This window comes from Adlercreutzia equolifaciens (genome assembly GCF_029076695.1).
Taxonomy (GTDB): Bacteria; Actinomycetota; Coriobacteriia; order Coriobacteriales; family Eggerthellaceae; genus Adlercreutzia; species Adlercreutzia equolifaciens_A.
In genome coordinates this window covers 1,152,186-1,209,856 of record NZ_JARFIK010000001.1, presented here as the reverse complement: position 1 = coordinate 1,209,856, position 57,671 = coordinate 1,152,186, and the positions used below count along the sequence as shown (strand labels likewise).

Sequence of the window (57,671 nt, the reverse complement as noted above, 5' to 3'; positions counted from 1 at the left end):
GCCTGGTCGATGTGAAGCGTCTGGGTGATGATATCGATGAGCACGTCGTCGTCGGCATCGGGATGGGTGCGCAGATAGCCGGCCATGCCTACAATGAGCACGTAGAACGTCTCATAGAGGTGATCCATGTCCTGACCGTAGTTCGTGGCCTCGTCGACGGGGTGCTTCGTCATGAACTCGGCACCATGGGCAGCAAAGCGATTCAGGAAATCCAGGTACAGGGCGGCGTTTTCCTGGGTGCTCAGCGCCATGCGGAAGGTGTTCTTCTCGAAGAGCACCATGCGCATAATTTTCACCATGCTGCGCAGCGAGCTTTCGATGTCCTGCTGATGACGCCCCTCGTCCCAGTGCTGAAGGGCCTCCAGGAAGTCGGCAATGTACTGATCGAGCACGGCCGAGGTAACTTCTTCCTTGTTCTGGAAGTAGTGGTAAAACAGCGAGCGCGTGACGCCCACGTGATTCGTAATGTCCTGAATTGAGGTGTGGGCCAGGCCCTTCTCCTCGTACAGCTCGCGGGCGGCTACGACAATTTCGTTGCTGCGCTTGGCCGTGTCATTACTCCGGAGCACCTCTCGCGTGGTTACACCGCGAACGCTCTTCCCATTGTCTTGCATGGCCCATCCTTTCGTGCAGCAGCCCGTGAAATACAAAAAGCCAAGGCCGAAGGCCGAGGCAATCCCCGAAGGGCTTTTTTATAGGCGATGGTGAAACCATACGGCGAACGGGGCCTCTGCATCCGTCGCGTTGGCCTGCTGTTACCAAATTGAGGGAAACTAGCAACGAAGTATTCGCAAAATAACGCCTCAAGCAGCACTTTCCTTAGAGTTTGGTTTAAGTTTGACAACGCGACAACCTCGTGAATCGATCGACCAGGGGAACCACGGTGCGGACAGCAGCGCCTACTGTCGCAGCGAGCCGAGCCTATCGCCGCGCTATCTCCCACACCGAACCCAGGCGCCCTCGCGTACAATAGCAGCAGCATTCAAGAGGAAGGACAGCCGTGGCAAGCAAGGTTCTCAAAATTATCGTCGGTATTTTGGCAGCGCTTATCGTGGCAGTGCTCGTCTACGTCGGCTACGTTATGTTCACCTACGACCGCCTAGATGACTCTCTGCCACTGGAGGTCGAGGCTCCCGCCAATGGCGCCGCTCTTCACGAGTCAGTGGCCGTCGATAGCGCCACGGAGTTGGTCGTTGCCACAGCAAACCTGGGCTTCGGCGCCTACAATCCCGCCTTCGACTTCTTTATGGACGGCGGTACGGGCTCCGTGGCTGCCAGCGAGCAGGTGGTGCGCGACGACATCAACGGCTCGGCCGAGGCCCTGAACGCCCTCAGTCCCTCGTTCCTGCTGCTGCAGGAAGTGGACGTCGACGGCACGCGCAGCCACCATGTGGACGAATACGCCCTGCTGCGCGACGACTTTCCCGCCTTCGCCTCAGTGTTCGCCCAGAACTATAACTCTGCTTTCTTGGCGTGGCCCCTCTACGCGCCCCATGGAGCCAACCGCGCGGGCCTCGTTACCTTCTCGCGCTACGCCGTCACTGACGGGCTGCGTCGCAGCCTGCCCATTTCCGAGGGTTTTTCCAAGTTCCTGGACCTGGACCGCTGCTACTCCATTTGTCGCATTCCCACCAGCAACGCCGTCGAATTGGTGCTGTTCAACGTGCACCTTTCCGCATACGGGGCCGACGAGTCCATCATGGCGGCCCAGCGCTCCATGCTCTACGAGGATATGAAGCGCGAGCGCGATGCGGGCAACTACGTCATTGCCGGCGGAGACTACAATCATGACATGATCGGCGTTTCGGGCGACGTCTACGGCAACCAAGTGGAAGCAGTGGAAAGCTGGGCGAAGCCCTACGACTTCGCCGGCGTACCCGAGGGCTTCACGGTGGGCTGCAAGGCCAAGCTGGACGAGGAAGGCCTAGCCGAGTTCGACGACGCCGCCACCTGCCGCGACGCCGGGCGCCCCTACGACGGCACCAACGACCGCTGGATCATGGACGCCTTCATCTACTCCGACAACGTTGAATGCACTGACTACGAGACCCTCGACTTGGATTTCGCCTACTCCGACCACAACCCCGTCGTCATGAAGTTCCGCCTTAAGGGGTAAGGAGACGCCGCGTTATAACGCGGGCATGTAACAGCAAAAGCATCCGCCGTGCCTTTTGGCGTACAAGCAAGGAGGACCATCGCTTTCGATGGTCCTCCTTCGATATACAGAGCTGCAGACGCGAGCTACTTCGTCTTCACTGCTCGTGGTTTTGACCAGGTACTGAAATAGTAGCGGCTGCCAATTTTCTTGTAGGTGCGCATAGTTATGTAGTAGGTCTTCTTCGCTTTCAGATTCTTGATGGTCACCGAAGACGACGCGGCCTTCTTGACCACGCGGTACACCTTCACCTTGGAGGCCGCTTTATCGGTGCTCACGCGCACTTCGTAGCCCGTGAGCAGCTTCGACTGGCCCGAGCGCTTCTTCCATTTCACCGTGAGGCTCTTCTTGCCAGATTTCAACGCCACGCTCTTCACGTTCTGGGGATTGATGCGGAACGTGCAAGTCAGCTGGCCCGAGTAATTTCCCTTGCCCGTGGCTACCAGCGTAGCCATGCCGATGGCCTTGTTCTTCCGGTACGACAGCGTGTAATCGGTGCCAGCCTTGAGCGTGTGGCCGGCCACATGGATGGCGTACTGGGGCTTGATGGCTGAGCCAGTATAGGTGTACTCGTATTTCGCTTGCTCGATGTAGCCGTTGTCAATGGAGTAGCCGCGCTGTGCCGTATAGGTGGCCGCCGTGTTGGCCGGAATGGCCGTGGTGGCGAACACATCGCCGAACTGATTGACCCACTTACCCGTGGCACCCTGCAAATACCAGGGGTTAGGAGCCGGCAACACGTTGGCAAAACTACCCTTGGCCGGCACTTTGATGGTGGTCAGCACGGTGCTGCGCGACGGGAACAGATTATCCATCTTGGGCGTTTTCGCCAAGTTGAACGTGGACAGATCAAGCTCGGCCATGCTGGCGCAGCCGCTGAACATACCGCTCATGTCCGTCACCTGCGCCATATCGAGCTTAGCCAAGTCCATGGAGGTGCAGGCCGTCATGTTGGCAAACCAATAACTGGTGATGTGCGGCGCGATGACGTCCTTCACCACCAGTGCGGTCACCTTACTGTCCAGCGAGCTTTTCCAGGCACGGCAAACGCAATGAGCCGTGGGCACCATTTCGTTGCACACAAAGCCAGTCTGAGTCTCCACCGGCGCGCCCAGGGCCGGATCGGCCTGAGAGCCTCGCTGCAGAACCACCGTGTAGGTGTCGGTCGTACCGTTTCGGTAATAGAGGGCGTACACCTCGTTCGCTAGCACGGCGGCAATTTGGTCCTCTACCGACTGGGACGGGCTCGATCCGCTGCCAGGCGTAGTGTCCGTCCCACCACCGGGACGAAGTCCGTTGATGAAGTCGGACAGGCCCGGAATATCGTTGGGATTGAAGTTGCCGACACCCGGCAGGTGCGGGAAGTTCGGCTTCTCCGTGGTGCCTGAGCCGGCCGGCGTTGTCGGCTGATCGGCCGAAGGGCTGTCGGACGACGAACCATCGGAGCCAGACTGATCGCCCGAAGACGCACTGCCCGCATCACCCGCAGCAGGCTGATTGGCAGTGGGCTCATCAGCCCACGCTTCAGAGGCATCGGCAAGAGCGCCTGCGGGAACCAGAGCCGCGCACAAAAGCAGCGACATCATAGCCGCCATCAGCTTCTTCCCCGGGAATCCTCCCGTTCGTTTCGCCTTCGAGGTGTTTTCCATGGCGCGCTCCTCCCCGCTGGTCGGCTGCTGCAAACGTTTCATTGATGCAATAGTATTCTAACGCAGCAAAATTAAGTGTCGTCCTTTAAAGCGCAAGCGGCGAAACTTGTGCCCCCGAAAGAGGCACCGCTATGGCCTCAGCAAGCCACGCCACCAACATCTCCGTCCTCAAGCGCGGCCACCTCCCCCGCTCCCCCATTCCAAGCCCCCAGAGCAAAGAAAAGCCCCCGCCTCAGCAGAGACGGGGGCTTGCTAGCTTAACGCTCGAGTTCGCTTAGGAAGCGAAGATCTCGATGGTCTCGCCCTCGGCCAGGGTAACCATGGCCTTCTTCCAGGTGCGGGTGCGACCCTCCTGGTAGCGGACGCGCTTCGGCTTGGACTTCACGTTCAGGGTGTTCACCTTGACCACCTTGACCTTGAAGATAGCCTCGACGGCCTGGCGAATCTCAACCTTGTTGGCGTCCTTGGCCACCTCGAAGGTGTAGACGTTGTTCTCCATGGCGTCGTAGCTGTGCTCCGTGATGACGGGGCGGATGATGACCTCGCGGGGATCCTTCTGCATTATGCAAGCACCTCCTCGATACGCTTCAGGCACGGCTCGGCGATGACGAGGGCCTTGTTGTCGACCAGCTCGTAGGTGTTGATATCGCCCACCGGCAGGATGTTAACCTCGGGGATGTTGCGGAAGGAGAGGAAGGCCTCGATGTCCTCGTTGCCGATGACGACGCAGATGCGCTTGCCTTCCAGACCCAGGGCCTTGATGAGGGCCACAGCGTCCTTGGTGCGGGGCTTCTCGAAGTCCATGTCCTTCACCACGACGAGCTCGCCGTCAGCCAACTTGGCGGAGAGAGCCGAGCGCATGGCCAGCTTGATCTCCTTCTTGTTGACCTTCTGGTCGTAGCTGCGGGTGTGGGGACCGAACACGGTACCGCCGCCGGCCCACTGGGGAGCGCGGATGGTACCCTGACGGGCACGACCGGTGCCCTTCTGACGCCACGGCTTCTTGCCGCCGCCGCGGACCATGCCGCGGGTGCGCGTGTTGGCAGTGCCCTGACGCCAGGATGCCTGCTGCGCCTTCACGGTGCGATGCATCACAGGCACGTTCGGCTCGATGGCGAACACGGCGTCGTTCAGATCGACCGTGCCAGCGGCAGCGCCCTTCACGTCCTTAATCTCAATGGTTGTCATATCTATGAGCTCCTTGTAACTTCAGCTTCTTAGGTTACGCCATGCGAACGCGCACGATGCCGTTCTTGCCGCCGGGGACAGCGCCCTTGACCAAAATGAGGTTCTGGTCCTCGTCGATGCGCACGACCTCGAGGTTCTTCACGGTCACGGTGTCGCAGCCCATGTGGCCGGGAAGGCGCAGGCCCTTGAACACGCGGGACGGGGTGGCGCACTGGCCGACGGAACCGGGAGCGCGGTGGAAGTGCGCACCATGGCCGCCCGGGCCGCCGCGGAAGCCGTAGCGCTTCATAACGCCAGCGAAGCCCTTACCCTTGGACGTACCGGTGACGTCCACCTTCTTCACCTCGGCGAAAGCGGCGACGGTCTGCTCGTCGCCCACCTTGTACTCAGAGGCGTTCTCCACGCGCACCTCGCGCAGGTAGCGCTTCGGCTCAGCGCCCTGCTTGTCGAAGTGACCCTGCATGGGCTTGTTCACACGACGGGGCTTGATGTAGCCGAAGCCCATCTGCACAGCCTCGTAGCCGTCGGTGTCGACCGTCTTCACCTGGCACACCGTGTTCGGCTCGGCCTGGATGACGGTAACCGGGACGATGCGGTCCTGGTCGTCGAAGATCTGGGTCATGCCGATCTTCTTGCCGTAGATAGCGTTAATCATGTCCCAAACCTCCTTACAGCTTGATCTCGATGTCAACGCCAGCAGGGAGATCGAGGCGCATCAGGGAGTCCACGGTGTTGGGCGTGGGCTCGAGGATGTCGATCAGACGCTTGTGCGTACGCATCTCGAACTGCTCGCGGGAGTCCTTGTCCACGTGGGGCGAGCGGATGACGCAGTACAGGTTGCGCTCCGTCGGCAGCGGAATAGGACCGGAAACCTTGGCACCCGTCTTCTGAGCGGTATCGACGATGAGGCGCGTGGACTGATCCACGATCTCATGATCGTACCCCTTCAGGCGGATGCGAATCTTTTGACTAGCCACTTACTTTACCTCCAAATGAAGTGCGGGGACGCCTTAGGCGTTGCCGCCGGCCTTGCTGATAATCTCGTCTTGCACGGACTTGGGCACCGGCTCGTAGGAATCGAACTGCATGGTGTACACCGCGCGGCCCTGAGTGCCGCTGCGCAGGTCGGTTGCGTAGCCGAACATGTTGCCCAGCGGAACCTTGGCCTCGATGACCACGGCGGAACCGCGCTGCTCCTGGCCCTGAATGAGGCCACGGCGAGACGGGATGTCGCCCATAACAAAGCCCGTGTACTCCTCGGGGGTTTCCACCTCGACGGCCATGACCGGCTCGAGGATGACCGGGTTGGACTTGCGCAGGGCGTCCTTGATGGCCATGGAGCCGGCCACCTTAAAGGCAGCCTCGGAGGAGTCAACGTCGTGGTAGGAGCCGTCGATGAGCTCGACCTTCACGTCCTCCACGGGGTAGCCAGCCAGAACGCCGGAGTTCAGCGCCTCCTGGATGCCCTTGTCGATGGAGGGGATGTACTCCTTCGGCACCACGCCGCCCACGATCTTGTTGACGAACTCGTAGCCCTTGCCGGCCTCCTGCGGGTACATGTTGATGACCGCATGGCCGTACTGGCCGCGACCGCCGGACTGACGCACGAACTTGCCCTCGGCGTTCATGACCTCGTGGCCCGGACGCTCGCGGTAGGCAACCTGGGGCTTACCCACGTTAGCCTCGACCTTGAACTCGCGCAGCAGACGGTCGATGATGATCTCGAGGTGCAGCTCGCCCATGCCGGCGATGATGGTCTGGCCGGTCTCGTGGTTGGTGGACACGCGGAAGGTGGGGTCCTCCTCGGCCAGCTTCTGCAGAGCGATGGCCATCTTGTCCTGCTCGGCCTTGGTCTTGGGCTCCACGGCAATGTCGATAACGGGATCGGCGAACTCCATGGACTCCAGGATGATGGGGGCGTTCTCGGCGCAGAGGGTGTCACCAGTGGAGGTGTCCTTCAGGCCCACGACGGCAACGATGTCGCCGGCGGACACGGCGTCGATGTCAACGCGCTGGTTGGAGTGCATCTGCAGCAAGCGGCCGATACGCTCCTTCTTGTCCTTCGTGGCATTCAGCACGTAGCTGCCGGCATCCAGGTGACCAGAGTACACGCGCAGGTAGGTGAGCTTGCCCACGTAGGGGTCGGTCATGATCTTGAAAGCCAGAGAAGCGAACGGCGCCTTCGGATCGGCGGGACGCTCCTCCTCCTCGCCCGTCTCGGGGTTGGTGCCCTTGATGGGCGGAATGTCAACGGGGGACGGCATGTAGTCGACCACGGCGTCGAGCAGCTCCTGCACACCCTTGTTCTTGTAGGCGGAGCCCACGAACACGGGGTTGATCTGGCAGGCAATAACACCCTTGCGGATGGCGGCCTTCAGCTCGTCGACGGAGATCTCCTCCTCCATGATGACCTTCTCCATGAGCTCGTCATCGCAGTCGGCAGCAGCGTCCAGGAGCTCCTGGCGATACAGCTCGGCGTCCTCGAGGAACTCGGCGGGGATGGCATCCATGGGCTCGGGGTAGGTCATGCCCTTGTCATCGGCCTTGAAGTCCCAAGCGGTCATGGTAACCAGGTCGATGATGCCCCAGAAGTTGTCCTCGGCGCCCATGGGCAGCTGAGCGGCAACGGCGGGGGCGTCCAGACGATCGCGCATGGTCTGGATGGCGTGGATGAAGTCGGCACCCACGCGGTCGTACTTGTTGATGAAGGCGATGCGGGGCACGCCGTAACGCTCGGCCTGGCGCCACACCGTCTCGGACTGGGGCTGCACGCCGGCAACGGCGTCGAACACAGCCACGGTGCCGTCGAGCACGCGCAGGGAGCGCTCCACCTCGGCCGTGAAGTCCACGTGGCCGGGGGTGTCGATGATCTGGAAGCGGTACTCCTTGCCGTCGGCCTTGCCGCCGGGGTACTTCCAGAAGCAGGTGGTGGCAGCGGCGGTAATGGTCACGCCGCGCTCCTGCTCCTGAACCATCCAGTCCATGGTGGCAGCGCCGTCGTGCACCTCGCCGATCTTGTGGGTCTTGCCCGTGTAGTAAAGGATGCGCTCGGTCGTGGTGGTCTTGCCTGCATCAATGTGGGCCATGATGCCGATATTGCGCGTGTCCTTCAGATCGATTTTAGCCATTTATATCACCAGCCCTAGAAGCGGTAGTGCGAGAACGCACGGTTGGCTTCGGCCATCTTGTACATATCCTCGCGCTTCTTCACGGCAGCGCCGGTGTTCTCGGAGGCGTCGATGATCTCGTTGGCGAGACGCTCGCGCATGGTGTGCTCCTTGCGCTTACGAGAGAAGTCGACGATCCAGCGGATAGCGAGGGTGGTGGCGCGACGGGAGTTGACCTCCATCGGCACCTGGTAGGTAGCGCCGCCCACGCGCTTCGGCTTGCACTCGAGGGTGGGGCGCACGTTGTCCATGGCCTTCTTGAATACGGTCAGCGGATCCTCGCCGGTCTTCTCCTGGACCAGGTCGAAAGCGCCGTAAACGATGTTCTCGGCGATGGACTTCTTGCCGTCAAGCAGGACCTTGTTGATGAGCTGCGTGACGAGACGGTTGTTAAACTTTGCGTCCGGCTGCGTTTCGCGGCGGACTGCTGCTGCACGACGCGGCATTAAGTTCTCCTTTTTTCTTCTGCGCGCTTCGGGGCCTCTTGCCCATTAGGTCGGTTGGGGCTTCCTACCCTGACGTTACCGGCCCGCGCGTCTTAACGAACGTTATTTGGGGCGCTTGGCGCCATAGCGGCTGCGAGCCTGCTTGCGGTTGTCCACAGCGGCGCAGTCCAGCGTGCCACGGATGACCTTGTAACGGACACCAGGAAGGTCCTTTACACGACCACCGCGGATGAGCACCATGGAGTGCTCCTGGAGATTGTGGCCCTCGCCGGGGATGTAGGCCGTAACCTCCATACCGTTGACGAGACGCACACGGCAGACCTTACGAAGAGCCGAGTTCGGCTTCTTGGGGGTGGTGGTGTACACGCGAGTGCACACGCCGCGCTTCTGCGGGTTGCCCTTCAGAGCCGGGGTCTTCGACTTGTCGACCGCCTTCTTGCGGCCCTTGCGGACCAGCTGATTAATTGTAGGCAAGACTCTTTTCCTTTCCTTTATCCACGAGCTTACACTGCACAAAACAAGCGCCTCTTAGAGGCGCGAGGGAGCATATTACGGGTGTTTCAGCCGTGTGTCAAACGCCACGCACCCGGGCGTATCCATACCCCTCGGCGAGCGGCACAAAACGTTCACAAATAGCGAAAGCACCCGCTAATTGACCATGACGACGAAAACGCTTACCCCGCGTATTCGGCGATGATGGCCTCCACGTAGCGGGCCATGGCTTCCAGGTCCTCTACTAATATATATTCGTCGACGGAATGGAAGTTCGTCATGCCGATACCCAGGGTGATGGCGTCGGCCCCCTTAGTGCCCAGCACGTTGGCGTCGGCGCCGCCACCGGAGATGGCGTGACGGGGCTCCAGGCCGGCCGCGCGGGCCGCTGCCTCCAGGTGCTGCACGATGGCATCGTCGGCCGTGTGCACCACGGCGAGATAGTCCACCGTCCAAGCAATGTCCACGGAACCGCCGAACTGGGCGGCCGCCTCCTCAAGGGCGCGGGTCATGGCGTCGCGCTGGGCCGTCACGCGATCCTCGTAGAGCGAGCGGCACTCCCCTTCCAGCTGGCAGGCGGCCGGCACGATGTTCACCGCCACGCCGCCTTCGATATGCCCTACGTTGGCCGTCGTGCACTCGTCGATGCGGCCCAGAGGCATGGCGCCCACGGCAGCGCTAGCAATTTGAATGGCCGACACGCCGCACTCGGGCTCAACACCCGCGTGGGCTGCGCGACCGGAAATAGTCGCCCGCAGGGTAAAGTGATAGGGCGCGCCCATGATAATGGTGCCCGGCGCACCGTCGGCATCGAGCACGAACAGCGGCACCGCCTGGGTCCCATCAAGGAGCCCCTGGCACTCCGTACCTCGAGAAGCCGCAGGCAAATCGGCCGGCCACACCAAGGCATCCTCCGCCAAGGCCGAGGAGCCCAGCAGGCTCTGTTCCTCGCAGGTGGTCAGCAGCACGGTCAGGTCGGGCCGCGGCGCACTGGACTCGACCACCGAGCGGACGCCCTCGAAGATAGCGGCAATGCCCGCCTTGTCGTCAGCGGAAAGAATGGTATCCCCCGCCGAGCATACGGCCGCCACCATGCGGCAGGTGACGTCGTCGCACACGTGGCGCTGCTCGATAACGGCCTCGATGCCAGCGCAGGGCTTCACCGTGTCCATATGCGCGGAAAACGCCACGCGCCCCGGCACCGTACCTGGCAAATGCGCAATAAGGTTGCCCGTATCGGACCCCGTCTCGCGAGCTGAATCATCGAAGGTCACCGCGAACCCCAGATTTGCCAACTGCTCGGTGCAGTAAGCCGCCATGGGCGCCTCATGCCACGAGGGGCTCTCGATGGGGATCATTTCCAAAAACGAATCAAGCACACGCTGCGGGTTCATAGGGGTTCCTTTCTTAAACTGAACGTGCGAGAAGCGGGCGGGCTGGCGGTGTCGTCGTCGACCCCCTCTGAACACTGTAATAAAAAAGCGACCAAAGGTCGCCAAGTACATGCATGAAGGAGCGAAGCGGGCGGGGCGACGGCGATGCCGCCACCCCGCCCGCGGACAGAGCAATTTAACTGGCCAGAATAGGCGCGGCCACCTGCTTCTTGCGGGAGAGCACGCCGGGCATCCAGTTGCCGCCCTCGGCGCACTCGATGCCGAAGACGCGGTTCACGCGGGCCGGATCGCCCTCGACGATGAACTGCGAGCCCTCGGCCAGAATGTCGGTGACCAGCAGCAGGGCGAACTCGTAGCCGTTGTCCTCCACCAGCTTCTTCATATGGTCGCGAATCTCGCCCTCACGGTCCATGACCGTGGGCAGGTCCACCGTCTCGCGCTGGGCGATGAGCACGGTGACGTCGTCGTTGACCTTGAACTCCTTGGAGTCGGCCTCCACCAGCTTGTCGATGGGCATGGTAGCCTCGCCGCCGCGGGTGCGGAAGATGTCCATGCCAAACTCGACGGCGTCGACGCCCAGCTTGTCGGCCAGGAAGTTCACCTGGTCGATGTCCACCTGCGTGCAGGTGGGGCTCTTCATGATGACGGTGTCGGTAAGGATGGCCGACAGCAGCACAGCGGCGATGGAGTTGGGCAGCTCGATGCCCGTCTGGCGGTACTGCAGCGTCACGATGGTAGCCGTAGAGCCGATGGGCAGGTTCAGGAAGAGAATGGGGTTGGCCGTGGACACATCGGCAATGCGATGGTGGTCGATAATCTCGCACACCTCGGCGTTCTCGATGCCCGGCGCCGCCTGGCCAATCTCGTTGTGGTCCACGAGGATGACCTTCTGCTTCACTTCCTCGCCGTCCACCTGCACGGGGTTCACGTCCTCGATGAGCACGGGCTCGGGGATGTCGTTCTGCTCGAGAATCCAGGCGCTCTCGACGGGCAGCGGCCCCAAGCGAGCGGGCACGTACTCGACACCCTCGACATCGCCATCGCGCTCGGCCAGGGCGTTCTTCAGGTGAGCGTAGGCCACAGCGGCGGAAATGGAGTCGTTGTCGGGATTGCGATGACCCACGACGAGGATTTTGGCGGACATGGATTCCCCTTTCTTCACCAATTTACGGTTTTAAAGCAGTATACCGCTGTCCAGCGACACTGGCGACGGGCTATGGTACGGTTCTTCGAGAAACATCCGTCGTCGGACGGTTGACGGCGCGTCGACGCCCTGTCGATGGCCATCGTCCACAAAGGAGAAGCATGAAAACTTACGGCCTGCGCGACATTATCGGCCCGGTCATGGTGGGTCCCTCCAGCTCCCACACGGCCGGCGCCCTTCGCATTGCCTCCATCGCCCGCAAGTTGTTCGGCGGAACCCCGCCCCAGGTCACGTTCACGCTGTACGGGTCTTTCTCGGCTACGGGCTCGGGGCACGGCACCGACAAGGCCCTGGTGGCCGGCATCCTGGGCATGGCCGCCGACAACCCCGAGGTAGCCCGCTCCTTCGAGCAGGCCGAACGCGAAGGGGTGCACGTCAGCCTAGTATGGGACACCACCACTCCCGTAGATCACCCTAACACCGTGGACGTCCACTGCGAGGACGGCGCGGGGCACGTGCTGGACATGCGCGGAGTCTCCATTGGCGGCGGTGCGGCGGTTATTCGCCGCATCAACGACGTGGACGTGGACATCACCGGCGAGCACACCAGCGTCGTGGTGCGCCAGCACGATGTGCGCGGCGTGCTGGCCCATATCTCCTCGGTGCTGGCCCAGTGCGGCGTGAACATTGCCACGGCCAACCTGCACCGCGTGGAGAAGCGTGGCATCGCCTACACGGTCCTGGAAACCGACGACGACGTGGACGAGAGCGTCCGCGAGCAGCTTATCGACCACCCGGACGTGCTGAACGCCCGCATCATTCCCGCCATGACCGTGGCCGACACCGCCGCCGTGCCCGTGCCCGAAAACGCCGATGAGGTATTCGCCCGCTGGGACTACACCAACGGCGCCGAGCTGCTGGCCCTGTGCGCTCGGGAGCAATGCACTATTGCCGAGGCCTTCCGTGCCCGCGAAGAAGCCCTGTGCGCTCGCCAGGGTGTGGCTGCCGACATTGACCAGTATCTGGATCGCGTGCTTGCCGTCATGGACGCCGCGGCCACCACCCCCATCCAGCACCCCGAGCGCTCCATCGGAGGCCTCATCGGCGGCGAGGCAGCCAAGGTCACGGCCAGCCTGCAGGGAGACAACCCCCAGCGCCAGCTGATGGACCCCCTTACTGCCAAGGCGTCCATCTACGCCCTGGCCACCCTGGAAACCAATGCGAAGATGGGCATCATCGTGGCTACCCCCACGGCCGGCTCCTCCGGCGTGCTGCCCGGTGTGCTGCTGGCCCTGCGCGACGAGCGCGGGTTCACGCATGACGAGCTGCGCGAGGGTATTTTGGCCGCAGCGGCCGTCGGCTACCTCATCGCTCGCAACGCCAGCGTGTCCGGCGCCGAGGGCGGCTGTCAGGCCGAAGTGGGCTCGGCGGGCGCTATGGCCGCAGCTGCGGCCGTTACCATGGCCGGCGGCACGCCCACCCAGGCGCTCGACGCGGCGTCCAACGTCATCCAGTGTCTGCTGGGCCTGGTGTGCGACCCCGTGGGCGGCCTGGTGGAGCTTCCCTGCCAAAAGCGCGACGGCACCGCGGCGCCCCTGGCCCTTACCTGCGCGCAAATTGCCCTGGCCGGCGTCGAGAACCTGGTGCCCTTCGACGAGAACGTAGCCGTCATGGACAAGGTGGGCCGCGACATGCCCATGGAGCTGCGGGAGACCGCCCGCGGCGGCATTGCCATCGCCCCCAGCGCTTGCAGCTTCTGCGGCGGCTGCTAGATAATCGGCCCCTGGCAGCAACCGCACCATCGCTGCCAGAGGCTTTCGCTCCCATTTTTTGCTCGTTGGGGCATAGGCAGTCCCCTCCCTCAGTGCTACCCTGATTCCAGGGGCAAAGCTATGTGAGAGGAGATGCCTATGTCCATCGCGAAGAAATTCTCGACCGCCGCGTTAGCGGCGACGGTCGCAGCTGTTCTGGCCCTGGGCGGCCTGAGCCTGGCCGCCACACCTGCCACGGCCTTCGCCGACGGCGATGCCACCGCAGCCGCCACATCCGCGAAGACCTACACCATCAAGTACAAGGGTGTCAGCGGCGCGAAGAACACCAACCCCACCAAGGTGGAGAAGGGCAAGCTGACGCTGAAGAAGCCCACCAAGACGGGCTACACCTTCCAGGGCTGGTACCAGGGATCGAAGAAAGTCACCACCATCAACGTGAAGGCCAACACCACGGTCACCGCCAAGTGGAAGGCCAAGACCTACAAGATCACCTACAAGAACGTAAAGGGTACCAACAAGAACCCCGCCAAGTTCACCTACGGCAAGACCGTGACGCTGAAGAAGCTCTCCAAGAGCGGTTACACCTTCATGGGTTGGTACTCCGATAAGTACTTCACCTCTAAGAAGGTTTCCACGGTAGGCGGCAAAACGGCCAAGGCCCAGACCGTGTACGCCTGGTGGATCCAGAAACCTCGCACTGATCGCGAAACGCAGCTGGTGCGCATGGTGAACCTGGCCTACGATTCGCTGGATTCTGAAAGCTACACCAACGAGAAGATGGTCATCAACGCGCTGGTTCAAGCTGGAGCCACGCAGAAAGAGGCAAAGTTCGCTGCGCAGAACAGCCATGCCAACTACTATGTCCAGGCCATCAAGTGCGCGAAATACGCCAAGAATGCCCCTGAATTCGAGGGCGCTGACAGCAAAGCCCTGAAAGAATACGTCCACGGTCGTCTGCTTGACGTCGGTTTTACCAAGTCGCAAGCCGATTACGCTGTTAAGACAGTGAAGTTCTAGCTCCTTCGCACCCCCGTATGCAAAGGGTCCGCGCATCACAAGATGCGCGGACCCTTCTTTTTTGCAAGCTATCTTGACTGCCGCCAGCTTCAGGACGCCAGCTGTCAGCCGCTTGTCCCTACCCTATCTTTACGATGGGCGCGTAGTCCTTGAGCAGCTTCTTCGTCTGGCCGGTCTTAGCAAACTTCACGTGCAGAGTGTCGCCGTCCACCTTCACCACGGTGCCGCGGCCGAAGGTCTTGTGGTCCACCGTGTCGCCCTTGGCAAAGGTGGCCTTGGCGCCCTCTTTCTTGCCCGCGGCTGCCGAGCGTCCCGTGGTGCGGGCGCTGGCACGCAGCTCGCGCATCTCGTCGAAGGAGCGCCCGCGCGAACCGGAAGCGCTGGAGCGCCCGAACACGCGGCCCTCGCCCGCCTCGGTGCCCGAACCCGCAATGCCGCGGCGGCTGCCGCGCTTCTCCCAGCCCGTACCCGAGAAGCCCGAAGACCCCAGGCCCGTGGTCTGCCGCAGCTCGCTGGGAATTTCCCCAATGAAGCGCGAAGCAGGGTTCGCATTGGTCTGGCCGAAAATCTGTCGCTGCTGGGCACAGGTAAGACACAGACGCTTGCGGGCGCGCGTAATGGCCACGTAGGCCAAACGGCGCTCCTCTTCCACCGAGGCCGCGTCGCCCACGGAATTCATGTGGGGGAAGAGCGTCTCTTCCATGCCGGCCACCCAGACGCAGTCGAACTCCAAACCCTTGGACGAATGCACCGTCATGAGCGTGACGGCCTGGCCGTCCTCGGTTACCGTGTCCAAATCGGTACGCAGGCGCACCCACTCGATGAAGTCGGCCAGCGAGTCGCCGCGCAGGACGCGCACCGGCTCCTCGTCCTCGTTCTCCCCCACCGTGGGGGCAGCGTAGTCGGACTCTTCCGCATCGTGGGTTTCCACGAACTCGTCCACGACGCCCAAAAACTCTTGGATGTTCTCGATGCGACCGCGGGCCTCGTCGGTGCCCTCGGCCTCCAGGGCCTCGATGAGCCCTGCCTTGTCGATGATCATCTCGATGACCTTGCGCAAGTCGCCGCTGTAGGCCTGGCCGTCCTTGATGGTCTGCACGAAGGCGCCCACGCTGGCCCGGGTCGTCGCGCGGATCTCGGGGTCGACGATGGCCAGTTCGGCCGCGGTCATGAACGGGGCGTTCAGTTCGCGGGCAAACTGGTCGATGCGCTCGATGGTGGTTTTGCCAATGCCGCGACGGGGCACGTTGATGACGCGCTTGGCGGCAATGTCGTCGGCCGGGTTCACCACCAAGGTGAGGTAGGCCATGACGTCGCGGATTTCCGCGCGGTCGAAGAAGCGCGTGCCGCCCACAATGCGGTAGGGCACGCCGGCGCGCAGCAGCATATCTTCAAGCATGCGCGACTGGGCGTTGGTGCGGTAGAACACCGCCATGTTGTTGTAGGACGTGCCCTCGGCGCGGCGCTTCTCAATTTCGCCGGCAATCCAACGGCCCTCGTCGCGCTCGTCGGTAGCCAGGTACACCAAAATCTTCTCGCCGTCGCCCGCGTCGGTGAACAGACGCTTCGCCTTGCGATGCTGGTTGTTGGCAATCACAGCGTTGGCCGCGTTTAGAATGTTGCCCATACTGCGGTAGTTCTGCTCCAGCTTCACCACGTGGGCCTCGGGGTAATCGCTCTCGAACTCCAGGATGTTGCGCAAATCGGCACCGCGCCACGAGTAAATGGACTGGTCGTCGTCGCCCACCACCATCACGTTGCGGTGCGCCTGGGCCAGCAGCATGGTGATGGCGTACTGGGCGCGGTTCGTATCCTGATACTCGTCCACCATAATGTAGCGGAAACGCTCCTGGTAGGCATGGCGCACGTCTTCGTGCTGCTTCAGCAGCAGGTAGGCGTAGAGCAACAGATCATCGAAATCGAAGGCGTTGGCCGCGCGCAGGCGCGTCTGCAGAAGCTCGTAGACCTTCGCCGCCACTTTGCCCACGGGATCGGTGGCCTGGGCCGCGAAGTCCGCCGGCACCAGCAGGTCGTTCTTCGCCTGAGAGATACGGTTCATAAGGGCGTTGACCGGGTAGCGCTTCGGATCGATGGACAGGGTGGCCATGATGTCCTTGTACAGGCGCTTCAAGTCGTCAGTGTCGTAGATGGTGAAGTTGCGCGTGAAGCCCAGGCGCTCGGCGTCGGCGCGCAGCATGCGCACGCACATGGAGTGGAACGTGGACACCCACATGCCGCGGGAGCGCGGACCCACCAGCTGCGCCAAGCGCTCGCGCATCTCCGTGGCGGCCTTGTTGGTGAAGGTGATGGCCAGAATTTCCCAGGGAGCCACGTTCAGGTCCTCCACCATGTGAGCAATGCGATAGGTAAGCACGCGCGTTTTGCCGGAGCCGGCGCCGGCCAAGACCAGCAGCGGTCCTTCGGTAGTAAGCACGGCCTCGCGCTGCGGGGCGTTCAGGGTGTCGATATCAATGGGCACAGATCTATCCTTGTCGCTTGTGGTTGGTTGGTATCGCGGGGGCCGCGATGGCGGCAGCGCCTTCCCCGGGCGCAAAAAAGCCGCCCAAAAGCGGACGGCTTTCTATTCTATCTTCCCACGGCGTTTGTGGGGGCAAAGGCCACGAAGGATTCACCACCTGTTCGATAAACGACGCTGCGGAGCGACGGCGCGCAGCGTTGCGTGCTTCCCGGCGGCCCCCCGCTGGCCTAGGCTGGCCGCTGCTGCGACGGTGGCCTAGGCTCCCGTGGAGTCGTCAACGGCCTCGGGCGCCTCGCGGGTGGCGCTGCCGTAGGCGGGGGCCTCGCCGAACCACGATTCAAAGAGCTCGTCGTAGCTGCCGTCGGCCTGCAACTGCGTCAGAGCCTCATTAACCTTCGCTGCAAGCTCGCTATTGCCTGCCGCTACCACGAACGCGTAATCCGTGGAAAGCGGTGTCGTCTCGACAATTTGCAGATGGGGCTCCTTCACCTTAACGTAGCGCTTGAGGCGCGGCTCGTCCACAACAGCCGCCTGAGCGCGCTCGGAGTTGACCTCCATCATGGCATCGAGGTCGTGATCGAAGGAAACCACCTCGGCCTGGGGCAGACGCTCTGCCACCCAAGCCGCCGCCGCATCGCTGGACACGGCCACCTTAACGCCCTCGGCTTCCAGAGCGGCTGCGTCATCGTAACCCGTGCTGTCCTTGGTGATGAGCACCAAGTTGGCGCTCAGATACGGATCGGAGAAGGCAACCCCCTCCAGCGGCGCATCCAAGGGAATGGACGATGCGCCCAGGTCAGCTGCGCCTTCCCCCACCTTCGCCGCCACGTCCGCGGGGGTACCTTCGCTGATGGACTGGTCCTCGGCCTTGTGGTTGACGGCCGGCGCAAATTCAATGGACAGGCCGGTGCGCTCGCCAATCAGCTTCAGCAAGTCGCAGGTAAAGCCGTTCTGGCTGGTAGCCGTTTCCTGCTCGTAGGGATCGTTGTTGAGCGATGAGGCGACCAGCAGCACGCCTTCTTCGGCGGTGATTCCGGAGGGCGTGCTTTCGGCCGACGTGTCTACGGAAGCTTTCGCTACGTCCTCGGAGGCCTCGTTCGCACATCCTGCCAAGGTCACCGCAAGGCCAAGGGCCGCTACCAGCGCCACGCCCTGCCGCACGCGCGCACCCGCACCGCCTCCCAACCAAGCTTTCCCCGGCTGCAACCATCGACTCGCCATAACGTCACTCCTTTGCTTCCGCTTCACTGCCTCCTAGGCACGGTTCTTCCATTTCACCTTACCTTTACAGCGATGCGGAGCATCATCCCGACGCGGCGGTGACATCATCCCCCTAGGGCTAAATTCAACAAAAGCGAAGCAAATTGCTTAACAATTCGCATCTCCTTGGCAAACCGACCGTGGCGCGCACCAGAGCTGGATACCATAGGGGCAAGAAACATCACCCTGATGCCGCAAGGCATCGTGGGGCGCCTACAGGAGCAGAAAGACGGAGCGCGCCCGCGCCGCTCCCGCCAGAGAGGACCTATCATGAGCGAGCATAAGAAGCAGGGACACAACAAGCATCACGAGAGCTTTGCCGAGCGCGACCCCCTGGCCGCCGAGCAGCCCGATGTCCTGGAATCCTCGGCAAGCGATCCCGAGTTTCCCGCCATGCAGGAATTTGAAGTGGACAAGGGCGGCCCCAAGGCCAATACGCGCAAGCACCCGGGCCTCATTTGGATTGTGGTAGCCGTGGTGGCCGTTATCGCCCTGTGCATTGCCTTTGCCGTGGCCGGTGACTGGATGAGCCCCACCCAGGCGGAAAAGACCCAGCAAACCGAGTTCGAGGAAATGACCGTCCCGGAGGATCTGGGCTCCAACGAAGATCCCGCCGCCATGGACACGAAGTAAAACTCCTTCATTCCGACAAGAGCCACCACGATCGGAGCGCACGAACACCCCAAAACGCAGCTCCGATCGCTCTGTCGGACAAACACCCCTTATCAGCGTGAGGCCCCCTTGAAGGGGGCCTCACCAGTTCCTGACTTCAATCGGCTACTTCTTCGTCGTCGCCGCCTTCACCTTCGACCAACTCGAGGACGTGGTTTTCTTTGTGGTGGGATGCTTGTAGTACGAGCGCACTTTCACGTAGTACTTTTTCTTGGCCTTGAGCTTCGAAATGGTCAGCTTCGTGGTGCTAGCGCCCTTCACCTTTTTCTTGATGGTGGTTTTGGCGGTGAACTTCTTCGACGTGGACACCCACACCTCGTAGCCGGTGGTGGCCTTCGGCTGCTTCACCCACTTGATTGTCAGCTTCTTCTTGCCCGGCGTGACGCTCTTCAGCGCGAAGGGGGCGGCCTTGGGCGCAGATGCTGCAGTGGTAGCGGCCGGCTTGGGCGCGGCCAACGGCACCGTCACCGTTTTCTGAGCGTCGACGGGCGCCGTAGCCGCCACGCCCGTCTGAGGCGTGCCGAAGCTTTGCACCCAGTAGTACATATTGCCCAGCTTGGCGCAGGCAATACCCACCGCCGTGAAGCGCGGCTCCAGCATGTTGCGACGATGGCCCTGGCCCGCGTAGGTCTTGTCGTCCTCGCGCCACAGATCGAACACGTAGGCGCTCTTGCTCATGCGTCCCGTGCCCGAGGCGATGTTCTCGCCACGACCTCGCAGCGGCAGCTGGGAAAACGCCGTCGTATAGCTTTCGCCGTTGGGGCGCGTATGGCTGTGGGAGATGGTCAGCTCGGCCGCCCGCAGCATGGCCACGCCCTCCAGGCCGTAATCGTAGGCAAGGGGCTGGAGCCCCGTGTAGGACACCTCGATGCTGTCGCTGCTATCCCAGCACTTCGCCCCTGAAGCACGGAAGTCGTTGATCGAGGCCAGCATGCTGCGCGCCTCGCTCTGGCAATAGGTAACCGTCACTTGCTTGGAGGGGGCCGTAGCGGCCTGAGCCGGAGCGGCGGGGAGCATCACCATCGTTGCGACAAGGGCAGCAGCCGTGAAGATGCACACCAGACGGTCGAGAGCCTTCTTCAGATGCGCAGAGGTGTTCTGCTGGACAAAAGAGGAGGTCATAGGGCCTACTTTCCGTTCGAGAGACGTCTCGACGCATCCTAGCAAAAGGCACTTAAGTCGATCAATTGACTAAGAATAAGTGATTGATTTTATGTCAACAACTATAGAAAGCGCGCCTTTCGCCTGGGCAAAAGGCGCGCTTCGAGGCACGACGCAGGCCGACGCTACTTGGTCTTGGCGGACTTCACCTTTGACCAGGAAGAATTAATCACTTTCTTAGTCGCCGGATCCTTGTAGTAGGTGCGCACTTTCACATAGTAGGTTTTCTTGGCCTTCAGCTTGGACACCGTCAGCGACGACTTCGACTTCACAACGGTCTTCTTCACCGTAGTTTTCGCCGTGAACTTCTTGGAAGTGGATACCCACACCTCGTAGCCCGATACGCTCTTGGTCTGCTTCTGCCATTTGACCGTCAGCTTCTTCGCGGCGCCCTTCACGCTGGACAACGCGGGAGTGGGAGGCGCCACTTTCACCGTCACGGTAGTCGTCGCCCCGTCAAGCGTTGCCTTGAGCTGGGCCGTGCCAGCCGTCTTCGCTACCACCTTTCCCTTGGAAATGGCGGCCACTGAAGGCTTGGAGCTGGTCCATTTAGCGCCGCTGGTATCGAGTCCCAAAACGCCAGAAGGCCAGTTGCCTCGCACGGGAACCTGCAGGGAAAGAGCAGGGAGAGCTTTGGAAGCACCAGCCTGGAGGGACAAGCTCGAGGAGGCGGCAGTCAGTTTCCTGTTTCCGAGGATGGCCTGATCAACTTCGACCTCAACAAGGTGCTTACCGTTATCGGCCGTGGTTGCCGGCGCATTGGAGTTCACGTCCCCGAAGTTCTGCACCCAGTAACCAATGCCGTTGCATCGCACGTAGCCGATACCCACCGCAGCAAAGCGGGAATTGAGCATATTGCGACGGTGACCCTGGCCGGCGTACTTCTCATTGTCTTCACGCCACGCCATGAACATGGCATCGCGCGAGCCCATGGTTCCGGTGCCGGCGGCAATGTTCTCTCCCCAGCCACGAAGAGGTAGTCCCTCAAATGCCGTGAAACAGCTTTCGCCGTTGGGTCGCTTATGGTCATAGTAGACGGCAATCTCCGCCGCACGCAGCATGGCCACTTGCTCCAAGGCATAATCATAGGTAAGCGGCTGAAGACCGGAATAAGTCACCAGCGCTGTATTGGTCTCGTTCCAACACTGGGCGTTCGAGGCCCGAAAGTCGTTAATCATCTTAAGCATGCTGCGCGCTTCCGTCTGGCCGTAGGTGACCGGCACCTTGAGCGTCGTGGTAGCAGCAACAGCCTTCCCCGACGGCAGGATGGTCATGGTGGCAGCCAAAGCGACAGCCAGAAGCACACACAGAACGCGCCGCGTCGCGCTCGTTCCGAGAGAAGACAAGCATTGCGAATTTGGAAGAGCACCCATAGGAACCTCTTTCTGCCTCTCGTGAATTACCCCAGGTCGCATCATAATAACGCGCTCCTGCTGATGCAAGGGAGCGCGCACGAGAGACGGAGAAAATGAAACAACGAGCGGAGCGTCATACCGTTGCCGCGCCAAACGGCAGCAGAGAGCAGGAGCCTACGACACCACCGCGCCAAACGGCAGCAGCGAGAGCTTCGCCATCTTGAAGCACTGCAGGCCGATGGGGATGCCGATAACGGTAATGCAATAGCCAACAGCAAGAAGAAGATACGACAGGGCCATGGGAATGCCGGCAAAAATAACCCAGATAATATTGGCAATCAGAGACGGCGCACCGCCGCCATAGGTGATGGTCTTCCCAAAGGGAGCCAAGGTCAGCGAGGCCATCTTGAAGCACTGCCGCCCCAACGGAATGCCGACGATGGTAAGGGAGAAAATAATCCCCACAAAGCACCAAGCAATAGCCGTAATAAGCCCACCCAGAATAATCCAAATTATGTTAGCAATGGTGGACATGCGGCTAATGCTACCAGATTCCCATGTACCCAGTAAGCAACGAGGCGCGATCGTTTAACGGTGGTCACGATAGCCACAACACATTGCGCACGTCGCCTCATAAACGCATGATCTGCTTCTTTTTTGATTCGAATTCCTCCGGAGTAAGGACATCGGCATCAAGCAGTTCTTTCAGCTTTACAACAAGCTCTAGCTCCTTCTCAACAGGTACGATCCCTTCGTCTTTCTCCCCGACGCCGGAGGAGAAACCCTCGTTCTCGCCAGCACTTTTCACCTCTATAAGACGTTCATCGCCAGCATCCTCATCAATCTTCACCGACTCGACAACAACTTCTTCCTCATTCGTCAAAGGCTTTCCGTCAGGATTTTCATCTTCGATGAAAACCTTCATAGCGTTCTTCGCAATCACTATTGTAGTAGCTACATCTACCGAACCACCAATGATCCCACCCGCCACTGGAACCATTTTTCCTAAGTTAATTGCTCCTTTTTCACCAAATTTGGTAAGCAGTCGGAAACCTACCTTCTTGTTGATTGCCGCCAACGCCGAACCGGGAATTTTCTTAATCGCAGCTTCTAGTGTTTTATTTCCTACTTTGATGCCAACCTGCTTCGCAACGTCAGTCACAGCGGACCCCGTCAAACACATGTAGACCAGTGTTTGCACCTGGTCCGATCGAATATCATAGCCCCCCAGCTTTGCTATAGCTGCCACCATTCTCATTTGGACATACAGCACGCTGCCGATGTTCGCAGGGATTGTCACGGGGAGCGTTATCACGCCTCCTAGGCCGCTTAAAAACCCTGAGGTACCACACTTCGCTACCTGCGCTTTCGATAAAGCAAGGGCGGCCTTTTCCGGGGAGTCGCTCTTTTCCCAATAGTCTTTAACCAGATCTTCAACCGAACGACTTACTTTTGGAATTCCATCAAGAGCCTTTTCATACAAAGCCGCAAGTATCCGGCCTGCCTCATCTTCGCCTATTGGGCCTTCGCCTTGCTGCGCCCCATCCACCACCTCAGCCTCTATAAAAACTTCTTCTGTTGGGCAATCTGCCGTTTTCTCAGCTGCAAATCTACTTGATATACCTTCAAAGGCACCGGAAGCTTTTGTGGCAACCTGTACGCCCAATTCTTTTATAGAAGACGTCGCAGGTTTGACAAACCGATCAGCCAGCGATTGCCTATTGCCCTCGACTGCTTTGCTGCTGTTGTCCCAGGAATCTTCATCGGCCATGCTTTACTCCCATTCAACGATATAGGTCTCTCCAATAGCGCGACCCGCGTTTACGATATAGCCCTCAATCGTACGCTTAGCACGCTCTTTTGCCTGAGCAAGCATAGAGGTATTTTGTCGGGCGGTCTCCTCCATGTTTTCTTGAGCAGACGCAACAGCATTCGTTTTCTCTTCCATCGATACTTCGGTAAAAAGTCCTGCATCAACAAGGGGGTCAGACAAAGAGTCTTTATCAAGAGAAATGCTAAGGATCTGAGCATCCGGGATGTGAACTCGCACTACTCCTTCCTCCGTTGGCTGGCTAATCTGAACCTGAGCAACATCAATGCCAACCTCAACGATACCGCTGTATTCCATCCACAGCTTCTTGTAACCGGTTCCTAGAAGTCCGCCAAAAATGCCCGATGCCTCTTCTCGGGATTCAGCGACATTGTGGTAATAGCACTTAAGAGTAGCTAACTCACACACCGAACTGATACCCGAAAAGTCCGCATTTTTCTTCGGCTCGCTTGCGGCGCACCCCACGAGTGGACTTAGGCTCAAGCAGAAGCACAATCCCGCAACAATAAGTTTCGACTTCACGCGCACGCCCCTCATACCTCCTCCGACATGGACCACTCAAGCGTATAGCCTTTACCTTTCAAGATAGGGTTGGTCAGAGCCTCAATAACTGCTCTTAGGTTCTCCTCTGCCGCTACCTCGAAATCTTCTGCATCAGAAGCCTCGTTGGCGATATCTTGCTCGCATATTTTGAGGATTTCCTTTAGGTCGCCGTCAGGATTCTCGGGCATATAGCTCAACTGGTCGGTATCTACCTCAATGTTAGTAATATCAACCTTCGGGAGATGCGGGTATACTTTTTTAGCTACGTTGTCAACCTCAAAAGTAACCTCGCTCATTTTTATGCCAGCTTTCACCTTAGCATCGTAGGAAATACGAAAGTCAACCTCCCCGTTCTCTTTGCATTTCTCCGCAATGCCGTTATAGACAAACTCTGCTGTTGATAACTCATCAATATCTACGGCCTTTTCCAATTGGGCAGATGTGACGAAGTCTTCTTTGTCGAAAAAGGAGGACTGCCCAGGACCTAGTACGGCGAAGAGAACAGCAAGTAAAACAACTGCAGAAGCACCTATCACTATGGCGATCTTCGCAGCTGGATGCAGACCCTTCGCCTTTCTTCTGCGGGTCTTATCTGCAGTTCCTTTTTTCTGCGTAGGAGCTTTTCTTTGGCTTGCTGAAGTCATGCTGCCGTCTTTGTCGTCGCTTAATCTCTGCTCAAGGCTTTTTTGAGCTTTGCCCACGACACCTAGAGCTGCCTTTGTAGCTTCGTCGGAAAGCCCCCTAGCTGCGTCTCTCGCTACATCAGTCGCTTTATTCGCAAACTGATTCGCTGCATCTTTTGCTGCTGTAGCAGCTTTGTCAGCAGCCTGTTCGACAATCTCTCTGGCCTTGCTATCGGCTGATTCCGATCCATCTATCTCTTTCACCAACACTCCTCCGAAAACAAGACGAGGTCATTCTTCTCCAATCGACTTCATATATGAAGCCAACTAGGCAAGTATACCGCATACGCTTAGGGCATGAATGCAGACGAGAAACGTATCGCTCTTGGTTCAGCGATCAGAAAACGGCGGGAAGAGCAGGGGCTTTCCCAGCAGAAGCTTGCGCTCATGATTGGCAGCAGCAAGTCTCATATTTGGCGCATTGAGTCCGGACGCGTTAGCGTCGGGATCGATGATCTTGGCCGCATCGCCGATGCCCTGGATGTCTGCGTTTCGAAGCTGATCTCATTTTAGCGAGCAGCCTCCCCTGGTTCATTAGCCAGCAGCTAAGATTTGCTGCTTTGGTGGCACCAATAATGAAGCCGTCTTTTCGTCACGCCGTGGCGACAGGCTGAAGCCTTCCTCCCCTAGATCCTTGAGCTCTGCTATGCTTCTCTCTATGGAAACGCTTTATGACATGCACTGCCATCTGGGATTCGCGCCTGACCCTTCCCTTGCTGCCGCCGATGCGGAACGGCGAGGCATCAGCGCTTTTTCCTGCACGGTAACGCCTGAGGAGTTCGAAGTTTTGGCTCCGCAGCTTGCCGACTCGCCCAATGTTCGCGTTGGTCTTGGGGCTCATCCCTGGTGGATTGCCGACGGGCGCATAGGCAGCGCACAACTTGATGCGTTCTGCGCCCTCGCGCCTTCCTCCCCTTTCATCGGAGAAATTGGACTCGACTTTGCCGGTCCACGCGATACCCCCGAAAGTCGCCAGCAGCAAAACGCCGCTTTCGCGCGCATCCTGGCCGCCTGCAATGAGGCGGCCCCGCAGGAGAGCGGAATCACGACTACCGCACCTGCGCAAGAGTCTTCCTCCATATCCGCCTGCCTCTCCAAGCTCATTTCCATCCACGCAGTTAACGCTGCCTCCGAGGTCCTGGACGCTCTAGAGGCCGCGAACACGCTCAGCCACCACCAGGTGATCTTCCACTGGTTCTCCGGCTCTTCCGACGACCTGCAGCGCGCTCTGCACGCTGGCTGCTTCTTCTCGGTAGGACCGCGCATGCTGGCCTCGCGCCGCGGGCGCGAGTACGCGCGGCAGATCCCCCTCGGGCGCCTTCTCTTGGAAACCGACATGCCGGCCCACGACGGCGAATCCCTTCCCGCCAACACCTGGGAAGCCGAACTGCGCAACGCCCTCACCGGTATCGCACAGCTCAAGGGCATCGATCCCGCCGACCTTTCGAAGCAGCTAGCCACCACAAGCGAAGCACTGTTGGCAGGGATAATCCCCGATCCGAACCTTCTTCCCGACAAATCTCAGCGATAATAGGCCCATGTCAAAGAAGCCGAAAAAGATACGTCTGGATGAGCTGTTGATTGCCCGGGGCGACTTCGCCACGCCGGGCGAGGTGCTTCGAGCGGTCATGGCGCGCGAGGTACGCGTTGACGACGTGTACGTCACCAGCGCCGCAGTAAAGGTCTCTCCCGATGCCGACATCTTCCTGCGTGGACGCAAGCAGTTCGTCTCGCGCGGCGGCCATAAGCTGCAAGGGGCCTTGGACGCCTTCGGTCAGTCCGTCGAGGGTATGACATGCCTGGACATCGGCTCATCCACGGGCGGCTTCACCGATTGCCTTCTGCAAGCAGGAGCCGCACGGGTGGCGGCGTTGGATGTGAACTACGGGCAACTGGCCTGGAAGCTGCGCCAGGACGAGCGCGTGGCGGTTTTCGAACGCACCAACATCAAAGACGCTGACCCTGCCGCCCTAGGCGCGCCCTTCGATCTTATCGTCATCGATGTGTCGTTTATCGGCTTGGCCGGCCTCGCGCCCCTGTTCCCCCGCTTCAGCAAACCGGGCACCGTGTTCATTGGCCTGGTGAAACCCCAATTCGAATCGGCCCACGAGGAAACCGATCGCGGCATTGTGCGCGACGAAGCCATCCGTCTGCGCACGGTAGAAGAAGTGCGGGAAGCACTGGCCGCTGCGTCCTTCGAAGTAACAGGCACCATTGAGTCCCCCATCACCGGCGCCGAGGGCAACGTCGAGTACCTCGTGCGCGCAATCTACCGCGGATAAAGAACCGCGCGGGCACCCCCCGAAGGAGCGCCCGCGCGCATTCGCGATCTTTCCGTCAGCCTTTACGGCAGCAGCAGCTGGGCAATCTGCACGGCGTTGAGCGCCGCGCCCTTGCGAATCTGGTCGGCCACGTCCCAGAACGCAATGCCGTGCTCCACCGTGGGATCCTTGCGCAAACGACCCACGAAGGTGCCGTCGGTGCCAGCCAGCAGGCCGGGCATGGGGTACACCTTGTTCTCCGTGTCGTCCATAACCTCGACGCCCGGGGCGGCCTCCAAGGCGGCACGGGCCTGCTCCACGGTCACTTCATCAGCGAACTCCACGTTGATGGACTCGCCATGGCAGCGCAGCACGGGCACGCGTACGCAGGTGGCAGCCACCTGGATGTTCGGATCGCCCATGATCTTCTTCGTCTCCACCACCATCTTCCACTCTTCCTTGGTGGAACCATCCTCCAGGAACACGTCGATGTGCGGAATGGTGTTGAAGGCAATGCGATGGGCGAAGGCCTCGATGGTCAGCTCCTCCTCGGGCTTGCCGTCCAAAAACTCGCGGGTCTGATCGTACAGCTCGGCCATGGCCGGGGCACCGGCGCCCGAAGCGGCCTGATAGGTGGACACCACCACGCGCGTGATGGGCGACAGGTCGTACAGCGGCTTCAAGGCCACCACCATCTGAATGGTGGAGCAGTTCGGGTTCGCAATGACGCCATTGTGCCAGGCCACATCCTGCGGATTCACCTCGGGCACCACCAACGGCACATCCTCGTCCATGCGGAAGGCGCTGGAGTTGTCGATCATCACCGCGCCGGCCGCCGTCACGGCCTCACGCATAGCCTTGGACACGCCCGCACCGGCCGAGAACAGCGCAATGTCGACGCCCTCGAAGGACTCGGGAGTCATCTCCTGTACGGTCAGCTCGCCAGCCGGCACCAGGCCGCAGCCCTCAAACGGCACCGTCTTGCCCGCGGAACGAGCGCTCGCCAGCGCGCGTACCTCGGAAGCCGGGAAATCAACATCGTGCAGAACCTTCAAGAACTCCTGCCCCACAGCGCCTGTGGCACCAGCCACCGCCACAACGGGATTCGCGGGAATTTCTTTCGTCCAAGCCATTGCAAGTTCCTTTCTTTCGCAACCCCGCAGCGTCGAGACGGCCGGGAGGGGTACGCCGAGTTCTCTGAAAACTAATTTCTCCTACCAATATCCCCGGTTCGCCCAAGGAAGTCAGCGAGGTTTCGACAGGTGCCTGGCATTGTGCTGAGTGAACAGCCCAGTGGGCTGTTCAGGACTGACTATGCGCCCGAGAGGGCGCGCCCTGAGCAGCTTGCTGATCAGGGCTGAGCGACCTTCGCGCCGCGAAGGAAAGCCCTGAAGTGCAAGGCCAGGTGCCTGTCGGAACCGCAGCGCCGATCGGTCCGACGTTGCGTCAGCAACGGCGGAACATCAACGTCCTTTCTTCATCTTCGCGGCAATCTCTTCCGCGGAAAGCTGCGTTTCCACGAACAGGTCGTCGGAGTCCAGGCCGAAAGCGGTGTGTAGGCACTGCACAGCCTGAGTAGCCTGGGCCGCGTCCACAATCATGGACAGGCGGATGGGCGACGTGGAAATAGCCACGATGTTGATGTTGTTCTCGCCCAGCGTCTGGAACGTGCGCGAGGCCACGCCCGGCGAGGACTTCATGCCGGTGCCCACCAGACTTACCTTGGCAATGTCCTCGTCCACGATGAACTCGCGAGCACCCACCTCGGGCACGATGCGCTCCATGGTCTCGCGGGCGCGGGGCAGATCGGCGCCCGGCGTGGTGAAGGAGATGTCGGTGTAGCCGCCCTCGGACACGTTCTGGATGATCATGTCCAGGTTCACGTTGTTGGCAGCCAGGGCCGAGAACACCTTGGCGGCCACGGCCGGCGTGTCGGGAAGACCGCGCACGGTCACCTTCACCTCGGACGTGTCGCTGGCAATGCCGGTGATGACGGCTTCTTCCATTTCGTACTCCTCCTTGATATAGGTGCCTTCCGCATCCGAGAACGCAGAGCGGGAGTGAATGACAACCTTCCATTTGCGCGCGAATTCCACCGCGCGGCTTTGCAAGACGCCCGAACCGGCGCTGGACAGCTCCAGCATGTCGTCGTAGCAGATGGAATCAAGCTTCTTGGCGCGCGGGGCCACGCGGGGGTCGGTGGTGTACACACCGTCGACATCGGAATAGATCTCGCACACGTCGGCGTTGATGCCCCAGGCAATGGCCACGGCCGTGGTATCGGAGCCGCCGCGACCCAGGGTGGTGATATCGCCATTGGCGTCGATGCCCTGAAAGCCCGCCACCACCGGGATAGCGCCGGCGTCAAGGGCCTCCAACAGCCGCTCGTTGTGCACGGCCACAATCTTCGCCTTGTTGTGGGTGCCGTTGGTCTCGATGCCCGCCTGACGACCGGTGAAGCTCATGGCCTTGTAGCCCAAAGCCTCAATGGCCATGGCCAGCAGCGTCATGGACACTTGCTCGCCGGTGGACAGCAGGCGGTCAAGCTCGCGGGCCGGAGGCGCGGTGGTAACCGCACTGGCCAGACCCATCAGTTCATCGGTGGTTTTGCCCATGGCGGACACCACGGCAACCACTTCATCGCCACGTTGGCGCATGCCCACCAGACGCTTGGCAACATTCTTGATGCGTTCAGGCGAGGCGACGGAGGTACCGCCGAACTTCGCGACAATCAAAGACATGAGCGCCCTTCCTTATTGGAACGTCAACAGACCACTGGAACCCAGTGGGTTCCCACTATATCAAAAATCCAGGGCCCAAACGGGGGGTTCGGCGCAGCGGCAGCAGATCGGCGGGGGGATTCACTCGGCTGGCCCCCTTCGGCTCTGTGTCGGTTTTCCGACGGCACAACGGCTTCGACCGTTCAAAGTTGCGTCATTGTATATGATGACTCTGTTGCGTAATATGTGCGTTTCGCGCCCGCACCCGGGCGTTCGCAACAACCCTCTGAAACCTCGGGAAGGAGACGCCATGCCGGCCATCATCACCCATGATCTGTTCGCGAAGGACCTGTACAACCAAACCTTCGAGTCCGTGGGCGGCTCCCGCGACGAGGCCGACGCGTTTCTGCTGGGCAACCAGGGGCCCGATCCCCTTTTCTTTGCTGCCACCGATCCCCGGTACCTTAGCTACGCGCAGGTGGGAAGCACCTTGCATCGCACACACCCCGCCGAGTTCCTGCTGGCTCTTAAGCGCGCCGTGGCTACCTTGCCCGCTGCCTCCCGTTCGGCGGCCCGCGCCTACGTGCTCGGATTCGTGGGCCACTACGAGTTGGACCGCACCGTTCATCCGCTCATCTTCAGCCAGGAGCAGGCCCTGGTGAATGCCGGCGTGGAAGGGCTCAATCCCGAGGATCACGCCGAAGTGCACGCTCTCATTGAAACCGAGCTCGACGAGCTGGTGCTTACCGCGAAGCGCGGCGAGACCGTGGCCACCTATCAGCCGGCCACGGCCATCCTCAAAGGCTCCGACGCTTTGCTTACCACCTTGTCGCAGCTCTATGCCCAGGCGGTCAAAGATGCTTTCGATCTGGATATCCCCGAGAATCTTTTCAAGGCCTCGGTCAAGGCCAACCGCCGCGCCCAGCGCCTGGTGCACTCGTCGGGCGGCTGGAAGCGCAGCGCCCTGGGCTCTCTGGAGCGCCTGGTGCGCCCCCACTCCATCATGAGCGCGCTGTCCCATCAAGCGAAAGAGCGTACTTACAGCGCCTTCGCCAACGAGGAGCATGCCCTGTGGCAGCATCCGGCCCTTGAGGCCCAGAGCACGGCCAGCTTCTGGGACCTTTGCCAAGAGGCGCAAACCCGCGCCCTGGCCGCCATGGAGGCCCTGGACAGCGACCAGTTCGACCTGGAAGCCGCCCATCGGCTTACCAAGGACGTGAATTTCTACGGCGAGCCCGTGGTGGCCGTCGTCGTGGCCGTGGAAACCGTCGCGCCTGCCGAGGACTAGGCCCATGGTAGAAACGCTTGATACCGCCTTCTCGCTCCCCTTCTGGTTCGAGTTCGCTGCCACTATCACCGGTGGCCTGTCCGGCGGCATGTCCGCCGTGCGCGCCCGCTACGATATCTTCGGCACCGTGGCCATCGCCTGCATCACGGGCATGGGCGGTGGCATTATCCGCGATGTGCTGCTGCAGGGCTACGGCCAGTACGGCCTGTACGCTTTCCAAAGCCCCTGGTTCCTGCTCTCTTGCGCCATAGCCGGCATGGTGGTGTTCTATTTTGGCAAACTGGCCACCTACCTGGATCCTATCGTTGACTTGCTCGACAACATCTCCGTTGCCCTATGGGCTATCATCGGCGCCTCGAAGAGCCTTTCGGCCGGCCTGGGCGTCATTCCCTCGGTGGTGCTGGGCACCATCACCGCTGTGGGCGGCGGCATCTCCCGCGACGTGCTCATGAACCGCGCGCCCGTGGCCTTCCAGACAGGACCCATCTACGGTAGCGCGGCTCTTATCGGCTGCATCATCTACTGCCCCCTGAAGGCCAACGGTATTCTGCCCGACACCGCCGGCATGATATGCGCCGGCATCATCCTGGGGTTGCGCTATCTGTCCCTCATCATGGGCTGGCGCACCAAGCCGCCGCGCGACTACTCCGACACCGTGGTGCAAAGCGTGGCCCGCCCGGCACGCTTTATCGCTCGCAAAGTGCACGTCCCCGTCGGCAAAACAGCCCGCGAGCGTCAAGCGGACACCAATTGGGAGAAGTTCAAGCGCCGTGGCAAGAAGCTGTACGACCGCATGAGCGGCCGCTGGATGGACGACATGGGCGAGCATATCCAGCCCACGGTACTCATGGACAAGCTGGAAATCCCCTTGGCCGACCACGATCCCCACGTAAAAGACGGCACCGTCCACGCCTCTTCATCAGCTACCGAAGAGGCCGGCAGCAGCGAGCCCCTTCCCGATCCCTCGGACCGCCTGTTCGTCGACCGCGATGAGCTCTATGCCATCATCGGCCTTGACCGCGAAGGGGCCTCGACCGAAGACTCCGAGCGCGATCCCTTCGAGCCCCAAACCCCCGAACCCAAGAAACCCAGCCACAACCCCCGCGACCAAAAAAAGAAGCAGTCCCAGAAAAGCTAAGAACTTTTCCAAGACTGCTTCTAGAAACCAAGTAGGTACGTAACGCCCTACCAGCTACATGTTCTTCAGCAGAATAGTGCTCATCAGGTCGGCGGTATGCTCGCAGGCGTCGCAGCAGCTTTCCATGAAGGCGTACAGGCGCGACCACTTCAGCACGTGCATCGGCTCGTCGGCGTGGTTGACATGGAGGTTGCGAATGACCTCCACGTACAAGTCGTCGCCCTCCTCCTCGTAGTTGCTCACGTCGATGACCAGCTGCTTGAACGACTTCGACTTCTTGAAGTTGCGGAAATCCTCCATGGCGGCATCCACGGCCTTGCAGGACTTCTTGATGATGGTGGCAAAGCGCAAGGCGTCCTCGGGAATTTGATGGACGTCGAACATGTACAGGTACTGCAGCACGTCCTCGATCTCATCCAGGATGTTGTCCAGACACTGGGCCAGCAGCACCACGTCCTCGCGATCGATGGGAGGCATGAAGTCACCGCCCACGTGCTTGTAAATCTCGTGGTTGATCTGGTCGCCGGCATGCTCAATCTCATGAGCCTCCTGCAGCACGTCCTTCAGTGCGGCAGCGTCGGTGAAGTTCTCCATAGCGCGGATGAGAACATTGGCCTCTTGCACGGCCAGGTCGGACAGCTGCTCGTACGCGTCGAAGTAGTCGTACTTCTTTTTCTTTGCCACTGAAATCTCCTTCTCGCTCTTACAGAATGAACAGGAACAACTTTGCGCAGAGATAACCTAGGATGCCGCAGCCGGGGAACGTGAGGATCCAGGTTTTCACCATGTCGATGGCGATGGACCACTTCACGCCCTTGGGGTTGCGGGCGGCACCGACGCCCATGATGGCCGTGGTGTTGGTGTGCGTAGTGGAAACGGGCAGGCCGCCGAAGGTGGCCAGCATCAGGCTGAGAAACGTGGACAGGCTGGCGGCGAACCCCTGGAACGACTCCAGCTTCACCATGTCCATGCCCACCGATTTGATAATGCGCTCGCCGCCCACGGCAGTGCCCAGACCCATGCTGAACGCGCAGAAGAGCATCAGCCACAGCGGCAGCGCCACCTCGTCCAGGTTCATACCCATACCGGCGGTCATCATGATAGCCAGCATGAAGATGGACATGAACTTCTGACCGTCCTGAGCGCCGTGCATGAACGCCACACCCGCGCCCGAGCAAATTTGCGCCCACTTGAAGAACGAGTTGGCGCGCACGCGGTCAACATGGCGGCAAATGCGCCCGATGATTTTGTAGAGCAGCCAGCCCAGACCGAAGCCGAGCAGCGTGGAAAGCAGAATGCCGTAGATGACCTTCATCCACTCGGCGCCGTTGATGGCATCAAAGCCGCCCATAACAGCAATGGCAGCACCAGTCAGGCCGGCAATGAGCGAATGCGATTGCGACGTGGGAATACCGAACCACCAGGCCGCAGCGCCCCACACAATGATGGCCACCATGGCCGCCATGAGAGCCGTCAGCGCCTGGTGCGAATTACCGCCGAAATCGACCATGGAGAAAATGGTGTGGGCCACCGCCGTGGACACCAGGGACACCAGCAGCAAGCCGAGGAAGTTGAAGACGGCCGCCATGATAATGGCATGGCGCGGCTTCATGGCGCGGGTGGAAACCGCTGTGGCGATGGCATTGGGAGCATCGGTGGCCCCGTTCACCACAATCACTCCGATGTTGAGCAGCGTTACCACCAGAAGAATGGGGTTCTGCGCAAGCTCGGAGAGGAAAAAGGTCCACTCGATGGTCACAGAGTTCCTTCCAACAAACGACGGCGCCTTGCGCGCCACAGCAACCAGTGTAGCCTATTTGGCTTCAGGCAAACGGCGCGGGCGGCTTTTTTCAAGAAAGCCGTTACGTCCGCGCCGTCTCTTATTGCCGTTGTTGACGTGATGCCCTTATCTGTCAGCTCCGAACAGGGCAAACACACGCCTGCGCTCGGCCCCGATGGTAGTCAGGCTGTTGTGGCCCGGCAGCACCGCCGTATCGTCGGGCAGCATGGCCAGCTTCTTCAGCGAGGCCTTCATCTCAGTCATGGAACCGCCCTCGAAATCGGTGCGTCCGATGGATCCGCAGAACAGCGTGTCGCCGGAAATGAGCACGGGCAGCCCGCCGGGATGGTTGCCGAACTGCGGGATATTGAACAGGCAGATGGAGCCCTTCGTGTGGCCCGGCGTCTCGATGACCTTCCACTTCATGGCGCCCACTTCCACCACGTCGCCGTTCTTCACGCGGCGATCCACCGTGCAGGGCTCCGTCTCGCCCACGAGCGACATGGTAGGATGCTCGATGCCCTCGGCATCGGCCTCAGAGGCGATAACCGGCGCCCCGGTAGCCTCGCGCAGGGCGGCCGCAGCGCCCATGTGGTCGGAATGCAGGTGCGTGAGCACAATGGCATCCAGCTTGACCCCATCCAAAGCCGCGACGATTTTGTCGGCATCGCAGCTGGGGTCAACCACGAAGGTGCCCTGACCGTCGGACACAATGTAGACATTGTTCGCCAAAGGCCCCATAACCAGGTACTTCACATCAACGCAAAGCCCACTCACCTCATACAAATCCGTTGCCATAACTGTCCTTTCTTGTTCCTAAGCAGCCCCACCGATACCGAGACCAGAGGAGACACGGGGTACCCTGATCGACGGGGACGGGCACCTAGCCTTTCTTACTTGCTCCTTGGGGCATCATTCTACGGGCATCGAAGACGCCTTCGATATCCGTCAGGCGCTTCGTTACGCGCTCGATGACCGTCAAGTCGGATACCTGGAAGAGGAAGCGCATCTCCACCATGCCGTCGCGGTGCGTGGTAGTGTTGCTGGACAGCACGTTGGCGCCCATTTCCGAGATGACCTTCGTGACGTCCAGCAGCAGGTTCATGCGATCGAGGGCCTCGATGTAGATTTCCACCTGGTAGCTGGCCGACTTCGAGGGCGACCCTTCCCACTCCACCTCGATTATGCGCTCGGGATGGCGCTTCAGATCGATGGCGTTGGGGCAGTCGGCCCGATGGACCGACACGCCGCGGCCGCGGGTGACGAAGCCCAAGATGTCGTCGCCGGGCACCGGGTTGCAGCAGCGGGACAGGCGCACCAGCACGTCGTCCACGCCCTTCACCACAATGCCGTTGGAGGCGTGGGTCTCGTGCTTCTTCGGCCGCTTCACACTGGTGAGCATGGGGGCCATGATGCCCGTGGACGAGGCCGACATGCCCACCGTGGGCTTCTCAGCCTCCTCGTTGCCCTTGTCCACCAAGATCTTCAACAAGCGGTTGGTAACGTGCTGGGCCTTCTCTTTGCCCGTGCCGATGTGCACGTACATCTCGTCGGGATCCTTGAAGCCCAGGGCCTCGGCCACCAGCTTCAGCGCGCGCATGGATTGAGCACTGGACAGACCCAGCCCGTGCTTGCGCATCTCGCGCAGCAGCATATCGCGGCCCATCTGCATGTCGTCGGAGCGCGTGACTTTCGAGAAGTACGAGCGAATCTTGCTACGGGCCGAGGGTGTCTTCACCATGTTGAGCCAGTCACGCGAGGGGCTGGCGCTCTTCTGGGTCAGGATCTCGACGCGATCGCCCACTTGCAGCTCGTAGGACAGGGGCACGATGGAACCGTTCACCTTGGCGCCCACGCAGTGGTTGCCCACCTCGGTATGAATGGCGTAGGCGAAGTCCACGGGCGTGGAGCCGGCGCGCAGGCTGAGCACCTCGCCCTGGGGTGTGAACACGAACACCTCGGTGTCGGCCAAGTCCATCTTCAGGGACTTCAGGAACTCGCGGGAATCCTCGGTCTCATCCTGCCAGTCCACCATTTGGCGCAGCCAGGCCAGTTGCTGGTCCAGGTTGTCGGCGCTGCCGGGGCGCGACGAGCCCGTTTCCTTGTAGCGCCAGTGGGCCGCCACGCCGTACTCGGAGTTCTGGTGCATCTCCTCGGTGCGGATTTGCACCTCCAGGGGACGACCGGCCGGGCCCATGACCGTCGTATGCAGCGACTGGTACATGTTGAACTTCGGCATGGCAATGTAGTCTTTGAAGCGCCCGGGCATGGGATGCCACAGCGTGTGCACCGCACCCAGCGCCGAGTAGCAGTCCTTCACCGACGTGGTGATGATGCGCACGGCAATAAGATCGTAGATCTCCGAGAAGCCCTTGCCCTTCTTCGTCATCTTCTGATAGATGGAGTACAGATGCTTCGGGCGCCCCATGATCTGGGCGGTAATGCCCACCTTGTCCATCTCGTCGTGCAGCACGTTAATAACGTCGGCCAGATAGGCCTCGCGCTCGACGCGCGACTCGGTGACCATGCGGGACACCTGCTTGTACTTGTTGGGCTCCAGGTAGAAAAACGCGATGTCCTCCAGCTCCCATTTAATGGAGTTGATGCCCAAACGATGGGCAATGGGCGCGTAAATTTCCAGCGTCTCGCGGGATTTGAAGATGCGTCGGTCCTCGCGCAGAGCCGCCAGGGTGCGCATGTTGTGCAGACGGTCGGCCAGCTTGATGACAATGACGCGAATATCCTTGGACATGGCCACGAACATCTTGCGGATGGTGGCGGCCTGCTCATCGGTCAGGCTCTCCACCTCGATGCGGGTGATCTTCGTCACTCCCTCCACCAGCGCACGCACCTGGGCATTGAAGGTTTTTTCCACCTCTTCGGCAGTGACCTTGGTGTCCTCCACCGTGTCGTGCAGCAGGGCCGCGCAGATGGTTTCGGCGTCCATGCGCAGATCGGCCAGAATGATGCCCACCTCGATGGGATGGATGATGAAGGGCTCGCCGGACTTGCGGCACTGACCGGCATGGGCCTCGGTGGCGAACGCATAGGCGCGGGCCAACATGGCCTCTTCTTCCTCGCTCATGTAGGCCCGGGTCAGACGCTGCAGCTCGGCGAAGCGCCCATCGGGCGTGACGGGGCCAGGCGGCACCAGCTGGCTGGAGGCCGTAGGATGCGGCGTGCCCAGCAGGGCATCCACCGTCTCTTTCGTGGCACGGCCGATGCTGACCGCATCGGCCTGGTTGTGCTCTTTCTCAGCGCTCACCAGCGCCTCCTTCTCCTTACGCGAGGCTCCCCTCGCGGTATCTCTTAGTCCCTCCCCTAGGGACGATTTCTTCTCGGGACAATAGGGTGGCTCAAACGCACAATAAGCCCTTGGGCATCGCTGCCCAAGGCCCATTCGCGGAAGCCGCCGAACAGGCTGCGCTCGTCCAGGCCCTCGCGGTAGCGCACCGAATCGGTCAACTCCACCTTGGCCGCCCCTTCGCGCACACGCACCCATAGCACCGGGCGCCCCGCCTCGTAGACCGTGCGCGTCTCGATGAGTCCCAGCTCACGGAAGACCGCCACGCCACAGGCCGCCGCCGAGGGACTGACCGCCCGGAAGGCATCCGAGGCAGCCTGGGCCAGGTCCACCTCGCCTACAGGGAAGTAGTCGTTCGGCGTTTGGCGCTGCAGCGTTCGCAGACGACGGTACACCTGGGCCATGACGTCGTGGTCCGGCGTGGCCTCGGACAGGATGCGCTCGTTCAGGGACACGTCGTTGCGCCCGTACAGCAGGTGCACCCAGGCCGGCTTGCCGTCGCGGCCGGCACGGCCGCTCATCTGGTTGAACTCCACCTCGCTGAAGGGCAGATGGTACAGCACCACGTGGCGGATGTTGGGAATATTCACGCCCTCGCCAAAAGCCGAGGTGGCCACCAGCACCTTGAGGTCGTCGTTGCGGAACAGCGCCTCGACGCGCTTACGCTCCTCGCGGGACAGACCGGCGTTGTAGAAGCCGATCATGCAGGCTAGCTGGGGCACGCGGCGCCGCAGCTGGCGCGCCAGGGCCACCGACTGCTCGCGCGAGTTCACGTAGACGACCGTCTTCTCACCGGAGGCAATAAGCGTAGCCAGATAATCGTCCTTGTGGCGAATGTTGCGCTGATCGTCCAGGAACAGGTTGTCGCGGCCCGTCTCGTCGATGACGCTCTCGCGCACCGGCAAGGTGGCATCGATGTCCTGGGCAATAGCATCGTTGGCCGTGGCCGTAACGGCCAGTACCACCGGTGCGCCCAAGCGGCCCAGAGCATGGCCCAGCTGCGTATAGGCCACGCGCTGGCCGGCCTTCGCCTGACCGATGTGATGGGCCTCGTCCACCACGACGAAGCCGATGCGCCCGGCTGCGGCAAATTCATCGGCGTGGAACATCAGGTACTCCGGCGTGGTCAGCACAATGTCCACCGAACCGTCCGCCAGACCCCGATAGGCCGCGGCGCGATCCTCGGGCGTGGACTCGCCGGTTACCACGGCGGACACAATGCCGAACTGCTCCAAGCTGGCGCACAGATGGAAGGCCTGGTCGGCAATGAGAGCACGCAAGGGATAGATGAACAGGCTGGCGTCGCCCTGGGTAAGGGCCTGCCAGGCCGCATACACCTGGAAGCACAGCGACTTGCCGCGGCCCGTTGCCATCACGGCGAAGGTGGAATGGCCTGCTCGCAGCTGGTCGAGAATTTGGCGCTGAGCCGGATGCAGGGAGCCATCGCCGATAATGGCACGGATAATAGCCGCCTCCAGCCCATCGGGATCAGTGCGCGCCACCTCCTCCCAGTGGGCCCGCACTGCTTTAAGATCCGGCTTTGCGGGCTCTTCTTCGCAGCAGGGAGCGCACAGGTCCTCATCGGAGGCAGCGAACAGATCCGAGAAGAAGTTGAGCGCCTCGGGATCCAGGCAGGCCTCCAAAGCACAGCAGGAACGCGCTGGCGCGATAGTTTCCAGCATGGCCTTCACCGAATGGCGGCCGCGCCATTCGTCGATTTGCACGGTAAACGCCGCATCCACCACGGCATCGTTGACCAGCAGAGCGTCGATGGCCGCGCAATGGAACATGATGCCCGCCACCGAGCTGCGTCCGTTCGTAAGGGTGCAGGCGAAGTGATCCTTCGTCTGGCCCACGGCCCGGGTGTTCACCAGCGTGACGTTGCGCGCCAGGTACACCGGCTGCGGGTTTTCCTGGCCGAAGGGCGCCAGCTGGTCCACCATGGCCACGGTGTCCAGGTTCAGCTCGTCCAAATCCACGCAGGCGTCAACTTCAGTAAGCGGGTGGAAGGCCGCCTCGGGCAACTGGGCCATATAGGCGTCCAGGCGCTCGGCGAATTCCGGCAGGTTCTTCGTGGGCACCGTCACGCCCACGGCCGCCCCGTGGCCGCCGAAGCGGGTGGTGAGATCGGCCAGCGAGGACACGGCCTCGAACAGGTTCACATCGCCCACGCTGCGCCCGGAGCCGCGGGCCTCATCGCCATCGATGGTGAACAGCAGCGACGGCACGCCATAAGTGTTCACCAGGCGGGAGGCCACAATGCCCTTCACGCCCTCGTGCCAGCCCTCGCCGGCCACCACCAGAGCGCGTTGCCCGTGATAGTTTTCACTGGCCTGGGCCTTGGCAATATCCGACAGCTCAGCCTCGATGGCGCGGCGCTGGTTGTTCACCGCCTCTAGCTCCTCGGCCATGGTGCAGCATTCGGCGTAGTTGTCGCTCATCAGCAGGTTCAGCGCCAGATCGGCGTTGCCCATGCGACCTGCCGCATTCAAGCGCGGAATAAGCGAGAAGCTGAGGTTAGTGGCCGTAAGCTGCTTGCCGGCCTGGCCCGTGGTGGCCAGAAGCGCCGCAATGCAGGGCCGGGGGTTCTCGTTCATGCGCGCCAGGCCATCGGCCACCAGGGCGCGGTTCTCGTCGCGCATGGGCATAAGGTCGGCCACGGTGCCCAAGGTGGCGAAATCGGTGTAGCTGCGCCATAGATGGGGAAAGCCCAGACGACTGCCAAGAATCTGCACGAGCTTCAGGGCCACGCCCACACCGGCCAGAATGGCGCTGGGGCAGCCCTCGCTCATTTTCGGATCGGCCACGCAGACGTTCTCGGGCACCAGATCGGACGCCTCGTGGTGGTCGGTGATGTACACCTCCACGCCCTGCTCCACAATGGCCGCCACCTCGTGCTTGCAGGCAATGCCGCAGTCCACGGTGACAATGACGTCGGGCTCCAGCTGGCGCACGCGCTCGAAGGCGGCCGCCGTGATGCCGTAGCCCTCTTCGAAGCGATGGGGAATAAACGGATGCGCGCAGGCACCCAGGGCCCGCAAGCCGCGGGTAAGCACCGTGGTGGCCGAGATGCCGTCCAGGTCGAAGTCCCCGAAGACGACGATGCGCTTCTTGGCCGCCATGGCCGCCTGCAGGCCATCGGCCACCTCGGCCAGCCCGGGAATTTCCAGCGGGTTGCGCCAATCGCGATCGAGGGACGGATGCAGGAAATCACGCACCGCCTCTGGCGACGTGATACCGCGGCCCACCAGCGTGGCCGCGATGAAACGGGGAAGCCCCAAAGCGTTTTGAAGCCGTGCCACGGCCTCGGGGGACGCCTCCCGAATACTGAACTGCGCTGTCATGGCCAAGCTACCTTACGTGCATAATCTCTTTTCTCAGGAGCCATTTTCGCATAAAGCGCGGCCAGTGTCACCGCCAGGTGACGACTCGTTACCAAGGGAGCAGCACCCCTGCGCCCGCGGACCGCTGCGCAGAGGCCTCTCCGCAGCGCACACCCTAGCGATTGTCCACTTTCTCGGGGTACAGGTCATGCTGCGACAGACGCGTCCAGGCCACTTCCTCCCAGCGCGTGCCGGGGCGACCGTAGTTGCAGTAGGGGTCGATGGAAATACCGCCGCGCGGCGTGAACTTCCCCCATACCTCGATGTATTTCGGATCCATCAGGGCAATGAGGTCCTTCATGATGATGTTCATGCAGTCCTCGTGGAAGTCGCCATGATTGCGGAAGCTGAACAGATACAGCTTCAGGCTCTTTGACTCCACCATGCGCTCGCCCGGCACGTAGGAAATGTAGATGGTGGCAAAATCGGGCTGGCCCGTGATGGGGCACAGGCTGGTGAACTCCGGGCAGTTGAACTTCACGAAGTAGTCGTTGTCCGGATGCTTGTTCACGAAGGTTTCCAGCACGCTGGGATCATAATCCTGCGGATAGCGCGTGCCTTGGTTGCCCAGGAGCGTCAAGTCGGCCGTTTCGTCGTCGGTGCGGCCGGCCGCCGCCGGGGCTTCTTCGCCTGCGGTACGGGCCAGATGGGCGGCTACCGCGGCCATGGCGGAGGTATCTACCGAGCCTTCGGGCTTACTGGCACTCGCGGCGATGGCAGTTGCAGTTTCGTCGTTTTCGTTGCCGAAAAGGGCTTCGGCCATTTCTAAAGGTTTCATTCCTTGCTCCTATCTTGCTAGAAAGGCTTCCGGGGGCGGAGCCACGGGGTATGCCAATTCGCTCAAACAGTCCTCGCTTTGTGAAACAGCCCACTGGGCTGTTTCAGTCGCTGCGGAACTCGCTCGGTTGGCATACCCCGTGTCTCCGCCGGACATTGGCTCAGTTGAGAACTTCCTAATGTGGCGCTTACGCCAATGCCGGGTCGTTGGCGTTGTTGGCGGCGAAAGCGGCGGCTCGGTCGAGGCAGGTGGCGCATTTGCCGCAGGGCACTTCGCCACCTTCGTAGCACGACCACGTCAGCTCGTAAGGTACATCCAACTCTAGGCCCACGCGGACAATGTCGGCCTTGCTGGCTTTCACGAACGGAGCCTCAAGGTGCAGCTCTCCACCCGTGCCTTCGACGATGGCGTGGTTCATGGCCTCGACAAACTCAAGGGAGCAGTCGGGGTAGGCATTGCCGGCCACGTCGTCGTGGTGGGCTCCGTAGTATACGACGCTGCACTCCAGCGACAGCGCCATGGAGGCCGCCGCCGACAGGAACAGGCCGTTGCGGAACGGCACGTAGGTGCTGACGGGCGCCTCGCTGGCAGCTTCGGGATCCGAGGAAGCCGCGGAGGTCCCTTCGCCGACCTGGGCCTGCTGCTCGGCGTAAGTGCCGTGGGGCACTGCCTGACTCGACTGGGATAAAAGCGAGCATTGGCTGTCGGCAAAGATAGCGCCCAAATCAAGGAAGCGCTGCTCGACGCCATAATAGGCCGCCACAGCTTTGGCAGCCTCAATCTCGCGCAGGTGCTTTTGACCATAGCTGATCGACAAGGCGTAGACGTTCTGGGCGCCGTATTCGTTGACGGCCATGGCCAGAAGCGTGGTGGAGTCCACACCGCCAGAGCACAGCACGAGGGTTTTTTTCTGCTTGTTCATAGGTTCCTTCTTTGGGCGCGTAACGGCGGCGGCCAGCAGGGGCTCCTCCTGCGGCTAGACGCCCTTCGTTTCGTTCGGCCAGATAATCTTGTGCAGCTGCAGCTGCAGGCGGGCGCGGTCCAGGCGATGCTCGATGAGGTAGGCAGCGATGGCCGCGGGTTCGATGGCGCCCCACACGGGGCTGAGCAGCACCGTGCAGCGGTCCCACAGCTGCTCTTCATCGGCCCGGGCGGCGGCGAAGGCCAGATCCTCCTCGCTCCCTACCACGAACTTCACCGCATCGCGCTTATCCAGCAGCCCGTAGTTCTCGCGCATCATGGCTGCCGAGACGGCCTCACCGGCCGTGGGAGTTTTCCAGTCCACCGTGAAGTGCAGGCTGCCGGGCAGTCCGGCCTCGGCGGCGGCACGGCGCAGATCGGCCAAAGGCGCCAGGTCGCGCGAGCCGTTCGTCTCGATCTCCACGCGCAGGGGCCGCGGCTCTTCCACACTGAGCAGCGCCTGCACCAAATCGGGCAGATAGGGCTGCAGAAGCGGCTCGCCGCCGGTCAGCGTGACGCAGGACACGCCGGTTTCCGCCACCCACGCCACCAGGTCGGGCACACTCCAGCCTTCCACCTCCACATAGGGGTGATTCGCCCAGCGCGTGTCACAGTAGGTGCACCACATATTGCAGCCGGCAAAGCGTATGAAGGCCGCCGGCCGTCCTGCGGCCAGCCCTTCCCCGTTCAGCGAGACGAACTTCTCCACCACGGGAAACAGCTGCGCCCGCGGGCGAATGGTGTGACGGGCGGCGTGGCGCTCAGCGTCCAGCAGGCCGTCGTTCTCTTCCTCGGGCACCATGGCTTAGGCATCCTTACGGTAGAACGCGCAGTTGTTCGGCGTCTCGTAAACATCCACCTGCGCCACGGGCAGCCCCTTGGCGGCCAGAGCATCGAAGAACCACTTCGCCAGGTTCTCGGCGGTGGTGCGGAAGGGCATGGTGTACAGCGCGAAGCCCTCGCGCTTCAAACAGGCCAGCGTATCGGGAGCCAGGGAGCCCTCTTCGATGATGAAGTGGTGGTCGAGCTCTTCGGTCAGCGCGCGTAGAGCGGCCTTGAAGTCGCCGAAGTCTACCACCATATCCTTGCAGGTGCCCTCGGTTTGCAGCTGCGCCACTTCCAAATAGGCCACCACACGCCAGCGATGCCCGTGCAGGTTCTCGCATTTCCCGTGGTAATCCGTCAAAAAATGAGAGGCGTCGAAGCTGCTCTCAGTTCTCAGTCCGTACATGTTCGTCCTCCAGCAAAAAAGAACCCGCCGGATAGCGGCGGGGCTCCAGTACAGGGCGAGAAGCGTGTTCTCGCCAAGGAGCACCTCGCAGGTGCCCTTCGTTAGACCAGGTTATTCTAGCACGGGCACTCCGCGATACAAGGGCACGGGCCGCGAGCCCACGATAACGCCGCGAGCGCCTCAAGCACGCAGGGAGATAAACATACGCCGCTGCCCAGGAACCTCGCGGAAGCCGTACTTCTCGTAGAAACTTCGCGCCGTGTCATCGACGGGACCGACCAGCAGAGCCTTGGCTCCTATCTGCTGGGCGACGGACAACGCCCGCGCCATTGCGTCCCCCAACAAAGATGAACCAAGGTTCTGCCCCTGAAAGCGCTGGTCAACACCGAGCATGCCCAGCAGCACAGCGGGGATGGACTCGGGGGCATTGCGACGCAGCCAGCCACCGGCCACTTCGTCGCGCACAACAGCATGGGCACTCAGCGAGTACAGCCCCGCCACCTGCCCATCACAGCACACCACATACACCACCGCTGTGCCGTTCTTCTCCGCTGTTTTCGCTCGACGCTTAACCCAGTCATCAACAACCGATACCCCGCAGTGAAAGTCCTGGAGGCAATCGTCATCGGTGAGCTTTCGGGGCTTTTCGAAGCCCGCCATTATTCCCAGACCGCCTTCGCCGCGATGAGTTTCCGCGCGGACAAGGGCATAGGCTCTTCAAGCGCAGCAGCGAATTGGTCGAACTCGGCGGAAGCAAGGTGTGTGGTAGTTTCTTGCTCGATGTCATAGCGCGCCGCTTCAAGAAGACGATCCAGCGCCCACTGGGTAAGCGTTTTCCCGCGCAGTGCCGCCGCCCGCTCGATCTGATCGCGCTGGGCCGCCGTCATGCGCATATCGAAACGACTGTCTTTGGTTACGGTTGCCATGAGAGTTCCTTTTTTTCTACCTTCCCTGTTATGCCAAGGAATTGTACGTCATTTTTACGTACAATTCAAGGATCACTGCAGTGACACGGACGTGCCGAATCCCTACCGTGCGCCCATCCAGATGTCGGTGCGGATGCGCAGGCCATTGGTGAGAGCACGGCCGCCCATGAGGACGAAGTCGAAGGCAAACCACAGCAACGCGCAGCGTAGGGCGGCGTCGGGCAGGAGTGGGGCTACGGCGAACACGAGTGCCACCAGCACGGCTAGATAGACGGCGCTGACCGCCGCGCAAGTACGCGCCAGGTAGCGGAAGTCGCCGGCACCAATGAGGATGCCGTCGGCGGCCCACATCCAGCTTTGCAGCGGCAGCGCCACGCCGGTAACCACCATGCCGATAGCGGCCATCTGTTGCACCGCCGCATTGGGGCTGAAAAGCGACGGGGCCACCAGGCCCAGCGCCGCGAACACCACTCCCGCTAAGACGCCCACAAGCGCGCCCGTACGCAAGGCGATCTTTGTCAGCTGGCGAGCCCCCTGCCAGCGGGCCGCTCCCAGCTCGGCCCCCACCAGCGTTTGCCCTGCAATGGCCACGGAATCCAACACGTTCAGCATGAAATTCCAGGAGGCGTTCACCACCTGGTAGCCCGCCAGCACTGAAGTGCCCAGGGCCGCGGCAGCCATGACAGTGCCCACCAATCCCGCGCGCAGAGCCAAGGTGCGCACGAAGAGCGGCAGCCCATCGCGCCCTGCCGCCGTCATGCCCGCCGGTCGGGGACGCCAGCTTACGCCGGCCGCCCGCGCTGCACGCAGGGCGCCCGCAGCCAATACGATCCCCATGAACCATTGGGCCGCAAAGGTGGCAATGCCCGAGCCAGTAACGCCCCAACCTAAGACAATGACGAACAGTATGTCTAGCACGGTGTTCAGCACGGCGCCCGCTACAGCCACCACCAGGGTAACGGTGACTTTCTGAAGACCGCGGTAGAGCCCGTTGGCGGCGTACACCAACAGCATGCCGGGCGCGCCCAGCACCACAGGGCGCGTGTAGGCCACCGCTTGAGCGAGGTCTTCGCCGCGCCCTCCCAGCAGCCAGCACAGTGGTTCGGCTAAGACGAACAGCCCTGCTGCCAGCACCGCACCAATGGCCAGGGCCAACCATAGCCCGTCGATGCCCGCCTGCAGGCCCTCGCGCATGCGCCCCGCACCAAAATGGCGCGCCACCTGCGAAGTGGTGGCGTAGGCCAGAAAGATGCAGAGTCCCACCGCTGTCAGAATAACCGTGGAGCCCAGAGCCAACCCCGCCAGCGCGCTCTCCCCCAGGTGCCCCACAATGGCCGTGTCGATAAGCACGAAGGTCGGCTCCGCCACCAGCTGCCCGAAGGTCGGCACCGCTAGGGCCAACAGCGCAGCCGTCGTGGCCGCAGATCCGCGAGACGCCTTCTTAAAACGCTGCATCATAGGGGTCGGTGACTATGATCTCGGTTTGGCCACGGGTGAGCTCGGTGAGCTTTTCCAGGAAGGGAGCCTGGGTGCCGTCGAGCAGGCGGAAGGTGAGCAGGACGTTCTCGGCGAAGTCGCTTTCTTGGAGCTTCGCCTGGCAGGCCTCGGCGATGCGGCACACCTGCTCGTAGAGGCCGTAGGGCACTTCCAGGATGATGTCGACGCAGACGGACACCGTGACCACATCGGCGGCGTCAATGGCCGCTTTCGTGGCATCGGTATAGGCGCGCACCAGACCGCCCGTTCCCAGCAGGATGCCGCCGAAGTAGCGCGTGATTACCACGGCTACGTCCTCCAGGCCCGCGTGCTGGATAGCCTCGAGCGTGGGCATGCCGGCGGTTTTGGCCGGCTCGCCATCGTCGGTGTAGCGGATGCGACCGCCGCGCAGCACGTAGGCGTACACGTTGTGGCGCGCCATGCGGTGCTCGGCCTTCACGCCGTTGATGAAGGCCAGGGCCTCTTCTTCGGTGGCCACGGGGGCAATCTGGCCGATGAAGCGGCTTTTCTTTTCGACGATCTCCGCCTGGGCGGGGGCGGCTATGGTGCGGTAGGCGGCCACGACTTCCCTACTCCCCCAGCTTTTCGGCGGCTTCGAACCACTCGAGCTCCAGGGCCTCGATCTGGCTCTCGAAGTCGGCCACTTCCTCTTGCATGGCCGTCAGCGTCAGATAATCGGACTGGTCGGCCTCGGCCATTTCCAGCTGTTTCTTCTCGATCTTGCCCTTCAGGGTTTCGATCTTCTTCTCGTTGGAGGCCATGAGCTTGCGCAGAGCACGCTGCTCGCCGCCGGAGAGAGCCGGAGTGGCGGAGTGAGACAAGTCAGACGGTTGGCTGTCTCTTCGAGGAGCGGAATGAGACAAATCAGACGGTTGGCTGTCTCGTTCGGCTTTGAGTTCCAGGTACTCGTCTACGCCGCCGGGCAGGTGGCGCACCTTGCCATCGATAAGGGCGAACTGGTGGTCGGTTACGCGCTCCATGAGGTAGCGGTCGTGGGTGACCAGAAGCAGCGTGCCGGGCCAGCCATCCAGCAGGCTTTCCACGGCGGCCAGCATGTCGGTGTCCAGGTCGTTGCCGGGCTCGTCCAGGATGAGCACGTTGGGCTCGTCCAGCAGAATGAGCATGAGGGCCAGCCGGCGCTTTTGGCCACCGGACAGATCGCACACGGGCTCGTTCTGGTCGTCCTTTGTGAAGCCCAGGCGTTCCAGCAGCTGGCCCGGGGTCATTTCCTTGCCGTCGAGCATGGTGCGGCGCGAGTAGCGCGAGATTACCTGGCGCACGCGGTCGTCGCCCAACTTGGTGAGCTCGTCCAAATGCTGGGACAGCACGGCGAAGCGCACGGTCTGGCCGATCTTCACCCGGCCGCGATCAAGCGGCTGCAGCCCTTGGATGATGCGCAGCAGCGTGGTCTTGCCGATGCCGTTTTCGCCCACAATGCCGTAGCGATCGCCCGGGCCGATGATCCAGTCCACATCGTCCAGAATAACGCGGTCGCCGAAGCGCAACGTGGCGCCCTGCAAGTCCACCACCTGCTTGCCCAAACGGGCCATGGCCATGCGCTTGAGCTCCAGCTCGTTGCGCAGGGGCGGCACGTCGGCAATAAGCGCCTGGGCCGCGGCCACGTGGAACTTCGGCTTCGTGGCGCGGGCCCGCGCGCCGCGCGAGAGCCACGCCAGCTCGCGGCGCAGGGCGTTCTGGCGCTTCTGCTCGGCCAGGGCCTCCAGGCGATCGCGCTCGACGCGCTGCATAATATAGGCGGAAAACCCGCCCTCGAAAGGCCATACCCGCTGGCCGTGCACCTCCCACATAGCCTCGCACACCTCGTCGAGGAACCAGCGATCGTGGGTGACCACCAGAAGCGCTCCCTGGCCGCGGCGCCAGCGCGTCTTCAAGTGCTCGGCCAACCAGGTGATGGCGCGGACGTCCAAGTGGTTCGTAGGCTCGTCCAACATGAGCACGTCCCAGTCGCCAATGAGCAAGCGGGCCAAGTCGACGCGACGACGCTGGCCGCCAGACAAGGTGCCCACCAGGGCATCCCACGCCACGTCTTCCAGCAGTCCCGCGATAATGGCGCGAACGCGGGCATCGCCGGCCCATTCGTATTCAGGGCGATCGCCCACTACGGCGCGCTCAACGGTGTCCTCGTCGCGCAAGTCGTCGGCCTGGCCCAGTACGCCCACGGATACGCCGCGCGTGCGAATGACGCGACCGTCATCCACCTCCACATCGCCGGCCAATACGCGCAACAGCGTGGACTTGCCGTCGCCGTTGCGGCCCACAATGCCAATGCGCGCGCCTTCGTCCACGCCCAAGGACAAGTCCTCGAACACGGTTTTGGTGGGAAAGTCCACGCGCACCTTTTCACAGCCTAACAGAAATGCCACTACATTTTGCCTTTCGTTTGCTTGCGAGGCGAGGCCGGGGCAGACCGTGCCGCCTCTACCCGAACAGCGTTCGGCCGGGACGATGTCAGCGGCGAAGATTATACCCTAGCGGATCTTCCACACCGCTGTCACCAGCACAGCAAGAGCAAACAGCGTGGAAAGCGCGAAGGCCAGCTGATAGGGCGCAGCAACTAGCGAAGCGCCGCCGTCAAGAGCCACCCCGGCTGTGGCGAAAGCGCCCACCACCGAAATAATCAGCATCATGAAGGCCGTGCCCAACGAGGCGCACACCTGGCGCACCGTGGCAAAACAAGCACTGCCGTCCATCATGATGGTGCGATCGAGCCCCGAAAGCCCCCAAGAGTTGAGCGGGCCCACCAGCCCGCTGACCCCCACTGCGCGCACACCCTGCCAGAACGTCAGCGCCCACAGCGGCGTAGCGGCGTCCACAAACATGAACGAGGCAGCGCCTATCACCAGGAACGTCGAGCTGGCGATGCATACTTTGCGCGCGCCCACCTTATCAACAAGCACGCCAGCCAGCGGATTGACGAACAACGCCACCACCGTGGCGGGAATGAAGGCAATGCCCGCATCAAGCGCCGTCATACCTGCCGGACCTTGAATGAACAGCGGCAATATGAGCGTGATACCCATAAACGAAGCGAACAGACAGTTCTGCGCCACAAAGCCAGCGCGAAAATGCCGAGAACGGAAGATGTCGAGACAGATAAGCGGATTGGCAATACGCGCTTGCCGACGGAAAAACAGCACGATGAACACCACACCGAGCAGCGCCGGAACCCACACCTGCGGATTATCCAACGGCATGGTGGCCGCATTGGAGGCTCCCAGCAAAAAGCCCCCGAAGCCCAAGGTCGACTGAACGAAGGAAGGCACGTCGAACACCGCGGTCGACTCGCGATCGCCATGGCTTTTCACCAGCAGCGCATTGGCCACCGTAAGCACAGCCAGCAACACCACCAAGATGACGTAAAAGCTGCGCCACCCCCACGTACCCGCCAACGCACCGCCGATGAGCGGACCGATGTTAGGCGCGAAGCCCATGGCAATACCACCAATGCCCATGGCGGTGCCGATGCGCTCGCGGGGAAACCGCGTCATGGCTACAGCCTGCACCAGCGGCAACGTGATACCCGTGGCTATAGCCTGCAGAACACGGGCCACAACCAGCACAGGGAAGTTCGGTGCAAAGAAACCGGCAAACGATCCGATCAGGTAAAAGCCGAGAGCCACATAGACGAGCCGCTTCAAAGAATACCGCTTGGCCAGAAAGGTCGTAACCGGCACGGTAATGCCCATGACGAGCATATAGATGGTGGTCACCCACTGGCCCACAGCGGCGTCGATAGAAAAGTCTTCGCAGACGCCCGTGAGCATAGAGTTCATTACTGTCTGGGTAAGCGACCCTAAAGCGCAGGTGATAACGATGATGGCGAACAGGGCATAGGTATGCCCGCGCTCGGACAAATGCATGGCGAAACCTCTTCCTTAGTTGAACTTGGCCTGCGTTTTCTCAAGGCCGTTATCAATAAGGAAGAGCACAGCCTGGGCGCCTTGATCCACGGCGTGCTCGAAAGCCTCGGTATCGTCTTTGCTGCGGGGCACCGACAGCACCCAGTCCACCACCGGCTTGCGTCCCGGCGGCCGGCCGATGCCGATGCGGACGCGGAACCAATCGCGCGTGCCCAGCTTGTCGCAGATGGAGCGCAAGCCGTTGTGGCCCGCATGACCGCCGCCGAACTTCACGCGAATGGTGCCCGGGTCGATGTCCAGCTCGTCATGAACCACAATGAGATGATCGGGCGCCACCTTGTAGGCTTTCGCCAACTTGCTGACGGGGCCGCCCGACGTGTTCATAAAACTTTGGGGCTTCACCAACAGAAGCTCGTGACCATGATAGCTGGCCTTCGCGGTCAGCGCGCCGCCCTCGTTCTTCCAATAGCGCACGCCCAGCTCTTCAGCCAGGGCATCCACCGTATCGAAACCGGCATTATGCCGCGTATGCTCGTATTCCTCCCCAGGATTCCCCAGGCCTGCTATCAGATACATTTATTCAAAAAGCTTTCCGATGCTGCCGTTGTTGTACACCACGTCGATGGTCTGAGCGAACAGCGGCGCGATGGACAGCACCTTGATCTTGCCGGTCTGGCGCGCCAGCGGCACGGGCACCGCGTTGGTAACCACCACTTCCTCGATGGGCGAGTTCTCCAGACGCTCGTAAGCGGGGCCGGAGAACAGACCATGGGTGGCACAGGCGTACACCTCGGCGGCTCCCTTGGCCTTCAGCGTCTGGGCCGCCGCCACCAGCGAGCCGGCCGTGTCGATCATGTCGTCGTTCAGAATGCAGATCTTGTCCGTGACGTCGCCGATCAGTGCCGTGATCTCGGCCTGATTGTGCTTCGGACGGTCCTTGTGCATGATGGCGATATCGCAATCGAGGGCGGTGGAGAACTTCTTCGCCGCCTTGGCGCGACCCACATCGGGCGACACTACGCAGAGACGGTCGGGATCGAAACCCTTGTTCTTGAAGTAGTCCACGAAGATGGGCATGGCCGTCATATGGTTCACGGGAATGTCGAAGAAACCCTGGATGGCGTCCTGATGCAGATCCACCGTGATGACGTTGTCCACGCCGGACACCGTCAGCAGATCGGCCACGAGCTTCGCCGTAATGGGCTCGCGCGGAGCGGCCTTGCGATCCTGGCGCGCATAGCCGTAGTGGGCAATAACCGCCGAGATGGAGCGGGCGCTGGCACGCTTGGCCGCATCGGCCATGATGAGCAGCTCCATGAGCGCATCGTTCACATCGAAGCCTTCGGAAGCGCACACCGATTGGATGAGGAACACATCGGCGCCACGGATGGACTCCTGGTAGCGGGCGTAAATCTCGCCGTTGGCGAACTTCTCGTGCTTGATGTTGCCCAAGTTCACGTTCAGGTACTTCGCGATTTCCTCGGAAAGCTCGGGGTTCACCGAGCCGGAGAACAGGATCATGCGCTTGGTCATCTCGGTCATGGACAGGTATCCCTTCTATAGGAACTTGCTGGTTGGCTCCATTGTAGTACGTCGCCAAGCAGGCCGCGACAAGAAACAGGCTGCGAAGCGGAAAACTCCTCTCGGCGCCCGACGCGATGCGGCTTTTCTGCGTATCGGATACAGGAATCTGACGAACGCGAAACCTTGAGAAGATCGCCCACCGATGAGTCATTCGCCTTTCTATGATGAAGTTGCCGCTTGATCCGACAGCCCGTTCTTTTCGCGTCGGCCCCTCCGAATCAGGCGCCCTGTACCATCATTCAAGGAGGATCCCATGACTCAGTCTCGTTCCCTTTCCCGCCGCGCCTTCGTGCGCCTGGCCGCCGGCACCACGGCTTTTGCCGCCCTCGGACTCTTCGGCTGCGCTGCGCCGCGCACCACCGTCAGCTCCACGCCGTCCCAAACCGTCACCTGCGATGTGCTGGTGGTAGGCGCAGGAGCCGCAGGCACATCGGCCGCCCTGCAAGCAGCCTCTGCGGGTGCGCATACCATCCTCATCGACAAAGCCGCCTGGCAGTCGGGGTCGAGCGCGTTGGCCATCGGCACCCTCTACGGCGCCGGCACCCAGTTGCAGAAGGCCCAAGGTATTGACGATACCCCGGAGGCGTTGCTGGCCTACTTTATGACGCGCGGCGGCGACAAGCTGGATCCCGCCATGCAGAAGTTCTGCGCCGAGCATTTCGGCGAGACCATCGACTGGCTGCAAACCCTGGGCGTACCGTTCAAGGAAGAGGTCTCGCCCAAGGGCAGCGACACCGTCCCGCGCGGACACAGCATTGACGACCGTGACGAGGTAGCCCTCGCGGCGGTTACCCAGGCCGCCAAGGACGCTGGCGTGCAGTTCGTCTTCAACACCGAGGCCGATTCGCTCATTGTGAGCGACGATGGCGCGGTGGAAGGCGTCATGGCCCTGGAAGGTCATCGCAACCTCATTGAATACCAAGCCAAGCGCACCATTCTGGCCACGGGCGGGTTCTGCCGCAATGATGAGATGATCGCCGAGTACTGCCCCGACTACAAGGGCGTCTACACGGAGGTGAGCCCGGGTTGCACGGGCGAAGGCCTGCAAATGGGGCTCGATATCGGCGCAGCTTATTTGGGCCACGGCGGCACCAACGGCATCCTTGCCTGTCCCGTCGAGGCCGGCCAGTCGAAGCTCATCGACAAGAAGGCGCTTTGGATCAACTCCGACGGCAAGCGTTTCGTCAACGAGGACGGACAGACCCACGATGTGTACTACACCGTGGCGCACTTCCCCGATCAGGCTTTCTACGCCGTCTACGATCAGGCCATGGTCGACGCTTTGGACGACAAGCTGGCCGCCGCTTTCCAGATGGGCCTGGACAAGGGCTACTTCGCCAAGGGCGACACGGTGGCCGAGGCCGCTGACAAGCTGAAGGTAGACGGCGCAGCCGCCCAGAAGCAACTTGAGGCCTACAACGCGCTGGCCAAAGCCGGCAGCGACACCGAGTACGGCAAGAAGGCCGAGAACCTGGTCGTCTTGGACAAGGCCCCCTACTACGTGCTCACCATGGGCGTGTGCACCCACGGCAGCTTCGGCGGCTACCACGTGAACACCGATTTCGAAGTGTTGGATGAGGAAGAGCAGGTCATCCCCGGCCTGTATGCCGTGGGCGAAGTGAGCTGCGGCTCCTTCATCTACGACGACTATCCGGCAGGCGGCTGCGGCCTCAACTACGCCTACACCTCCGGCCGCTTCGCCGGCCAGAACGCCGCCGAGGCCGTACAGGCCTAAGCATCATCCCCCTGTATCAACAAAGCCGCCGACCCGCTGTCTTTCCGCAGTGGGTCGGCGGCTTTTTCGTAAAGGAAAGGAGCGATGACGCGGTTCGCCGGCGCTCCCCTACTTCTTTTTCTCGATGGGGTGAGCGGCCACCCAGCCTTCTACCTGCTGCTGCTTGGCGCGACCCAGGGCCAAAGCCCCCGGAGCCACATCCTTGGTGATGGTGGAGCCCGCGCCGACGAGCGCCCCCTCGCCGATGGTGACGGGGGCCACCATCATGGTGTCGCTGCCGATGAAGGCACGGTCCTCGATGACCGTGGGCCACTTGTTGGCGCCGTCGTAGTTGCAGGTGATGGAGCCAGCGCCGATGTTCACGCCCTCGCCCATGGTGGTGTCGCCAATGTAGGAAAGGTGCGGCACCTTCGAGCCCTTGCCAATAGTGGATTTCTTGATTTCCACGTGGGTTCCGGCCTTGGCCCCTTCGCACAAATGGGCCGCCGGACGCAAGTAAGCACGCGGACCGCAGGTGGCGCCGTCGTCGATTTGCGCTTCGATGGCCACGGTCTCGTCGATGACGCAACCGCGACCGACGCGGGTGTCGGTCAGGCGCGTATTGGGGCCCACTACGCTGTCCTCGCCAATCGTGGTGGCGCCCATGAGCATGACGTTCGGCAGCAGCTCCACGTCGGGATCGATGGTCACCTCGGGGCCAATCCAGACCGTATCGGGGTCCATCATGGTGACGCCGCCGGCCATATGCTGGGCATTGATGCGCCGCTGCATGACCTTGGTGGCCTGGGCCAGCTGGCCGCGGGAGTTCACGCCCAGGCACTGTTCGGCATCGTCGGTCTTGTAGGCCAGCACGGGACGTCCCGCTGCCCGGGCAATGCCCAGCACGTCGGTAAGATAGAACTCGCCTTGAGCGTTGTTGGAGTCCACCTGGGCCAGCGCCTCGAAAAGCGCCTGGGCGTCAAAGCAGTAGAAACCAGAGTTGCACTCGGTAATGGCCGCCTCTTCGGCCGTGGCGTCCTTCTGCTCCACAATGCGCTCCACCTCGCCGGCGCCGTCGCGCACAATGCGACCATAGCCGAAGGGGTTTGCCAGCTCCATGGTGAGCACCACCACGGCGGCCTGGTGTTCCTCGCGGAGGGCCACCATCTCGGCGATGGTCTCGGGGCGAATGAGCGGGCTGTCGCCCGAGAGCACCACGACGGCGCCGTCGAAATCCCCCAGGGCCTCTTTGGCCGCCAGCACAGCGTCGGCCGTGCCGCGCTGCTGCTGCTGCACCGCCACCAGAGCGTCACCTTCCACCAGGGGAATAACCTGCTCGCGTTGGTGACCCACGACAGCCACCACTTTGTCGGCCCCGGCGTCCTTGGCCGCTTCAACCACCCAGCGCACGAGCGGACGACCCAGCACCTCGTGAACCACCTTCGGCTTCTTCGACTTCATGCGCGTACCGGCACCGGCAGCAAGAACAATGGCAGCAGTTTCCATGGACGGCCCTTCTATAGCTGTTACGCGCACGGATGCGCCTAATTCCAATTGGTTCAGTATAGCGCAAGGGCCCTATAATCACAGGAAGAGCCACTGTCGATGCGCCCAAGGAGGAACCATGGCCGAAGGACTGGAAAGCTACACCCGCGAGCAGCTGATCGAGCTTTTGGAGATCACCGCAAAGGACTTGATCGCCATCGACGGCACCTGGTTCCAATCCCTTGAGCGCGAGCAGGGCATGGACACCGCTATGGAGCACGACCGCAACGCTTGGAAGCGCTTTGTTCCCAGCGAGGCACGGCGACTGCGTACGTTCCTGGATCTTGACGAGCACTCCGGCCTGGAAGGCCTGGCCAAGGCCCTTCCCCTGCGTTGCACCTCGCTGGCCAACGAATGGGAGATCGTTTGGGAAGAGGACGGCTCGCTTGTCTTCCGCATTACCAACTGCCGCGTCCAGAACGCCCGGGCACGCAAGGGCATGGAGTTCCATCCCTGCAAAAGCGTGGGCATCCTGGAGTATGGCGAATTCGCCCGCGCCCTTGATGACCGCCTGCGTTGCGAGTGCGTCAGCTGTTTCCCCGACATCACCGACGAAACGTGCAACTGCGCCTGGCGCTTCTGGATGGAGAAGTAACAGCTGGCATTGATCCCCCAGCACACAAAAAAGGAGGCTGTCGTTTCGCGACGACAGCCTCCTTTGGTTTATTCGCGCCAGAAAGACGCCGCTACTTGAATCGCTTGAGCAGCAGCGAGTTGCTGACAACGCTGACGCTGGAAAGCGCCATAGCGGCGCCCGCCAGGGCAGGAGCCAGAATGCCCACCGCGGCCAGGGGAATCATGATGCAGTTGTAGATGAGCGCCCAGAACAGGTTCTGCTTGATCTTGCGCATAGTGGCCTTCGACAGACGCAGAGCCACTACCAGGTCAGACAGGCGGTTGCGCATGAGTACCACCGAGCCGGCATCGAGGGCCACATCGGTGCCAGACGCCATGGCCACGCCGATGTCGGCCGCAGCCAGCGCCGGGGCATCGTTGATGCCGTCGCCCACGAAGGCCACCACGGCGTGCTTGCCGGCAGCCGCATCGCGAGCAGCCTGCTGGGGCGATTCCACTACCGCCGCCTGGTACATGCCGTCCTGCTCAGGCAGCATGAGCTCTGCTTCGGTCATCTGGCGATCACTTCGCTCCTGCTTAACGGCTGCAGCGGTTGCCGCATTGAGAAGCGCCACGTCCTCGGCGCCTTTCACAGCGCTGACGCAGGCCGCCTTCTCCAGCGGCTTGACACCCGCAAACACATGATCGGCAGCAATGCCCACTTCGGCAGCGATGGCCTGGGCGGTGGCCTCGGCGTCACCTGTCACCATATAGGAGGCAACCCCGAAGTCCTGACGCAGCGCCTGCAGCGTGGCGGCGGCATCGGCCTTGGGCTCGTCGCGGAACTGAATAGCACCCTCTAGTGCTCCGTCAACCGTCACCGAAGAGCCGCCCTCGGCAGCGTTCGCGCTGATAGCCACCGTATGACCCTCGACGACGCCGCGGACCCCTTCGCCGACGATTGCCTCGAAGCTCTCTACCGCAGGCAGAGTGCCCACTCCTTTGTTTTCTGCATAGACCACGACGGCACGGGCCAGCGGATGCTCGCTTTTCGCCTCTATGGCAGCGGCCAGACGCAGAGCCTCGTCGGAAAGGCTGCAGGCCACCACCTGTGGCTCGCCCACGGTAAGCGTGCCCGTCTTGTCGAACACCGCGGCACCCAGATTGCCCATGGTTTCCAGCACAGTGCCATCCTTGATGAGCACGCCCAACTGGGCGCCCTTCCCCATGCCCACGGTAAGCGCGGTAGGGGTGGCCAGACCCAAAGCACAAGGGCAGGCCACGCAGATGACGGCGATGGCCGGCATGAGCGCCTGCACCAGACGCGCGCTCTCGTCCGCCGGCGGCACCGCGAAGAACCACACGCAGAACACGATCAGGGCAATGACGAGAATAGCCGGCACGAACACCGCGGCAATACGGTCGGCGATGCGCTGGATGGGGGCCTTCGTGCCCTGGGCATCCTCCACCGCGCGCACGATGCGCGCCAACGTGGAATCGGCCCCCACACGCAGGGCGCGCACCGTCACCGAGCCCGTGGTGTTTTGCGTGCCGCCGGTCACGGCGTCGCCCGCCGTCTTCACCACCGGCAGCGTCTCGCCCGTCAGCATGGACTCGTCCACCTCCGTGGCACCTTCGGTGACCACGCCGTCCACGGGCATCTTCTCCCCGGGCCGCACCAGTACCGTGTCACCAGCCACCACCTGGGCCAGCGGCACCTCGCGCTCTTCGCCGCCGCGCACCACGCGGGCCGTGGGCGGCGTCAGGTTCATGAGCGACTCGATAGCCTGGTTCGTCGCTCCCTTGGCACGGCTTTCCAGCATCTTGCCGAACAGCACGAAGGTAATGAGCATGGCGCAGGTTTCGAAATAGGGCATGCCGTCGTTAACCGCCAGCGATACCTCGCCATGACCCCAGTCGCCCGTCACCACGGGAAGGAACGTAATCCAAAGGGAGAACAGGAACGCGATGCTGGTGCCCAGGGCCACCAGCACGTCCATATTGGCCGAACCGCCTTTCAGCGAGCCCCAAGCGCCCTTGTAGAAACGAGCGCCGCAGCAGAACTGCACGGGGATGGTAAGCAGCAGCAACAGGATGTTTGCGGCAAACATGGCCTGCACATGAGAGGGATCAGCCACAAAGAGGCCAGCCAATGCGTTGCCAGTGGCCATGTGGGCCCCGGGCAGCATGCCAATGGCCACAATGAGCACCGTGAGCGCCGCCGCCACGCCGAACACCCAGCGATCGCGCTTGGCGCGCGCCGCCTCGCGGGCGCGGCGCTTCTCGTCCACCAGCGGCGCGTCCTCGGGAATAAGCTCGGCGGTGAAGGCCAAGTTGTCGAACACGTGCAGCATATCGTCCACGCTGGCCTGGGCGGGATCGAAGGTGACGCGCCCCGTGTTATTGGCCAAGTTTACTGCCACATCGACGACGCCCGGTGTTTTGCGATAGTGACTCTCGATGGAGGCCGCACAGTTGGCGCAGTGCATGCCCTCAATGGCCAGGCGCAGCGTGGCTTCCGCCGGACCGTCCTCATTGACGGCCTCGTCGGGCGCGGTGGCAGCGGATTCGCTCGACGCCGATGCGGCCACATTCGCTTCTCCCCCTGCCTTTGCAGGCGCGGCGCCTGGCGCCGCTTCCGCCGCCTTCGCCTTATCCTTGGCCGCCTTCTCGGCAGCATCGGCAGCCAACTCGGCCGCGAAGGGATGCTCGCCGTCT

Annotated in this window: 51 protein-coding genes (2 of these 51 cut by a window edge); 11 read left to right on the top strand and 40 right to left on the bottom strand. The window is 61.7% G+C overall.

Features of this window, described 5'->3' with window-relative positions; all coding sequences use genetic code 11:
- Window positions 1–614: the 5' portion of a TetR/AcrR family transcriptional regulator gene (locus tag PZH32_RS04830; protein ID WP_275206553.1), read on the bottom strand. The gene continues 7 nt to the left of window position 1, outside the view; only the first 614 of its 621 coding nucleotides appear in the window; it begins with the start codon at window positions 612–614; its stop codon lies off the left edge, out of view.
- Window positions 615–1,000: 386 nt separating this feature from the next.
- On the opposite strand from PZH32_RS04830, the gene PZH32_RS04825 reads away from it, so the two are divergent.
- Entirely contained in the window at window positions 1,001–2,116 is a 1,116-nt protein-coding gene (locus PZH32_RS04825) for an endonuclease/exonuclease/phosphatase family protein (RefSeq protein WP_275206552.1), read from the top strand.
- A 125-nt stretch (window positions 2,117–2,241) separates the two neighbouring features.
- On the opposite strand, the gene PZH32_RS04820 is transcribed toward PZH32_RS04825, so the two are convergent.
- The 10 genes from PZH32_RS04820 to PZH32_RS04775 all read right to left on the bottom strand — a co-directional run bounded on the left by PZH32_RS04820 (window position 2,242) and on the right by PZH32_RS04775 (window position 11,635).
- The gene (locus tag PZH32_RS04820; protein WP_275206551.1) at window positions 2,242–3,804 is read right to left on the bottom strand and encodes a fibronectin type III domain-containing protein; all 1,563 of its coding nucleotides are present in this window, start codon (window positions 3,802–3,804) and stop codon (window positions 2,242–2,244) included.
- 274 nt (window positions 3,805–4,078) lie between these two features.
- Entirely contained in the window at window positions 4,079–4,366 is a 288-nt protein-coding gene (gene rplW, locus PZH32_RS04815; RefSeq protein ID WP_275206550.1) for a 50S ribosomal protein L23, read from the bottom strand.
- On the bottom strand, window positions 4,366–4,992 hold the full coding sequence (rplD, locus tag PZH32_RS04810) for a 50S ribosomal protein L4 (protein ID WP_275206549.1): 627 nt from the start codon (window positions 4,990–4,992) through the stop codon (window positions 4,366–4,368). The genes rplW and rplD overlap by 1 nt, the downstream gene beginning before the upstream one ends.
- 34 nt (window positions 4,993–5,026) lie before the next feature.
- Window positions 5,027–5,647, bottom strand: a complete 621-nt coding sequence (rplC, locus tag PZH32_RS04805; protein ID WP_275206548.1) for a 50S ribosomal protein L3 — start codon at window positions 5,645–5,647, stop codon at window positions 5,027–5,029.
- Window positions 5,648–5,660: 13 nt separating this feature from the next.
- A complete protein-coding gene (rpsJ, locus tag PZH32_RS04800; RefSeq protein WP_275206547.1) occupies window positions 5,661–5,969 on the bottom strand; it encodes a 30S ribosomal protein S10 in 309 nt (102 codons plus the stop codon).
- Window positions 5,970–6,002: 33 nt separating this feature from the next.
- Window positions 6,003–8,120 carry an elongation factor G gene (gene fusA, locus PZH32_RS04795; RefSeq protein ID WP_275206546.1) on the bottom strand — a complete coding sequence of 706 codons (2,118 nt, stop codon included), beginning with the start codon at window positions 8,118–8,120 and terminating at the stop codon, window positions 6,003–6,005.
- 14 nt (window positions 8,121–8,134) lie between these two features.
- Window positions 8,135–8,605 (bottom strand): 30S ribosomal protein S7, encoded by a 471-nt coding sequence (gene rpsG / locus PZH32_RS04790; RefSeq protein ID WP_275206545.1) that lies wholly within the window; start codon window positions 8,603–8,605, stop codon window positions 8,135–8,137.
- A 102-nt stretch (window positions 8,606–8,707) separates the two neighbouring features.
- Window positions 8,708–9,079 carry a 30S ribosomal protein S12 gene (gene rpsL / locus PZH32_RS04785; protein WP_275206544.1) on the bottom strand — a complete coding sequence of 124 codons (372 nt, stop codon included), beginning with the start codon at window positions 9,077–9,079 and terminating at the stop codon, window positions 8,708–8,710.
- Between the two features lie 200 nt (window positions 9,080–9,279).
- Window positions 9,280–10,491 carry a M20/M25/M40 family metallo-hydrolase gene (locus tag PZH32_RS04780; RefSeq protein WP_275206543.1) on the bottom strand — a complete coding sequence of 404 codons (1,212 nt, stop codon included), beginning with the start codon at window positions 10,489–10,491 and terminating at the stop codon, window positions 9,280–9,282.
- 175 nt (window positions 10,492–10,666) lie between these two features.
- A complete protein-coding gene (locus tag PZH32_RS04775) occupies window positions 10,667–11,635 on the bottom strand; it encodes a manganese-dependent inorganic pyrophosphatase (RefSeq protein WP_275206542.1) in 969 nt (322 codons plus the stop codon).
- Window positions 11,636–11,796: 161 nt separating this feature from the next.
- On the opposite strand from PZH32_RS04775, the gene sdaAA reads away from it, so the two are divergent.
- Together sdaAA and PZH32_RS04765 are read left to right on the top strand one after the other, a co-directional pair.
- The gene (gene sdaAA / locus PZH32_RS04770) at window positions 11,797–13,407 is read left to right on the top strand and encodes an L-serine ammonia-lyase, iron-sulfur-dependent, subunit alpha (RefSeq protein WP_275206541.1); all 1,611 of its coding nucleotides are present in this window, start codon (window positions 11,797–11,799) and stop codon (window positions 13,405–13,407) included.
- A 138-nt stretch (window positions 13,408–13,545) separates the two neighbouring features.
- Window positions 13,546–14,424 carry an InlB B-repeat-containing protein gene (locus PZH32_RS04765; protein ID WP_275206540.1) on the top strand — a complete coding sequence of 293 codons (879 nt, stop codon included), beginning with the start codon at window positions 13,546–13,548 and terminating at the stop codon, window positions 14,422–14,424.
- A 118-nt stretch (window positions 14,425–14,542) separates the two neighbouring features.
- Here the strand turns inward: PZH32_RS04765 and PZH32_RS04760 are convergent, their stop codons facing one another.
- Together PZH32_RS04760 and PZH32_RS04755 are read right to left on the bottom strand one after the other, a co-directional pair.
- A complete protein-coding gene (locus PZH32_RS04760) occupies window positions 14,543–16,903 on the bottom strand; it encodes an ATP-dependent helicase (RefSeq protein WP_275206539.1) in 2,361 nt (786 codons plus the stop codon).
- Window positions 16,904–17,158: 255 nt separating this feature from the next.
- Window positions 17,159–18,124: a substrate-binding periplasmic protein gene (locus PZH32_RS04755; protein ID WP_275206538.1), complete on the bottom strand. Its 966-nt coding sequence runs from the start codon at window positions 18,122–18,124 to the stop codon at window positions 17,159–17,161.
- A 309-nt stretch (window positions 18,125–18,433) separates the two neighbouring features.
- On the opposite strand from PZH32_RS04755, the gene PZH32_RS04750 reads away from it, so the two are divergent.
- Window positions 18,434–18,796 carry a hypothetical protein gene (locus tag PZH32_RS04750; RefSeq protein ID WP_275206537.1) on the top strand — a complete coding sequence of 121 codons (363 nt, stop codon included), beginning with the start codon at window positions 18,434–18,436 and terminating at the stop codon, window positions 18,794–18,796.
- 144 nt (window positions 18,797–18,940) lie between these two features.
- Here PZH32_RS04750 and PZH32_RS04745 read toward each other — a convergent pair whose 3' ends face one another.
- The 6 genes from PZH32_RS04745 to PZH32_RS04720 all read right to left on the bottom strand — a co-directional run bounded on the left by PZH32_RS04745 (window position 18,941) and on the right by PZH32_RS04720 (window position 24,612).
- Window positions 18,941–19,957 (bottom strand): CAP domain-containing protein, encoded by a 1,017-nt coding sequence (locus PZH32_RS04745; protein WP_275206536.1) that lies wholly within the window; start codon window positions 19,955–19,957, stop codon window positions 18,941–18,943.
- A 164-nt stretch (window positions 19,958–20,121) separates the two neighbouring features.
- Complete coding sequence (locus tag PZH32_RS04740; RefSeq protein WP_275206535.1) at window positions 20,122–21,300, bottom strand: CAP domain-containing protein; 1,179 nt, start codon at window positions 21,298–21,300, stop codon at window positions 20,122–20,124.
- Window positions 21,301–21,525: 225 nt separating this feature from the next.
- Window positions 21,526–21,885 carry a YccF domain-containing protein gene (locus PZH32_RS04735; RefSeq protein ID WP_275206534.1) on the bottom strand — a complete coding sequence of 120 codons (360 nt, stop codon included), beginning with the start codon at window positions 21,883–21,885 and terminating at the stop codon, window positions 21,526–21,528.
- Between the two features lie 97 nt (window positions 21,886–21,982).
- A complete protein-coding gene (locus PZH32_RS04730) occupies window positions 21,983–23,122 on the bottom strand; it encodes an EcsC family protein (RefSeq protein WP_275206533.1) in 1,140 nt (379 codons plus the stop codon).
- 3 nt (window positions 23,123–23,125) lie between these two features.
- Window positions 23,126–23,710, bottom strand: a complete 585-nt coding sequence (locus tag PZH32_RS04725) for a DUF4230 domain-containing protein (RefSeq protein ID WP_275206532.1) — start codon at window positions 23,708–23,710, stop codon at window positions 23,126–23,128.
- 5 nt (window positions 23,711–23,715) lie between these two features.
- The gene (locus PZH32_RS04720; RefSeq protein WP_275206531.1) at window positions 23,716–24,612 is read right to left on the bottom strand and encodes a DUF4230 domain-containing protein; all 897 of its coding nucleotides are present in this window, start codon (window positions 24,610–24,612) and stop codon (window positions 23,716–23,718) included.
- 93 nt (window positions 24,613–24,705) lie between these two features.
- Between PZH32_RS04720 and PZH32_RS04715 the strand changes: the two genes are divergently transcribed.
- The 3 genes from PZH32_RS04715 (at window position 24,706) to PZH32_RS04705 (ending at window position 26,690) form a co-directional block, all read left to right on the top strand.
- Window positions 24,706–24,921 (top strand): helix-turn-helix domain-containing protein, encoded by a 216-nt coding sequence (locus tag PZH32_RS04715; protein ID WP_275206529.1) that lies wholly within the window; start codon window positions 24,706–24,708, stop codon window positions 24,919–24,921.
- A gap of 133 nt (window positions 24,922–25,054) precedes the next feature.
- Window positions 25,055–25,939, top strand: a complete 885-nt coding sequence (locus tag PZH32_RS04710) for a TatD family hydrolase (RefSeq protein ID WP_275206527.1) — start codon at window positions 25,055–25,057, stop codon at window positions 25,937–25,939.
- Window positions 25,940–25,946: 7 nt separating this feature from the next.
- Window positions 25,947–26,690: a TlyA family RNA methyltransferase gene (locus tag PZH32_RS04705; protein WP_275206526.1), complete on the top strand. Its 744-nt coding sequence runs from the start codon at window positions 25,947–25,949 to the stop codon at window positions 26,688–26,690.
- A 62-nt stretch (window positions 26,691–26,752) separates the two neighbouring features.
- Here the strand turns inward: PZH32_RS04705 and PZH32_RS04700 are convergent, their stop codons facing one another.
- Both PZH32_RS04700 and PZH32_RS04695 read right to left on the bottom strand, forming a co-directional pair.
- Window positions 26,753–27,802: an aspartate-semialdehyde dehydrogenase gene (locus PZH32_RS04700; protein WP_275206524.1), complete on the bottom strand. Its 1,050-nt coding sequence runs from the start codon at window positions 27,800–27,802 to the stop codon at window positions 26,753–26,755.
- Window positions 27,803–28,132: 330 nt separating this feature from the next.
- Window positions 28,133–29,410, bottom strand: coding sequence for an aspartate kinase (locus PZH32_RS04695; RefSeq protein WP_275206522.1), 1,278 nt, complete (start codon window positions 29,408–29,410; stop codon window positions 28,133–28,135).
- Window positions 29,411–29,699: 289 nt separating this feature from the next.
- On the opposite strand from PZH32_RS04695, the gene PZH32_RS04690 reads away from it, so the two are divergent.
- Together PZH32_RS04690 and PZH32_RS04685 are read left to right on the top strand one after the other, a co-directional pair.
- Window positions 29,700–30,677, top strand: coding sequence for a peptidase (locus PZH32_RS04690; RefSeq protein ID WP_275206521.1), 978 nt, complete (start codon window positions 29,700–29,702; stop codon window positions 30,675–30,677).
- 4 nt (window positions 30,678–30,681) lie between these two features.
- Window positions 30,682–31,815 (top strand): trimeric intracellular cation channel family protein, encoded by a 1,134-nt coding sequence (locus PZH32_RS04685; protein ID WP_275206519.1) that lies wholly within the window; start codon window positions 30,682–30,684, stop codon window positions 31,813–31,815.
- 54 nt (window positions 31,816–31,869) lie between these two features.
- On the opposite strand, the gene PZH32_RS04680 is transcribed toward PZH32_RS04685, so the two are convergent.
- The 17 genes from PZH32_RS04680 to PZH32_RS04600 all read right to left on the bottom strand — a co-directional run bounded on the left by PZH32_RS04680 (window position 31,870) and on the right by PZH32_RS04600 (window position 51,097).
- Complete coding sequence (locus PZH32_RS04680) at window positions 31,870–32,499, bottom strand: DUF47 domain-containing protein (RefSeq protein ID WP_275206518.1); 630 nt, start codon at window positions 32,497–32,499, stop codon at window positions 31,870–31,872.
- 19 nt (window positions 32,500–32,518) lie between these two features.
- Entirely contained in the window at window positions 32,519–33,574 is a 1,056-nt protein-coding gene (locus PZH32_RS04675) for an inorganic phosphate transporter (protein WP_275206517.1), read from the bottom strand.
- Window positions 33,575–33,721: 147 nt separating this feature from the next.
- Complete coding sequence (locus tag PZH32_RS04670) at window positions 33,722–34,393, bottom strand: MBL fold metallo-hydrolase (RefSeq protein ID WP_275206516.1); 672 nt, start codon at window positions 34,391–34,393, stop codon at window positions 33,722–33,724.
- Between the two features lie 85 nt (window positions 34,394–34,478).
- Window positions 34,479–36,860, bottom strand: coding sequence for a RelA/SpoT family protein (locus PZH32_RS04665; RefSeq protein WP_428994013.1), 2,382 nt, complete (start codon window positions 36,858–36,860; stop codon window positions 34,479–34,481).
- A 56-nt stretch (window positions 36,861–36,916) separates the two neighbouring features.
- Complete coding sequence (recJ, locus tag PZH32_RS04660; protein WP_275206515.1) at window positions 36,917–40,243, bottom strand: single-stranded-DNA-specific exonuclease RecJ; 3,327 nt, start codon at window positions 40,241–40,243, stop codon at window positions 36,917–36,919.
- Between the two features lie 154 nt (window positions 40,244–40,397).
- Window positions 40,398–41,045: a preQ(1) synthase gene (gene queF / locus PZH32_RS04655; protein ID WP_275206514.1), complete on the bottom strand. Its 648-nt coding sequence runs from the start codon at window positions 41,043–41,045 to the stop codon at window positions 40,398–40,400.
- Window positions 41,046–41,247: 202 nt separating this feature from the next.
- A complete protein-coding gene (queC, locus tag PZH32_RS04650) occupies window positions 41,248–41,982 on the bottom strand; it encodes a 7-cyano-7-deazaguanine synthase QueC (protein ID WP_275206513.1) in 735 nt (244 codons plus the stop codon).
- A 54-nt stretch (window positions 41,983–42,036) separates the two neighbouring features.
- A complete protein-coding gene (locus PZH32_RS04645) occupies window positions 42,037–42,822 on the bottom strand; it encodes a radical SAM protein (RefSeq protein ID WP_275206512.1) in 786 nt (261 codons plus the stop codon).
- A 3-nt stretch (window positions 42,823–42,825) separates the two neighbouring features.
- The gene (locus PZH32_RS04640; RefSeq protein ID WP_275206511.1) at window positions 42,826–43,251 is read right to left on the bottom strand and encodes a 6-pyruvoyl trahydropterin synthase family protein; all 426 of its coding nucleotides are present in this window, start codon (window positions 43,249–43,251) and stop codon (window positions 42,826–42,828) included.
- Between the two features lie 180 nt (window positions 43,252–43,431).
- A complete protein-coding gene (locus PZH32_RS04635) occupies window positions 43,432–43,911 on the bottom strand; it encodes a GNAT family N-acetyltransferase (protein WP_275206510.1) in 480 nt (159 codons plus the stop codon).
- Window positions 43,911–44,177: a DUF1778 domain-containing protein gene (locus PZH32_RS04630; protein WP_275206508.1), complete on the bottom strand. Its 267-nt coding sequence runs from the start codon at window positions 44,175–44,177 to the stop codon at window positions 43,911–43,913. Before PZH32_RS04630 ends, PZH32_RS04635 begins: the two co-directional genes overlap by 1 nt.
- A gap of 102 nt (window positions 44,178–44,279) precedes the next feature.
- Window positions 44,280–45,635 carry an MATE family efflux transporter gene (locus tag PZH32_RS04625; RefSeq protein WP_275206506.1) on the bottom strand — a complete coding sequence of 452 codons (1,356 nt, stop codon included), beginning with the start codon at window positions 45,633–45,635 and terminating at the stop codon, window positions 44,280–44,282.
- Window positions 45,619–46,236 carry a YigZ family protein gene (locus PZH32_RS04620; RefSeq protein WP_275206505.1) on the bottom strand — a complete coding sequence of 206 codons (618 nt, stop codon included), beginning with the start codon at window positions 46,234–46,236 and terminating at the stop codon, window positions 45,619–45,621. Before PZH32_RS04620 ends, PZH32_RS04625 begins: the two co-directional genes overlap by 17 nt.
- Before the next feature lie 7 nt (window positions 46,237–46,243).
- Window positions 46,244–48,058 (bottom strand): ABC-F family ATP-binding cassette domain-containing protein, encoded by a 1,815-nt coding sequence (locus tag PZH32_RS04615; RefSeq protein WP_275206504.1) that lies wholly within the window; start codon window positions 48,056–48,058, stop codon window positions 46,244–46,246.
- 105 nt (window positions 48,059–48,163) lie between these two features.
- A complete protein-coding gene (locus tag PZH32_RS04610) occupies window positions 48,164–49,555 on the bottom strand; it encodes an MFS transporter (RefSeq protein ID WP_275206503.1) in 1,392 nt (463 codons plus the stop codon).
- 15 nt (window positions 49,556–49,570) lie between these two features.
- On the bottom strand, window positions 49,571–50,131 hold the full coding sequence (gene pth, locus PZH32_RS04605; RefSeq protein ID WP_275206502.1) for an aminoacyl-tRNA hydrolase: 561 nt from the start codon (window positions 50,129–50,131) through the stop codon (window positions 49,571–49,573).
- On the bottom strand, window positions 50,132–51,097 hold the full coding sequence (locus tag PZH32_RS04600) for a ribose-phosphate diphosphokinase (protein ID WP_275206500.1): 966 nt from the start codon (window positions 51,095–51,097) through the stop codon (window positions 50,132–50,134).
- Between the two features lie 295 nt (window positions 51,098–51,392).
- On the opposite strand from PZH32_RS04600, the gene PZH32_RS04595 reads away from it, so the two are divergent.
- Window positions 51,393–52,874 carry an FAD-dependent oxidoreductase gene (locus PZH32_RS04595; protein WP_275206498.1) on the top strand — a complete coding sequence of 494 codons (1,482 nt, stop codon included), beginning with the start codon at window positions 51,393–51,395 and terminating at the stop codon, window positions 52,872–52,874.
- A 108-nt stretch (window positions 52,875–52,982) separates the two neighbouring features.
- Here PZH32_RS04595 and glmU read toward each other — a convergent pair whose 3' ends face one another.
- Window positions 52,983–54,359 carry a bifunctional UDP-N-acetylglucosamine diphosphorylase/glucosamine-1-phosphate N-acetyltransferase GlmU gene (gene glmU, locus PZH32_RS04590; protein WP_275206497.1) on the bottom strand — a complete coding sequence of 459 codons (1,377 nt, stop codon included), beginning with the start codon at window positions 54,357–54,359 and terminating at the stop codon, window positions 52,983–52,985.
- Window positions 54,360–54,477: 118 nt separating this feature from the next.
- Between glmU and PZH32_RS04585 the strand changes: the two genes are divergently transcribed.
- Complete coding sequence (locus PZH32_RS04585; protein WP_275206496.1) at window positions 54,478–54,993, top strand: DUF6125 family protein; 516 nt, start codon at window positions 54,478–54,480, stop codon at window positions 54,991–54,993.
- 91 nt (window positions 54,994–55,084) lie between these two features.
- On the opposite strand, the gene PZH32_RS04580 is transcribed toward PZH32_RS04585, so the two are convergent.
- On the bottom strand, window positions 55,085–57,671 hold the 3' portion of the coding sequence (locus PZH32_RS04580; RefSeq protein WP_275206495.1) for a heavy metal translocating P-type ATPase. 215 nt of this gene lie beyond the right edge of the window; 2,587 of the gene's 2,802 nt are visible here — the last part of the coding sequence; its start codon lies beyond the right edge, outside the window; its stop codon occupies window positions 55,085–55,087.

Coding starts and splice junctions, on each gene's coding strand:
- rplD (WP_275206549.1), bottom strand. CDS start 4,992: ATGACAACCATTGAGATTAAGGACGTGAAGGGCGCTGCCGCTGGCACG.
- sdaAA (WP_275206541.1), top strand. CDS start 11,797: ATGAAAACTTACGGCCTGCGCGACATTATCGGCCCGGTCATGGTGGGT.
- PZH32_RS04690 (WP_275206521.1), top strand. CDS start 29,700: ATGCCGGCCATCATCACCCATGATCTGTTCGCGAAGGACCTGTACAAC.
- PZH32_RS04630 (WP_275206508.1), bottom strand. CDS start 44,177: ATGGCAACCGTAACCAAAGACAGTCGTTTCGATATGCGCATGACGGCG.
- PZH32_RS04730 (WP_275206533.1), bottom strand. CDS start 23,122: ATGGCCGATGAAGATTCCTGGGACAACAGCAGCAAAGCAGTCGAGGGC.
- queF (WP_275206514.1), bottom strand. CDS start 41,045: ATGGCCGAAGCCCTTTTCGGCAACGAAAACGACGAAACTGCAACTGCC.
- PZH32_RS04765 (WP_275206540.1), top strand. CDS start 13,546: ATGTCCATCGCGAAGAAATTCTCGACCGCCGCGTTAGCGGCGACGGTC.
- PZH32_RS04775 (WP_275206542.1), bottom strand. CDS start 11,635: ATGTCCGCCAAAATCCTCGTCGTGGGTCATCGCAATCCCGACAACGAC.
- PZH32_RS04700 (WP_275206524.1), bottom strand. CDS start 27,802: ATGGCTTGGACGAAAGAAATTCCCGCGAATCCCGTTGTGGCGGTGGCT.
- pth (WP_275206502.1), bottom strand. CDS start 50,131: ATGTATCTGATAGCAGGCCTGGGGAATCCTGGGGAGGAATACGAGCAT.
- PZH32_RS04610 (WP_275206503.1), bottom strand. CDS start 49,555: ATGCATTTGTCCGAGCGCGGGCATACCTATGCCCTGTTCGCCATCATC.
- PZH32_RS04715 (WP_275206529.1), top strand. CDS start 24,706: ATGAATGCAGACGAGAAACGTATCGCTCTTGGTTCAGCGATCAGAAAA.
- recJ (WP_275206515.1), bottom strand. CDS start 40,243: ATGACAGCGCAGTTCAGTATTCGGGAGGCGTCCCCCGAGGCCGTGGCA.
- PZH32_RS04670 (WP_275206516.1), bottom strand. CDS start 34,393: ATGGCAACGGATTTGTATGAGGTGAGTGGGCTTTGCGTTGATGTGAAG.
- glmU (WP_275206497.1), bottom strand. CDS start 54,359: ATGGAAACTGCTGCCATTGTTCTTGCTGCCGGTGCCGGTACGCGCATG.
- PZH32_RS04600 (WP_275206500.1), bottom strand. CDS start 51,097: ATGACCGAGATGACCAAGCGCATGATCCTGTTCTCCGGCTCGGTGAAC.
- PZH32_RS04640 (WP_275206511.1), bottom strand. CDS start 43,251: ATGTACGGACTGAGAACTGAGAGCAGCTTCGACGCCTCTCATTTTTTG.
- fusA (WP_275206546.1), bottom strand. CDS start 8,120: ATGGCTAAAATCGATCTGAAGGACACGCGCAATATCGGCATCATGGCC.
- PZH32_RS04695 (WP_275206522.1), bottom strand. CDS start 29,410: ATGTCTTTGATTGTCGCGAAGTTCGGCGGTACCTCCGTCGCCTCGCCT.
- PZH32_RS04585 (WP_275206496.1), top strand. CDS start 54,478: ATGGCCGAAGGACTGGAAAGCTACACCCGCGAGCAGCTGATCGAGCTT.
- rpsG (WP_275206545.1), bottom strand. CDS start 8,605: ATGCCGCGTCGTGCAGCAGCAGTCCGCCGCGAAACGCAGCCGGACGCA.
- PZH32_RS04710 (WP_275206527.1), top strand. CDS start 25,055: ATGCTTCTCTCTATGGAAACGCTTTATGACATGCACTGCCATCTGGGA.
- PZH32_RS04645 (WP_275206512.1), bottom strand. CDS start 42,822: ATGGTGCCCGAGGAAGAGAACGACGGCCTGCTGGACGCTGAGCGCCAC.
- rplC (WP_275206548.1), bottom strand. CDS start 5,647: ATGATTAACGCTATCTACGGCAAGAAGATCGGCATGACCCAGATCTTC.
- rplW (WP_275206550.1), bottom strand. CDS start 4,366: ATGCAGAAGGATCCCCGCGAGGTCATCATCCGCCCCGTCATCACGGAG.
- PZH32_RS04755 (WP_275206538.1), bottom strand. CDS start 18,124: ATGGCGAGTCGATGGTTGCAGCCGGGGAAAGCTTGGTTGGGAGGCGGT.
- PZH32_RS04705 (WP_275206526.1), top strand. CDS start 25,947: ATGTCAAAGAAGCCGAAAAAGATACGTCTGGATGAGCTGTTGATTGCC.
- PZH32_RS04745 (WP_275206536.1), bottom strand. CDS start 19,957: ATGACCTCCTCTTTTGTCCAGCAGAACACCTCTGCGCATCTGAAGAAG.
- PZH32_RS04625 (WP_275206506.1), bottom strand. CDS start 45,635: ATGATGCAGCGTTTTAAGAAGGCGTCTCGCGGATCTGCGGCCACGACG.
- PZH32_RS04780 (WP_275206543.1), bottom strand. CDS start 10,491: ATGAACCCGCAGCGTGTGCTTGATTCGTTTTTGGAAATGATCCCCATC.
- PZH32_RS04750 (WP_275206537.1), top strand. CDS start 18,434: ATGAGCGAGCATAAGAAGCAGGGACACAACAAGCATCACGAGAGCTTT.
- PZH32_RS04820 (WP_275206551.1), bottom strand. CDS start 3,804: ATGGAAAACACCTCGAAGGCGAAACGAACGGGAGGATTCCCGGGGAAG.
- PZH32_RS04635 (WP_275206510.1), bottom strand. CDS start 43,911: ATGGCGGGCTTCGAAAAGCCCCGAAAGCTCACCGATGACGATTGCCTC.
- PZH32_RS04735 (WP_275206534.1), bottom strand. CDS start 21,885: ATGTCCACCATTGCTAACATAATTTGGATTATTCTGGGTGGGCTTATT.
- PZH32_RS04595 (WP_275206498.1), top strand. CDS start 51,393: ATGACTCAGTCTCGTTCCCTTTCCCGCCGCGCCTTCGTGCGCCTGGCC.
- PZH32_RS04685 (WP_275206519.1), top strand. CDS start 30,682: ATGGTAGAAACGCTTGATACCGCCTTCTCGCTCCCCTTCTGGTTCGAG.
- queC (WP_275206513.1), bottom strand. CDS start 41,982: ATGAACAAGCAGAAAAAAACCCTCGTGCTGTGCTCTGGCGGTGTGGAC.